General features: G+C 70.5%; 45 protein-coding genes and 3 pseudogenes (1 of these 48 running past the window's edge). 18 read left to right on the forward strand and 30 right to left on the reverse strand.

Translation table 11 applies throughout. The annotated features are described in order from the left end of the window. Positions 1-325: 325 nt before the first annotated feature. The gene (locus CcI156_RS00005) at positions 326-1,111 is read right to left on the reverse strand and encodes a recombinase family protein (RefSeq protein WP_254847214.1); all 786 of its coding nucleotides are present in this window, start codon (positions 1,109-1,111) and stop codon (positions 326-328) included. Between the two features lie 258 nt (positions 1,112-1,369). On the opposite strand from CcI156_RS00005, the gene CcI156_RS00010 reads away from it, so the two are divergent. The 3 genes and pseudogenes from CcI156_RS00010 to CcI156_RS00025 form a co-directional block, all read left to right on the forward strand. Then, positions 1,370-1,591 (forward strand): type II toxin-antitoxin system HicB family antitoxin, encoded by a 222-nt coding sequence (locus tag CcI156_RS00010; protein ID WP_023839758.1) that lies wholly within the window; start codon positions 1,370-1,372, stop codon positions 1,589-1,591. Beyond that, entirely contained in the window at positions 1,588-1,815 is a 228-nt protein-coding gene (locus CcI156_RS00015; protein ID WP_011435122.1) for a type II toxin-antitoxin system HicA family toxin, read from the forward strand. Before CcI156_RS00010 ends, CcI156_RS00015 begins: the two co-directional genes overlap by 4 nt. Before the next feature lie 499 nt (positions 1,816-2,314). Further along, positions 2,315-2,521: pseudogene (locus CcI156_RS00025) on the forward strand (transposase domain-containing protein); the annotation flags it as partial. A gap of 150 nt (positions 2,522-2,671) precedes the next feature. On the opposite strand, the gene CcI156_RS00030 reads toward CcI156_RS00025, so the two are convergent. Then, a complete protein-coding gene (locus tag CcI156_RS00030; RefSeq protein ID WP_076803913.1) occupies positions 2,672-3,247 on the reverse strand; it encodes a hypothetical protein in 576 nt (191 codons plus the stop codon). Positions 3,248-3,508: 261 nt separating this feature from the next. On the opposite strand from CcI156_RS00030, the gene CcI156_RS00035 reads away from it, so the two are divergent. The 3 genes and pseudogenes from CcI156_RS00035 to CcI156_RS27535 all read left to right on the forward strand — a co-directional run. Further along, positions 3,509-4,066, forward strand: coding sequence for a GNAT family N-acetyltransferase (locus CcI156_RS00035; RefSeq protein ID WP_254847215.1), 558 nt, complete (start codon positions 3,509-3,511; stop codon positions 4,064-4,066). Between the two features lie 587 nt (positions 4,067-4,653). Further along, positions 4,654-5,700 (forward strand): DUF1003 domain-containing protein, encoded by a 1,047-nt coding sequence (locus CcI156_RS23770; RefSeq protein WP_011435118.1) that lies wholly within the window; start codon positions 4,654-4,656, stop codon positions 5,698-5,700. A 114-nt stretch (positions 5,701-5,814) separates the two neighbouring features. Beyond that, positions 5,815-6,681 (forward strand): annotated as a pseudogene (locus CcI156_RS27535) (D-alanyl-D-alanine carboxypeptidase family protein); the annotation flags it as partial. 476 nt (positions 6,682-7,157) lie between these two features. Here the strand turns inward: CcI156_RS27535 and CcI156_RS00050 are convergent. The 3 genes from CcI156_RS00050 to CcI156_RS00060 form a co-directional block, all read right to left on the reverse strand. Further along, a complete protein-coding gene (locus CcI156_RS00050; protein WP_371681730.1) occupies positions 7,158-8,393 on the reverse strand; it encodes a YihY/virulence factor BrkB family protein in 1,236 nt (411 codons plus the stop codon). A 29-nt stretch (positions 8,394-8,422) separates the two neighbouring features. After that, the gene (locus CcI156_RS00055) at positions 8,423-9,085 is read right to left on the reverse strand and encodes a 2'-5' RNA ligase family protein (RefSeq protein ID WP_083718214.1); all 663 of its coding nucleotides are present in this window, start codon (positions 9,083-9,085) and stop codon (positions 8,423-8,425) included. 274 nt (positions 9,086-9,359) lie between these two features. Beyond that, on the reverse strand, positions 9,360-10,256 hold the full coding sequence (locus CcI156_RS00060) for a serine hydrolase (RefSeq protein ID WP_076804040.1): 897 nt from the start codon (positions 10,254-10,256) through the stop codon (positions 9,360-9,362). 310 nt (positions 10,257-10,566) lie between these two features. On the opposite strand from CcI156_RS00060, the gene CcI156_RS00065 reads away from it, so the two are divergent. Further along, positions 10,567-11,847 (forward strand): NAD(P)/FAD-dependent oxidoreductase, encoded by a 1,281-nt coding sequence (locus CcI156_RS00065; RefSeq protein ID WP_232234856.1) that lies wholly within the window; start codon positions 10,567-10,569, stop codon positions 11,845-11,847. Positions 11,848-11,921: 74 nt separating this feature from the next. Here the strand turns inward: CcI156_RS00065 and CcI156_RS26470 are convergent, their stop codons facing one another. Then, positions 11,922-12,323 carry a DUF3017 domain-containing protein gene (locus tag CcI156_RS26470; RefSeq protein ID WP_235609118.1) on the reverse strand — a complete coding sequence of 134 codons (402 nt, stop codon included), beginning with the start codon at positions 12,321-12,323 and terminating at the stop codon, positions 11,922-11,924. A 920-nt stretch (positions 12,324-13,243) separates the two neighbouring features. On the opposite strand from CcI156_RS26470, the gene CcI156_RS00075 reads away from it, so the two are divergent. After that, a complete protein-coding gene (locus CcI156_RS00075) occupies positions 13,244-13,567 on the forward strand; it encodes a hypothetical protein (protein ID WP_011435111.1) in 324 nt (107 codons plus the stop codon). 574 nt (positions 13,568-14,141) lie between these two features. Here the strand turns inward: CcI156_RS00075 and purH are convergent. The 8 genes from purH to CcI156_RS00115 all read right to left on the reverse strand — a co-directional run bounded on the left by purH (position 14,142) and on the right by CcI156_RS00115 (position 24,260). Beyond that, on the reverse strand, positions 14,142-15,788 hold the full coding sequence (gene purH, locus CcI156_RS00080; protein WP_011435110.1) for a bifunctional phosphoribosylaminoimidazolecarboxamide formyltransferase/IMP cyclohydrolase: 1,647 nt from the start codon (positions 15,786-15,788) through the stop codon (positions 14,142-14,144). After that, the gene (purN, locus tag CcI156_RS00085) at positions 15,785-16,435 is read right to left on the reverse strand and encodes a phosphoribosylglycinamide formyltransferase (protein ID WP_076803916.1); all 651 of its coding nucleotides are present in this window, start codon (positions 16,433-16,435) and stop codon (positions 15,785-15,787) included. The genes purH and purN overlap by 4 nt, the downstream gene beginning before the upstream one ends. 196 nt (positions 16,436-16,631) lie before the next feature. Next, on the reverse strand, positions 16,632-17,177 hold the full coding sequence (locus CcI156_RS00090) for a helix-turn-helix domain-containing protein (protein ID WP_076803917.1): 546 nt from the start codon (positions 17,175-17,177) through the stop codon (positions 16,632-16,634). A gap of 180 nt (positions 17,178-17,357) precedes the next feature. Further along, positions 17,358-18,845, reverse strand: coding sequence for a DUF6350 family protein (locus CcI156_RS00095; protein ID WP_011435107.1), 1,488 nt, complete (start codon positions 18,843-18,845; stop codon positions 17,358-17,360). Positions 18,846-19,029: 184 nt separating this feature from the next. Continuing rightward, positions 19,030-19,959, reverse strand: a complete 930-nt coding sequence (locus CcI156_RS00100) for a hypothetical protein (protein WP_076803918.1) — start codon at positions 19,957-19,959, stop codon at positions 19,030-19,032. Between the two features lie 185 nt (positions 19,960-20,144). Then, complete coding sequence (sucD, locus tag CcI156_RS00105) at positions 20,145-21,017, reverse strand: succinate--CoA ligase subunit alpha (protein WP_011435105.1); 873 nt, start codon at positions 21,015-21,017, stop codon at positions 20,145-20,147. Positions 21,018-21,042: 25 nt separating this feature from the next. Further along, complete coding sequence (gene sucC, locus CcI156_RS00110; protein ID WP_011435104.1) at positions 21,043-22,209, reverse strand: ADP-forming succinate--CoA ligase subunit beta; 1,167 nt, start codon at positions 22,207-22,209, stop codon at positions 21,043-21,045. Between the two features lie 419 nt (positions 22,210-22,628). Beyond that, positions 22,629-24,260 (reverse strand): serine/threonine-protein kinase, encoded by a 1,632-nt coding sequence (locus CcI156_RS00115; protein ID WP_023839769.1) that lies wholly within the window; start codon positions 24,258-24,260, stop codon positions 22,629-22,631. A gap of 236 nt (positions 24,261-24,496) precedes the next feature. Here CcI156_RS00115 and CcI156_RS00120 point away from each other — a divergent pair, with 236 nt between their 5' ends. Beyond that, positions 24,497-26,161, forward strand: coding sequence for a carboxyl transferase domain-containing protein (locus tag CcI156_RS00120; RefSeq protein ID WP_076803919.1), 1,665 nt, complete (start codon positions 24,497-24,499; stop codon positions 26,159-26,161). Between the two features lie 246 nt (positions 26,162-26,407). After that, positions 26,408-26,890: pseudogene (locus tag CcI156_RS27350) on the forward strand (esterase/lipase family protein); the annotation flags it as partial. A gap of 288 nt (positions 26,891-27,178) precedes the next feature. On the opposite strand, the gene pcrA reads toward CcI156_RS27350, so the two are convergent. The 3 genes from pcrA to guaA form a co-directional block, all read right to left on the reverse strand. Continuing rightward, positions 27,179-29,695 carry a DNA helicase PcrA gene (gene pcrA / locus CcI156_RS26480; RefSeq protein WP_011435100.1) on the reverse strand — a complete coding sequence of 839 codons (2,517 nt, stop codon included), beginning with the start codon at positions 29,693-29,695 and terminating at the stop codon, positions 27,179-27,181. 351 nt (positions 29,696-30,046) lie between these two features. Continuing rightward, entirely contained in the window at positions 30,047-31,201 is a 1,155-nt protein-coding gene (locus CcI156_RS00135) for a threonine/serine dehydratase (RefSeq protein WP_076803921.1), read from the reverse strand. A gap of 232 nt (positions 31,202-31,433) precedes the next feature. Continuing rightward, positions 31,434-33,002 (reverse strand): glutamine-hydrolyzing GMP synthase, encoded by a 1,569-nt coding sequence (gene guaA, locus CcI156_RS00140; RefSeq protein ID WP_175637523.1) that lies wholly within the window; start codon positions 33,000-33,002, stop codon positions 31,434-31,436. A gap of 539 nt (positions 33,003-33,541) precedes the next feature. Between guaA and CcI156_RS00145 the strand changes: the two genes are divergently transcribed. From CcI156_RS00145 to CcI156_RS00160, 4 genes are read left to right on the forward strand one after another with little or no spacing between them, the layout of a single operon-like run. Then, on the forward strand, positions 33,542-37,438 hold the full coding sequence (locus tag CcI156_RS00145; protein ID WP_076803923.1) for a sensor histidine kinase: 3,897 nt from the start codon (positions 33,542-33,544) through the stop codon (positions 37,436-37,438). Further along, positions 37,435-37,857 carry a roadblock/LC7 domain-containing protein gene (locus tag CcI156_RS00150; RefSeq protein ID WP_076803924.1) on the forward strand — a complete coding sequence of 141 codons (423 nt, stop codon included), beginning with the start codon at positions 37,435-37,437 and terminating at the stop codon, positions 37,855-37,857. The genes CcI156_RS00145 and CcI156_RS00150 overlap by 4 nt, the downstream gene beginning before the upstream one ends. A 25-nt stretch (positions 37,858-37,882) precedes the next feature. Next, positions 37,883-38,242, forward strand: coding sequence for a DUF742 domain-containing protein (locus tag CcI156_RS00155; RefSeq protein WP_076803925.1), 360 nt, complete (start codon positions 37,883-37,885; stop codon positions 38,240-38,242). Continuing rightward, positions 38,223-38,819, forward strand: coding sequence for an ATP/GTP-binding protein (locus CcI156_RS00160; RefSeq protein WP_011435094.1), 597 nt, complete (start codon positions 38,223-38,225; stop codon positions 38,817-38,819). The genes CcI156_RS00155 and CcI156_RS00160 overlap by 20 nt, the downstream gene beginning before the upstream one ends. Positions 38,820-38,878: 59 nt before the next feature. Here the strand turns inward: CcI156_RS00160 and CcI156_RS00165 are convergent, their stop codons facing one another. The 5 genes from CcI156_RS00165 to guaB form a co-directional block, all read right to left on the reverse strand. Then, positions 38,879-40,300 (reverse strand): ABC transporter substrate-binding protein, encoded by a 1,422-nt coding sequence (locus CcI156_RS00165; protein WP_011435093.1) that lies wholly within the window; start codon positions 40,298-40,300, stop codon positions 38,879-38,881. 134 nt (positions 40,301-40,434) lie between these two features. Continuing rightward, on the reverse strand, positions 40,435-41,778 hold the full coding sequence (locus CcI156_RS25360; protein WP_076803926.1) for a hypothetical protein: 1,344 nt from the start codon (positions 41,776-41,778) through the stop codon (positions 40,435-40,437). 2,000 nt (positions 41,779-43,778) lie between these two features. Next, entirely contained in the window at positions 43,779-44,996 is a 1,218-nt protein-coding gene (locus CcI156_RS00185; protein WP_076803928.1) for a hypothetical protein, read from the reverse strand. A gap of 193 nt (positions 44,997-45,189) precedes the next feature. Continuing rightward, positions 45,190-46,320, reverse strand: a complete 1,131-nt coding sequence (locus tag CcI156_RS00190; protein ID WP_076803929.1) for a GuaB3 family IMP dehydrogenase-related protein — start codon at positions 46,318-46,320, stop codon at positions 45,190-45,192. A gap of 212 nt (positions 46,321-46,532) precedes the next feature. Continuing rightward, complete coding sequence (gene guaB, locus CcI156_RS00195; protein WP_175637522.1) at positions 46,533-48,134, reverse strand: IMP dehydrogenase; 1,602 nt, start codon at positions 48,132-48,134, stop codon at positions 46,533-46,535. A 394-nt stretch (positions 48,135-48,528) separates the two neighbouring features. Here guaB and CcI156_RS00200 point away from each other — a divergent pair, with 394 nt between their 5' ends. Both CcI156_RS00200 and CcI156_RS00205 read left to right on the forward strand, forming a co-directional pair. Beyond that, on the forward strand, positions 48,529-48,945 hold the full coding sequence (locus CcI156_RS00200; RefSeq protein ID WP_076803931.1) for a DUF5319 domain-containing protein: 417 nt from the start codon (positions 48,529-48,531) through the stop codon (positions 48,943-48,945). A 442-nt stretch (positions 48,946-49,387) separates the two neighbouring features. Next, positions 49,388-49,720 (forward strand): WhiB family transcriptional regulator, encoded by a 333-nt coding sequence (locus CcI156_RS00205; RefSeq protein ID WP_011435087.1) that lies wholly within the window; start codon positions 49,388-49,390, stop codon positions 49,718-49,720. Positions 49,721-49,936: 216 nt separating this feature from the next. On the opposite strand, the gene groL is transcribed toward CcI156_RS00205, so the two are convergent. Together groL and groES are read right to left on the reverse strand one after the other, a co-directional pair. After that, a complete protein-coding gene (gene groL / locus CcI156_RS00210) occupies positions 49,937-51,577 on the reverse strand; it encodes a chaperonin GroEL (RefSeq protein ID WP_076803932.1) in 1,641 nt (546 codons plus the stop codon). A gap of 124 nt (positions 51,578-51,701) precedes the next feature. Continuing rightward, positions 51,702-52,010, reverse strand: coding sequence for a co-chaperone GroES (gene groES / locus CcI156_RS00215; RefSeq protein WP_035729604.1), 309 nt, complete (start codon positions 52,008-52,010; stop codon positions 51,702-51,704). 307 nt (positions 52,011-52,317) lie between these two features. On the opposite strand from groES, the gene CcI156_RS00220 reads away from it, so the two are divergent. After that, a complete protein-coding gene (locus CcI156_RS00220) occupies positions 52,318-52,593 on the forward strand; it encodes a hypothetical protein (RefSeq protein WP_011435084.1) in 276 nt (91 codons plus the stop codon). A gap of 110 nt (positions 52,594-52,703) precedes the next feature. On the opposite strand, the gene CcI156_RS00225 is transcribed toward CcI156_RS00220, so the two are convergent. Further along, a complete protein-coding gene (locus CcI156_RS00225) occupies positions 52,704-53,303 on the reverse strand; it encodes a MarR family winged helix-turn-helix transcriptional regulator (RefSeq protein ID WP_035940864.1) in 600 nt (199 codons plus the stop codon). A 151-nt stretch (positions 53,304-53,454) separates the two neighbouring features. Between CcI156_RS00225 and CcI156_RS00230 the strand changes: the two genes are divergently transcribed. Then, a complete protein-coding gene (locus tag CcI156_RS00230) occupies positions 53,455-54,090 on the forward strand; it encodes an FMN-dependent NADH-azoreductase (RefSeq protein ID WP_076803933.1) in 636 nt (211 codons plus the stop codon). Between the two features lie 117 nt (positions 54,091-54,207). On the opposite strand, the gene rimI is transcribed toward CcI156_RS00230, so the two are convergent. From rimI to glyA, 5 genes are all read right to left on the reverse strand, one after another. Next, positions 54,208-54,795 carry a ribosomal protein S18-alanine N-acetyltransferase gene (rimI, locus tag CcI156_RS00235; RefSeq protein WP_076803934.1) on the reverse strand — a complete coding sequence of 196 codons (588 nt, stop codon included), beginning with the start codon at positions 54,793-54,795 and terminating at the stop codon, positions 54,208-54,210. Further along, positions 54,792-55,556, reverse strand: a complete 765-nt coding sequence (gene tsaB / locus CcI156_RS00240; protein WP_011435080.1) for a tRNA (adenosine(37)-N6)-threonylcarbamoyltransferase complex dimerization subunit type 1 TsaB — start codon at positions 55,554-55,556, stop codon at positions 54,792-54,794. The genes rimI and tsaB overlap by 4 nt, the downstream gene beginning before the upstream one ends. A 112-nt stretch (positions 55,557-55,668) precedes the next feature. Next, complete coding sequence (gene tsaE / locus CcI156_RS00245; protein ID WP_011435079.1) at positions 55,669-56,142, reverse strand: tRNA (adenosine(37)-N6)-threonylcarbamoyltransferase complex ATPase subunit type 1 TsaE; 474 nt, start codon at positions 56,140-56,142, stop codon at positions 55,669-55,671. Continuing rightward, positions 56,139-57,410 (reverse strand): alpha/beta fold hydrolase, encoded by a 1,272-nt coding sequence (locus tag CcI156_RS00250; protein WP_076804042.1) that lies wholly within the window; start codon positions 57,408-57,410, stop codon positions 56,139-56,141. The genes tsaE and CcI156_RS00250 overlap by 4 nt, the downstream gene beginning before the upstream one ends. 160 nt (positions 57,411-57,570) lie before the next feature. Then, positions 57,571-57,671 carry the end of a serine hydroxymethyltransferase gene (gene glyA / locus CcI156_RS00255; RefSeq protein ID WP_076804043.1) on the reverse strand. 1,162 nt of this gene lie beyond the right edge of the window, so the window shows 101 of its 1,263 coding nt (coding positions 1,163-1,263); the start codon falls outside the window, past its right edge — the gene reads right to left on this strand; the stop codon is at positions 57,571-57,573.

The following is a 57,671-nucleotide window of genomic DNA, read 5'->3' on the forward strand; positions in this document are numbered from 1 at the left end:
CCCCTGCACCTCACCGCCGTGCGCCCCCAGGACCCGCAGCGACCGCCGCATCCGGACCAGCTGCCCCGACCCGGCCTGTCCGAGATCGGTGGGAGTGACGGGCATGCGAGACTGGACCGGCAACGGGGCTCCCTACGGCTGGTGATCTAGGCAATCCCCGTCCTACCGGGACCCCGTTGCCTCACCGCAGCCACCCTCACCGTGGTGGCCCGCCGTTGTTCCCCCGGACCCCACGGCCCCACCGCCCCACCCACCCCACCGGCTGTCACAGAACGTCATCGGTGGCGTTTCCGCYGGCRCCGGAACCCACCCTCACACGCGCTACTCACAGCGACGAAACAGCAGCCGGGCCCGGATCCTCACACCACCACCGGCCCCAGCCCCCCGCACCCCGTCTCACACCGTCTACCTGCACAAACAGACTTTGCGGGTCACCCTGGTACCTGCATTCCTCGACGCCGGTGTGATTTGCGGCGAATTGAATAAGCGTCCTGATCGATGTCGAATGCAGATCGTATGCCCGGCCAATGGAGAGCAGGGAATCGCCGTTGGCGACCCGCCCGTAAATATCTCTAACGGATTCCGGGTCTGCGCAGTACGCTTGCTTTGCGTAGCGTTCTCCTCTAGTCGCCCAGAACGACGGAAGCGGACCATGGTGCGCGCCGTTCGCGATAATCATGGAAACGCCACGGTAGGTGGTTGCCTTGACCGTCTTGGACTTCTCCGCATTCGCGTGCTGAGCAACGAGAGTGACGATACGACCGGCGAAGTCAGTCTTGCCGAACTGAGGTTCGGCAACTGAGACGATGTCGCCACCCGCGGACCGAATGCTGAGCAGGATCTCCGCTTGCGCATCCGAGTCGTCACGGCGGTCAAGCCGCGACGACTCGGTAACCATCAAAGTCGTGTAATCCCGACGCTGGATATCGGCGATTGCTTCTCGCAGGGCAGGTTCCTGCGCTCCGTGGCTGGCCGAGTACCCGTGAAGCGTGAACCACTTGACGATCGTGATTCCGCGTTGAGRGGCTTCCTCGGTAAGGATCTTGACCTGTGACGTCTCGTCCTGGCTACCTGTAGAAACCCGGACAAATCCGGCGCCTAGAGTGCCCACTGTGCCACCCCTCGCTGCCAGCGTTGATCACGACCTACGCCGTGTACACTACCCGGCAACCTATGGCCGAATTTGTAGAGCATTCATTTATGACCTAGGTATTCCAGCGAGTCGGGGGTGGCCTCGTGCCTCTCGTGTGTACTCGGGCCGTTGGAGATGGCTTCTGCTCGTATGGTCGACAGGGGGMTTGTTGATCATGTCGAGGAGGTGGCGGTGAGCGCTTCGCCAGGTGTGGCAGGGACGGCTAGGCTGATCTCCATGGAGCGAGCGGCGCGGCTGACGGCTGTCGTCACGCACGAGGGTGACTGGTATGTGGCGCGGGCTTTGGAGGTCGAGGTGACCAGCCAGGGAGCCAGCGTCGAGGAGTCGCTGGCGAATCTTCGCGAGGCGCTGGAGCTGTACTTCGAGGACCAGCCGTTCCCCGTGACCGCCGCGGACGGTCCCATCGTCGCTCCGCTGGACATCCGCCTGTCGGCGTGACACCCGCGCTGCCTCGGATCTCCGGGGCGAAGGTGGTGAAGGCTCTGGGGCGTGCCGGCTTCGAGGAGGTCGCTACTCGTGGCTCGCACTGCAAGCTGCGGCACAAGGAGAGCGCTCGGGTTGTGATCGTGCCGCTCCACCGGGAGCTGGCGACGGGCACTCTCGCCTCTGTTCTGCGCCAGGCGGGCATCGAGGCGGAGGAGCTTAGGATGTTGCTCACCTGAGCCCGACGGGATCCCGGGTGCAAGCTGGAGGGGTGACCCTCTCAAAGCGTGCGTCCTGGTTCTTGATCGCAGTCGGCGTCTKGACGTGGGCCATCTGGCCGTTGCAAGTCGGGTTGTGTACACGGTTGCTTGGCACCCAAGCGCCCCTGAGCCACGCATCCCGTACGGTGCCTGCGCACGGGATCGGCGCTCACCCCGCCTCACTACCCCGGTCCCCGTAGTAGCCTCCCATTCAAGATCCAATCCAGGAAGAGATTGATGGGCCATTTGACCCGTGTTTGCTCCTACGTACGCAGCAGCAAGACTAGACGGTTTTTGTCGAACCCTGCACTTCCGCCAGCAAAAGCCGAAGAGTCAGGCTGTGCTTTTCAGGTGGGAGTCGATCCAAGGCGCAATGCCAGTGAATTAAGAACCGCACCGACAAGATCCACTTCAGTGGATTGATCTTGTTGGTGCGGTTGTCGTCGTGGAGCGGTCATATCGGTCGCGGTAGAATTCCGTGGTGACGAGTAAGAATGGGTGCGGCAGGCCGGCAGGAAGGTTGACGGATCATATTTCGCTCGGAGTGCTGACTGGCCTCGTTCACCATGATCTTGTGGACGATGTTCTGGTGGAGACGGGCCGGGTTGAGAAACGGTCCCGGAAACTGCCCGCACGGGTGATGGTGTACTTCACGCTGGCGATGTGGCTGTTCTTCGATGACGAACGAGGAGGTCATGGAGAAGGGCACACCCAGCRGGAATCGCGACCACGGCACGGATAGTCGCGCTGCGAGGTCGATCGGACAACCCGGCCCGGAGGGGCCGGCCGACGAAGAACCACGATCCGACGACCATGGCCTTCGACGTCCCGCGGCTCACGCCCGCAGGTGCTGGAGCGGCCCGGCGAAGGTCCGCATCACCTCGCTGAACGTCGTGTCGGGACGGTAGGCGGGCGGCTGGACCGATTCCCCGGCCCCGCTGCGGGCCGCTCCGAACCGCATGGTCCACAGCATCGTCTCGGCCACCGGGAGGGTGGCCACGACCGCGTCGTTCTCATCCTCCAGCTGGCCCGTCAGCCAGGAGACGCGGTCCGACTGCAGCGCGCAGACATAGATCACCTCGCCGGCCGCGTTGCCCGGGGCCGCACGCAGCCGCGCCGCCTGGTCCCCGGCGGCCAAGGCCTCGCCCAGCCGGTCGGCGACCAGCTGACGTTCCCACAGTTGCGCATCCTGGGCGATCCGGACGGCGACGCCACCGCACAGCCTCCGCTCGACGTGGATCTGCGCGTCGATCTCGGTGGCCTCACCGAAGTACCACGCGAGGACGTCGGGCAACGCGGCCCGCAGCTCCGCGGCGGACGGCTGGGCCATCGCCAGCCCCGGGCACTGCKGGGACCAGGCCGACCACGAAGGCCCGTCATGCCGCACGATCAACGAGACGGGCCTACCCACGATAGATCATCTCGCGCGACTCCTCCGCCGTCCCGCCGCTTTGATCAGTATCCGCGCTTCCCTCGCTGCCCGGGAGCACTTTGCGGTAAAGGCCGGACCGATTACGCKCAACACCGGCCTGTCCCGCACAACACCGACCTCTCCCGGCCGACGGTCTGGTCACGGGCGGCACTGACACGGAGGATGCGCAAGGGATCCGCAAGGCGGGCCAGGTCGGCGGGCCAGGTCGGCGGGCCAGACGGCGGGAGGGAGGGAGCGGTGGTGGGGGCCGACGAMATCCGGGGGCGCCGGATCGGACCAGACGAAGGAATGCTGTTGCGAAGGCTGCGTCTTGCCGCGCTCACCGATGCTCCTTCGGCGTTCTGGCAGACCCTGGCCGAGGCGAGCGCGCTGCCCGCCGAGGAGTGGGACGCCCGCGCCCGCGCCGGAGCCTACTCGTCCGCCGATCTGGTGGCCATCGTCGCCGTGGCTGGCGAGGCCGCCGGGATGGTGCAGGGCTTCACCCCGGTGGGCCGTCCCTGGTTACGGGAACTCGGCGCCATGTGGGTCGCTCCCGAGGCGCGGGGCACCGGAGCCGCCGACACCCTCCTGGCCACCGCGATCGACTGGGCCCGCCAGGYGGGCGCGGAGGCGGTGAAGCTCTGGGTGGTCCCCGGGAACCGTCCGGCGCGGCGCCTCTACGCCCGCCACGGATTCCTCGTCCTGGGCGGGCCGAAACCCGTCACCGACGATCCGACCGTCAAGGTCTTCGTTCCGATGCTGCTGCCGCTGTATCCCGCCCGGCCCCCGCCGCCCGCTGACAGTCCCCGCTTCGGGTGACGTCACCGCGACCGGTATCACGGGTGCCCCGGTGGGTTGGGGAACAGCTCCGGCGGTTATCCTTGACAAGCCCCCGAAAAATCCTCTACGGAGGACCAACACGAGGAGGTGGCCGCTGTGAGTCCTGGCGGGTGCTCCAGTAAAGGCCGCTTCCTGCTCGTGGACGTCAGCCAGCACTGAATCCCGGGCCGATGAGCGCGCACCGTCGCGCCCGGCCCGCGTCCACGGAACCCGGGTAGACGACGCCCGGGGCACTGTTCGGAAGTCCGGCCTGTTCGGACGCACGGCCCTCCTGTCCGGTGCGGCCGTGCCGTCGGCGACGTCGTCTCCGCCTCGGAGACGACGGTCACCGCTCTCCCGGCCCGACCGGTTCATGCCGGTAGCACGGAGCCATCCTGTCCCGGCCGCGCTTCCCTGATCCGTCCGGGTCGGCAGTCGCGTGGGCCGCGAGCAGTGCACAAGCAGGTGCGGTCGATCGAAGTCGTATCGACCAGAGGTCGCCGTGGCGATGCCGCCCGCGGCCTGCTCGAGGAATGYGCGCTCGCAGCTGTCCGGCAGTGGCTGGGGCGCGCGGAGGGGGACCTTCCATGAGCATCTCAACATCGCGGACCGCGGGACGTCGTCGTGCCTGCACCGAGCGTCTCGACCTGCCCGCCTCCGGCCGGGTCACACTGATCCCCCGGGGCATGGACCGGGAATCGGTCAGTCGCTTCGCGGAGGCCATCGCCCGTTTCCTGGGAACCGGGCGCTACCTCGCCATTCAGACCTGTATCGTGATCGTCTGGATAGCCTTGAACATCGCGCTACCGCTGCTGCGGTGGGATCCCTACCCTTTCATCCTGCTGAACCTGGCCTTCTCGACCCAGGCCGCCTACGCGGCACCGTTGATCCTGCTCGCCCAGAACCGACAGGACGACCGTGACCGTGCCTCGCTGGCCGAGGATCGGGCGGTCGCTGTACGTATGCGGGAAGACACCGAGTTTCTCGCGCGTGAGATCGCCGCGCTCCGGCTTGCCCAGAGCGATGCGGCGACCCGGCAGTACATGCGCGGCGAGCTGGCCGGCCAACTCGAATCTCTTCGCGGCGACATCGAGAGTCTGGTGCGGGACGCGGTTCGCGTTCCGCCCCAGACGGCGTCGGATGAACGGGAGCCGACCGCCGCACGATCGCCGTCACGGCACGGCGGGCCGACGCCCACCCCCGGTGGTGCCCCCCGGGAAACGAGCGACCCCGAGACCGAGGGCCCACCCGCCACGGGCAAGCCGAACATCGGGAACCCGGAACGCCCCCGGCGGCCCAAGCACCACAAGCGCAGGAACACCACGGGTGTGAGCACGACCGGCATCCCCCCTCACTCCACGGACGCCGGGTATGCCACCCGCACCGGGAACCGCGAAAACGGCGGTCCCGACAGGAAAACGACGCCGACCATCGCCACCGGTCCCACCCCGAAGACCACGCTCGACGACCCCACCCGGGAGGCCGGCGCGACGACGCACCTCAAGAACAGAGGAGTTACAACGCACGGGCACCATAGTCTCTCTGCCCATACGGGCTCCTCCTGGCATTCATTGGGAAAGCCKCAACCAGTGGATTCCTACCCAGGAAACGTCCACTCGCGACACGGGTCGTAACCACCCTTCTGCGGAACGGGTCAACCCAGTAGCGTTCGGYAGGTGCGTGTCCCCTGTCCGCCCCGGCATGACCCGCGTCGCCTCCGCGGAAGCCTCGGGCGGGCGCTGGTGGCCGTGGCGGTCCTCGGAGCAATCCTCACCCCGTTCCTGAAGATCGTTCCAGCGACCGCGGCCGTCCCCGCACCCACTCCCGGTCCCACGAGCGGCCTGGGTACCGCCGCGTCCCCCGCGGCCGGCCTCGGGCCGCCGGCTGCGGCCAGCGCCCCACCCGCGGTCCCGCCCACCGTCCCGCTCGCCGCACCGGCACCCACCGCCGCTTCCGACTCCGCTCCCCCGGCCGGTCTCACGGCCGCCGAGTGGCTTGTCGCGGACGCGGGAAGCGGCGCCATCCTCGCCGCCTACCGCCCACACGCCCAGGATCTCCCGGCCAGCACGATGAAAATCCTGACCGCGCTGACCGTGCTGCCCGGCCTGCCGCCGGACCAGGTCGTGACGGTCGACGAGAACGCCCCTCGGGTGGACGGCACGAAGGTCGGTCTCGTGCCGGGGGTCGGATACACCGTCCGTGACCTGGCGACCGCCATGCTGATCTCCAGCGGAAACGACGCGACCATGGCCCTGGTCCAGGCGAGCGGGGGAACTCCCGCCGTGCTGCAGCGGATGAACGCTCTAGCCAGGTCACTCGGCGCAACGGACACCGTCGCCGGTGACCCGACCGGACTGGACAGTCCCGGCCAGGTCACCAGTGTGCACGACCTAGCCGTGCTCGGTCGGGCGGCGTTGGACAACCCGACGGTGCGCGGCTACCTGACGATCCCGCGCGCCTCGCTCGCCGGCCGGGGGAGCACCCGCTTCGAGATCCAGAACCACAACGCCCTGCTGCGTTCCTACGAGGGGACTATCGGGGTGAAGAACGGCTACACCATCGCGGCCGGCGCGACGTTCGTCGGCGCGGCCACCCGCGGCGGCCACACCCTCATCGTCGCCCTGCTGCGGACGGCTCCCGCCTACGGCAAGGACGCGCGCGCGCTGCTCGACTGGGGCTTCGCGCACGCCGACACGGTCACCCCGGTCGGGTATCTCGCGAACCCCGGGGCGACGGCGGCGGCGTCGAGCGGGCCCGCGGGAGACCGGCCCTCCATCAGCCCGGCGGGTCCAGGGGTCGCGCCGACCGCCGGCACGGCAACATCCTCCTCTTCCTCCTCGCGGCACGGAGTCGCCCGCGCGGGCGATCCTGGCAGCGACATCGGCCCGATAACCTGGATCGCGATCGGCTGCACCGTCGTAGCATGCCTGCTCACCGCACTCACCCATCGGGCCGCCCGGGTACGCCGACGCCAGCGCCGGCGGCGGCACGCGGCGGCGGGCCTCCGGGACGTCGAGCGCCCGTCGGGTCGGCCGCCCGCACCGCGTTACGGACACGTGTCCGTAACGCTGAGGCCGGCTGCCGGACCTGATCAGTCCGATCTGCTGGATGTCCCCGAGGGTATGCGGCGGCGCAGAAATGCCCGTACCCGGGCGGGGAGGGGCACCGTGCCACGCGGGTTGCTCTCCGACGCCACCCGCACCGGTCCGGCCGAGGATGGCTTCGCCGACGACGGGTCGGATGAAGCAGGCGCGAGCGGCGTCGAGCCGTTCTGGGAGCCGGGCACCAGGCGGCGGGAGGCCTCCGGGTTCGGCGAGCCGCTCGACCGGTAGGACTCCGGCCCCGTGGATCCCGCGCCTGCCGCGCCCGCGCTCCCCGCCGCCGCGCGGTCGGCCGCCTCGGAGACGGTATGCCGGGCTGCCGAACCGGAGGGGAAGACGTCGGAGTTGTAGGGCGCCGTCACGGTCCAGGCCGCGACGAACAGCGTCCATCGCATGACAATGTTGATCCAGATGAGCAACCCGACGATCACCGCGAACGTACCGTACACCGGATTGCTCATGGTTTGCCCGACTAGCCAGGTGCCGACGATCTTGAGGATCTCGACTCCGACGGCGCCGAGCACCGCACCCCGGACCGTCCGCACCCGGTCGGTCTGCTGCGGCAGCCGCCAGAACAGATAGAGGAAAACCGCGGTGTCGATCGCGAGGGCGACAAGCAGGGCCAGTAGGCCGGTCACCCAGGYCGCGGCGGTGCTGCCGGACAATCCGATCCAGCTCAGGAATGACCCGGTGGCCGAGGTCGAGAGGCTGGTCACGACGAGTGAGGCCAACAGAGTCAGCCCCAGTCCCGCGAGCACCGTGACATCCCGCAGCCGCCGGGTGATGATGTTGCCGACATCGATGTCCTGGTGCCATACGAGACGGATGGCGTCCCGCAGCGCGTCGATCCACGCGAGTCCGGCGAGCAGGAGGCCGGCAAGACCGATAATGCCCACACYGACCTTGGCGTTGCCAATCGAGGCGACGTCGAGCTTGTCCGCCAGGCCCGGAAGATAGTCGTTGATCTGCCGGGTCAGGCTCTCCTGCACATCGGGGTACGCGTCTACGACGAAGCCGGTGACCGCGAAGGCCAGCGCGATCAGCGGGAAGAATGACAGGAACGCGAAGTAGGTCGCCGACGCCGCGAGACGATCACCGCCATCGGCTGTGTAGCGGGAATATGCCCGGACGAGGTGATCGAGAAACGGACGTTTCCGGCGTACCGCCACAGCGGTACCGGAAACCGTCCCGACACCGGCCCGTACCGCCTGACGAGGTCCCGTCACATTCGTTACTGTCCCCCGACGACGTGCGCTCACTCCCGAGATCCGAGTGTGGCGCGTCGCCCCCCGCCGCCCACCGGTTCCGGCCCACGCTCAGGGCGACCGAACGGGAAGAAGCGTAGTTGCCGCCAGCGCAGGTCGGCGCCTCTTTCGTACAGCCCGAATCCGTTGACCTCGAACTGCGCCTGATATTCGGCGAGCGCATCAAAGGCGCGATCTAACGCGTCCTCGGCAAGATCGTGCGCGACGGTGACGTGCGGATGGTAGGCGAAGCTGAGCGGCCGGTCGAGAGGACCGGACCGTACCACCGCCGCCAGTTTCTCGCACCGGAGAATACCCATGGCGAGGGCGACGAACACGACCGGGGACAACGGCCGGAACGTGCCGKATCCCCGCAGGCGGATGGTGAACGGGGAGTTCGTCCGCGCCGTCTGCGCGAGGTGGCGCTCGATCATGGGCAGCTCCACGAACCCGACGGAGGTCGGACCCAGCAGGGTGACGTGCGGGACGATGAGGGCTGCGTTCGGGTCGCCGAGTCGCTCCCGCCAGTCCTGAAGCTCTGTGCGGTACGGCTCGGGGATGCCGATCGCCACCCCGATGTCCACCCGAGTCGCGGAACCGAGCGGATCGACCGATTCACCGGGATCAACGGCCGGGACAACCTGGACGGTATGACCGTTCACCCCCTCAGTCATGCGGGACCGGCTCCCCGACGAAAGCAGTGACGATCGCTACTCTGCGTATCCACATGCCTGCCTGCGCCGGGTGAAGAACCGGCCGTCGGGATCGGTCTCGCCGAGGAAGCATGCCGACATCATGGCCCATGAGCCACGGCCGTCCCGCGCGGACCATGGGAAGGGGATGCGGATTCCAGATCATGACCAAAAGCTGACAATACCCTCGGGAAAAACCGGMATCCGACCGGAAATGCTCACCGACGGCTGCGCCGCACCCGCCCTTTCTCGCACGTCACGCCAAGCGGTTTGCGGACCACGAGGGGGCCTGCGCCAGGATCGCGTCCGCCAGCGGTGGCCAGACTCGCTGGGCCCACTCGCCAAAATCACGATCACAAAGAGTCACACATGCGAGGCGGGCGACGGGATCCACCCACAGGAAGGTCCCGCTCTGCCCGAAGTGGCCGAAGGTCGACGGCGCGTTGGAGCTGCCCGTCCAGTGCGGGTGCTTGTCGCCGCGGATCTCGAAGCCGAGTCCCCAGTCGTTGGGGGTCTGCTGGCCGAAACCCGGCAGCACGCCGGCAAGTCCGGGAAAGGCGACCGAGATGGCCGTGGCGAACGTCGCGGAGGTGATCAGCGTCKGGGCGAGGAGCTCGGCAGCGAAGCGTCGCATGTCGGCAAGCGTCGCCGTCACGCCGGAGGCCGGGGATCCCGTCAGYCGGGCATCGTGCATCCCGAGGGGCTCGAAGACCGCCTGGGCGAGGTAGTCGGCGAAGGCGATGCTGGTCGCCTTCTCCAGCGCCTCCCCCAGTCGCTCGAACCCGGTGTTGGAGTAGATGCGACGGGTACCCGGGGGGGCCAATACGCGGGTCCCCGAGAACGCGAGCCCGGAGGTGTGGGCGAGCAGATGAGCCACGGTGGACCTGGGGGGTCCGGCGGGATCGTCGAGCCCGATCGCGCCCTCCTCCACGGCGATCAGGACCGCATAGGCGCTGAGCAGCTTCGACACCGAGGCCAGCCGGAAGAGATGATCGAGTGGTCCGGTCCGCGCCACCTCCCGGACCCGCGGGGTCACCGCTGCGCCCGGCCACCCGGACCCCGCACCCGGTCCGACCGCCTCGTCCTCCCGACCCATCACCACGACCGCGACGGTCTCGACCGGCCACGCCGCCACCTGTCCAAGAGCGTCCACGTTCCGCACTGTACGAGGTTTTCCCGCCGGTCCCGACGACCCAGGCACCCGGTTCCACCCCGCGGGCCCGGCAAGGCGGGGCATGCGTCCCCCCGGGGGGCAGCCGGCTGCGAGACTGGCGGGCGTGCAGACCCCCACATCCCCGTCCGGCCCGCCCGCCCCGCGTGACGAGCACCTCGGAGAGAACCCCCCCACGGATACCCGAGGATCCGGCGTGGCCCCGGGGGACGGCGTGGCCCCGGGAGACGGCCCAGGTCCGCGGGAACGGGCGGAGAGACGTGACAACGCGGGAACCGCGGGACCACGATACGTGACGGCAGGGCCGGTCAAGGATGCTGACACGATCACCGTCGCCACCCCGATCGTGCGCGTGGACGAGGCTGCCGACCTGCTCTCCCGTACGATTGACGTCCTTGTCGTCGGGGGCGGCCCGGCCGGCAGCGCGGCGGCTCTGGGCGCCCTGCGGGAACGCCCGGACGCACACGTCGTCATCGCCGACGCCGCCGAGTTCCCCCGGGACAAGACCTGCGGTGACGGCATCGCCCCACACGGCCTGGACGTCCTGCGTGATCTCGGCGTGACCGATGCGGTCGCCGGGTACCGGCCGGTGGACCGCATGCGCCTGCGCACCCCAGGGGGCGCCGAGGTGGCCACTCCCTCAGCCCGAGCCAACTACGTGGTACCCAGGGAGGTCTTCGACGCCCGTCTCGTGGCCGCCGCCCAGGCACGTGGAGCTCAGCTGATCCGGCGGCGCGTGCGGTCCCTGGAGTTTACCGACCGGCCGCGCTTGGACGGTCGGGGACGGGAGCCRGTCGTCGTGGTCAACGGCTCGCTCACGGCGCGGGTCGTCATCGGCGCGGACGGCGCAAACTCCGCGGTACGCCGCGGGCTCGGGCTGCCGGGTAACCCCCCCGGGGCAATGGCGATCGCCGTGCGGGCCTATACCGAGGTCGCCTTCGGCGACGGCCCCCCCGAACAGTTCATCCACATGACCGACGAGGGTTGGCCGGCCTACGCCTGGTCGTTCCCGATCGGCGACGGCCGTGCGAACATCGGCTACGGGATGCTGCGGTCCCGGCTGGCCGGCGGGACGGACGGAACGAGTGCCAAGACCGTCCTGCGTCGCACGCTCGCCCGCATGCTGCCCGAGACACCGGCGCACCCGGCCACGCTGCGGGCCCATCATCTGCCGCTGTCGACCCATCGCCCCCGGCAGCCGAACGGTCCCGTGCTGCTCGCCGGGGATGCGGCCTCCCTGATCAACCCCCTGACCGGGGAGGGCATCTACTACGCGGTGCTGTCGGGGTCGCTGGCCGGGCATGCCGCCGTCCGCGCGGCGCACCCGGCCGCCGCGGGCCGGGTCTACCGACGCGCTCTCGACGCGGAGCTGGGACGGCATCTGCGGCACACGGCTCTGCTCGCCGGTCTCGCCGGGCGGCGCCGCACCCTGATGGACGCGGCGGTCCGGGCCGCCCGCACCCGTACCGAGCTGTACGACATGCTCGTCGAGATCGGGCTGGGYCGCGGCACCATCCCGACGAGTTCCCTGACCCGTCTGGCGATGCGGCGCACCATGACCGGCCTGCGCTAACCCGTCACGGGCCGCGCCCGACCCATCCCGGCAAGACCCGCGACGGCCACGGGCCGAGTGCGGTGGACAAGCCGTCACGGGCCGACGTAGGGAACGGCGAATGTGAGGATTATCACAGATACTCCAAACAGGAGGAGAATACTCACATCGAAGGCCCGTCCTCGCACCGCCAGCAGGCCGATCCGCCGTGCCGGCAGCACCAGACGGGCCAAAGCGGCCATCACCAGGACCACGCCGACGACCACCATTCCTCGGCGCCATCTGTCCTGGAAGACCAGCATCAGCCCGACGGTGACCCCGGCGAGCACCAACGCGAAGGTGGCCTCCTGCCGTAGCCAGCCGCCGATCCCGCCCCCGTCGCCACGCCTGCCGGGCTCGGCAGGCCCGGGCCCGGCGGGTGCGCCGGGCGTGACGAGTGGCGGCGGGGAGGCAGCTGGGACCGGTGTTCTCCGGGATCCGGAGATGGTCCCTGCCACGGGTGGCCCAGGCTCCGCACCGACCGCCGGCTTCCGGTGCTCCCCGAGGCCGACCAGCGGGGAGGACACCGAACGCCACGGGTCGTGCGATGGGATGCCGTCGCCCGCGACCCGCTCCGGTGGGGACGATCCGGGCTGACCCGGGGCGGCCGGCGGGGCCGGCGTCGGCGGAACGGGACGGTCGAACCGGCGCAACCCGCGATACTCGGCAGGAAGGCGCTCGTCACGATCCTCGCTCGGACGGAAGACGTCAACGCGGGCGGTGCCCGGCCACGACGGACGCCGCCGGTCCGCTTCCGCCCCAGCGCGGCGCGGCGGCAGCTCTGCCCGTTCCGCCCGGGGATCGGGCGCCTCATATCCGCCGGAATATCCGCCGGATCGGTGCCGCCCCCCCGGCCCGGGGCGGCCTGGATCATCCCCGGGTCGAGCCGGGCCGGAGCGGCGCACCGCGTCGGTCACCCTCGCCTCCGGCAGCGGTCGAGATCTCCTGCTGGACAGTGGTCCCGTACGGGACATGGTGGCGTCCCCGCCGTCATCGGCGACGACTTCCACCCAAGTGCAGGATGCATCGAACACCAATCCAACCAGGGCATCGGTCCTTACGGACACACGGTAGGCCGCCTGCGGCATCGGCGCCCACGGGCGCAGGGAGCACGGCGGGGCCACGCCGAGGCCACGCAGGGGTGGCCCGGGTGAACGGCCGGCCCGTCGGGCGGCGGATCCTCCACGACGGTGATCTGCCCGATGCCACGACCTGCCGAAGCGGGGATGACAGCCCTATATCACATGCCAGCGACCAAGGATACGATTACCCCATCCGAGCACATCACGCGCACAATATGCAGCACCCCCACCTATAGGCATCATGCAGGCTTAGGGCAGACTTCCGGCCGCAGTGCCCAAGTGGGATGGAGCGTGACGTGACAGACGAATCACCACACAGCAAGAAGCTGCAGGAACTGATGTTCCGGGCCTGGGAGACCTTCGGGGACGCCCGACACCTGGACAGCGACGACCGGGTGTTCGTCCAGGCGCTGGCGAGGCAGACGGCGGATCGGATCTCGGTGCTCTACGGCGCGAGCTGGCGCGACGCCCTGGACTGGGTAGCCCAGCGCTATGTGCCGAACGGCGACCAGCCCGGCGGTGTGCTCGCGGCGGCGGCCAGCCCAACGGCAACGACGTCCAACGGCAGCGCCAGCGGGCGCCGGGGCTCGGCGGCCGCGGAGGCGAACGCCGCCTCGTGAAGTGAGGGCACCGAACGGCGCACGGCGCCGTTGGGCGGCGCCACGGACGAACCACCAGAGCCACCAGAGCCGGTCGGAACATCGACCGAGGCCAGCCTGCCGGCGGGTCGGGACAGAACGTCCGGGGACAGACGACCGGGCACCGATCAGCAGTCGTCCGATCCGCCATGGCCATCCGGAGCGGACGGGTGGACGGGAGGCCGGCCCGGCGCGGCCAGATTATCGCTGTCCCAGGCCGATCATCGATCTGACAGCGATCATCTACCGGAGGTCGACCGGCATCCCGGACGCCTGCCCAGTGCCCCACCGGACACGCGCGCCGACGGGCCGGGGGCACCCGGCGTCGTGGCGAGCACCGGGACCGGGATCATCGGCGACGCCGTGGAGCCGACTCCTTCGATCGAACTGGAGTATCGGCGTACGGACGGGCATCTGCGATGGGGCCGCCGATTCCGGTGAAGACATGCGCCGGTGAAGACATGCGTGCCGGGGCCGCCGACGACCTCCTCGACAAAGGCTTCGGCCGATGGCTGGCGGAACACACGCCGGTGCCACCGGCCTGGGTGGCCCGCTGTCAGTGCGCGAAGTGGCGGACACCGCTGAAGTAGAGCGTGACGCCGGCCTCCCGGGCAGCCGTGATGACGAGCTCGTCGCGCACCGACCCGCCCGGTTCGACCACGGCCCGCACCCCCGCCTCGGCGAGCACCTCGAAACCGTCGGGGAACGGGAAATAGGCGTCGCTCGCGGCGACAGCCCCCTTCGCCCGGTCCCCTGCCCGGGTCACCGCGAGCCGGGCAGCGTCCACCCGGTTCACCTGGCCCATCCCGACTCCGACGGTGGCACCGCCGGACGCGAGGAGGATGGCGTTCGACTTCACGGAGCGCACCGCCCGCCAGGCGAACCGCAACTCGGCCAGCAGGGCCTCGTCCGCAGGTGATCCCGCCTCCAGCGTCCATCCGGACGGCTCGTCGCCCGGCGCATCGACGGCGTCCCGCGACTGCAGGAGCAGGCCTCCGCTGATCTGGCGCAGTTCGATCCCGCGCTGGTGCGGCGGCGGTGGGCACTCCAGCAGCCGGATCGACGGCTTACGAGAGAGGATCTCCACCGCGGCGGGTTCGTAGGCCGGTGCGACGACGACCTCGGTGAAGATCTCCGCGATCTGTTCGGCGAGCTCGCCCGAGACCGGACGGTTGGTCGCGATCACCCCGCCGAAGGCGGAGACCGGGTCGCAGGCATGCGCCTTGCGGTGGGCCTCGGCGATGGTGGCGCCGATCGCGATGCCGCAGGGGTTGGCGTGCTTGATCACGGCCACGGCGGGCTCGGTGAAGTCGAACACCGCTCGGCGGGCGGCGTCGGTGTCGGTGTAGTTGTTGTAGGACATCTGCTTGCCGTGYAGCTGACGGGCCGAGGCGAGGCCGGGCCGACCCTCGGCGTCGCTCTCCACGTAGAGCGCGGCGCGCTGATGGGGGTTCTCGCCGTAACGCAGGACCTCCGTACGGTGCCACTGCGCGGACAGCACGTCGGGCCATCCGCTCTCCCGCGCCACCTCGTCCGGCGCGACGACGCCGGCGAACCACGAGGACACGGCGATGTCGTACGCCGCGGTGTGGGCGAACGCCTTCGCGGCGAGCCGGCGGCGAGCGGGAAGATCATATCCGGATCCGCGGACTGCGGCGGCCAGCTCGGCGTAGTCGCCGGGTGCGACGACAACGGCGACCGACGCATGGTTCTTCGCCGCCGCGCGGATCATGGCCGGACCGCCGATGTCGATCTGCTCGATCGCCTCGTCCTCGCTCGCACCGGCGGCGACTGTCGCGGCGAACGGGTACAGATTGACGACGACCAGGTCGAACGGAGCGATGTCGAGTTCGGCCAACACCGCGGCGTGCTCGGCGTTACGCAGATCGGCCAACAGACCGGCGTGCACGTGGGGGTGCAGCGTCTTGACGCGACCGCCCAGCACCTCCGGAAATCCGGTCACGGTGCTCACCGGTGTGACCGCCAGCCCGTGACGGGCCAGGACGTCGGCGGTCGAACCGGTCGAGACCACCTCGACGTCGGCCGCAAGGAACGCCTCCGCGAGGACGTCGAGCCCGCTCTTGTCGTAGACGCTGACAAGCGCCCGTCGCAGCGGCCGCCGCCCGGTGGGGACCACTTCGCCGGGTTCGGATCCGCGGACAGCCCCGCCCTCGCCGGCCACACCTTCGCCCGATGACGTCATGATTCCTCCTGTACCCAAMCTTCTGCCGATGCGGGAGACCCATGCTCGCCCCGCCGATGTCCGGCCGGGGTCGAGTCGCCGCTCCCGGCCCGCACGATCCCGCCGATCGTCGCGACGAACAGTCCTCGCTCGACGCTCTGGATCCGTGCATGAAGTGTCTGCTCGGTATCGCCTGGCTCAACCGGCACCGCCCGCTGAGCGATGATCGGACCGGTGTCGACRCCTTCGTCGACCCAGTGCACCGTCACCCCGCTGACCTTCACCCCGGCGGCCAACGCGTCACGCACCGCGGTGGCTCCCGGAAAGGCAGGCAGCAGCGACGGGTGGGTGTTGATCGTCCGGAACCGGCCGATCACCCGGGCACTGAGAATCTTCATGTAACCCGCCAGGACCAACAGATCGGGCGCGAATTCGGCGATCCGCCCGGCCGTCGCGGCGTTGAAGGCATCCCGGTCCGGGTGGTCCTCGAGACGAACGGTGAACACCGGGACCCCCGAGGCCCGGGCCCGCCGTTCCGCTCCGGTGCCGTAGCGGTCGGTGCCGACCGCCACGACCGCCGCGCCGAACCCGGGGTCCGCGGTTGCGTCGAGGATCGCCTGCAGGGTGGTTCCCGCTCCCGAGGCGAGTACGACGAGACGAGCAGACACAAACACACTCCGTAAGCAGAATCAGGCGACGCGACGAGCCGCCCGCTGCGCAACCGCCACCTGCGGACGACGGCGGAACAATGGCCGGTCCGACTGTACTGACTCGACCAGCTCCGCCGCTTCCCACCGGAAACGCGCGCACCGGCGCCCGCCGGGCGCGGCCCGCCAGGCGGCCACCCGAGCCCGGGACTGCCGATCATGCCGCCGGAACCCATCCGGCGAGGAGATTTGCCAGCCACGCGTCGAGGGCCTGGGCGGACGGGACCTCGCAGGCCGCCGGAGACGACAGCCCGTCAGCCAACGAGCGCAGCCCCGCACACCCGTCCTCCTCCGTGCCGCCTGCTGCGCAGGTGCACCCGACGGAGGCCGCGGGGCCCGCCCCTCCCTCGAAGCCCTCGTCGAGTTCGCCGTAGTCCCGCCCGTCCAGCAGATCACCCGGCCGGCACAGGTAGAGCTCAGCCAGCCGTGACAGGACCTGCGTGGAAGGCGCCCGGCTGCCCTTGGCCGGCCAGCTCTCCCAGTACGAGAAGGTCTTACCGGTCTTGGCCGGCCCAGAACCGGGCCACCGCTCGTTCCAGCGGCGTGCGGCCTCCTCCTGCGTCCAGCCGTGCGCGAGGCGGAACGCGACGAGCGCGCTCAGGTGATGGCGGGCCTGCAGTCTTCGGGCGATGCGGCGATAGKACCAGCCCAGCTCCCGCAGGCGGAGTGCTTCAGCCCGGATACGGGCGACCGTGACCGCCACGACGACCTCCGTGAAGATGATCCAGTGCGGTCACGGTAACCGACTGCGCGGACAGTTTTCGGATGCCGACGGGGTGYCGGGCGGGCGGGGAGGGAGCGGGCGGGGAAAGATCCACGCCGGGCGGGAAGCTGCGGACCCACAGACCTCGACGAGGCCGCGACAGCGGGGCCGCGAGGCCAGTCAGGGGTGTCGTCGTGACAGCCGGGCTGACGACCATGAGCCGGATGGCTGCAGCCGGCGCCACCAGGAGGACGCCGCCGCGTCGTCGGCGACGAACGGCCGCTCGGCCCGACGGGCCGCCAGGTCGATGCCGCCGATCAACAGGAGTCCGACAAGCGCGGTCTCCCCCCCGGCAATCAGGCCGCACAGCCATCCGGACGAGGGACCATAGTGGTTGCCCTGACCCGTCACGGTCCCGACCTGTCCCATCGACACCTGGACCGCCAGACCCACGAGGGCACCGCAGACCACCGCCCCGAGCAGGACGGTCAGGAGGCGAGCCCGGGAGCGGCGTCCCAGGCTCGCCCGATGGACCATGACAGCAAGCACGACTCCGGCCACGACGGGCACCAGCGCCAGCACGAGCCACCCGGGCCTGGGCAACGCGCTCGGCGGAAGGGCCGCCAGCACCGGGAGGTCCGGTAGATCGGCCGGGCGGACGACATCCGCCCGGACCAGACCCGAACCCGTTCGAAATCCTGGTCCAAGGGCGTAGGACAGACCCCAGAGGACCAGGTTGGGCAGCAGCGCAAGCTGGGTCGCCGTGAGCCCGAGACCCCCGAGCGCGCCCACGTCGAGCGAGCGCTCGGCGGCGGCGACCTCGGGCTCGGTCGCCGCGAGCACCAGCGCGACCCCGAACGCGGCGGCCGCCAGCAACGCCATGAACGCCGCCGCGCCGGACAGCAGGGGGACGCGCAGCATCACGGGCAGCATCCGCCATGCCGTGCGCAGCCGATGGCGACCGGCCAGCGCGCCGAGCAGGGCTGCCGGTATCCCGAACGCGACCGTCCCCAGCGCCGCGGAACCGGGGGTCGGCCGTACCGAATGCGTGCGCACGATGACCGCGACGACCACGACGAAGAGAGTCTGGGCGCCCACGACGCCGATGACGTCGCCCGCCACGGCCCGCCAGGGGACCCCGGGGGCGCCATCCGACCGGCATCGGCCCCCGCGGGAGTCCCCGGGGTTCGCCCCCGAAGCGGCGGGGCGCCCTCCGCCGAACCGTGCGGGCCGCAACCGCGACACCCGGCCCAGCGGCATCCGACCGAGCGAGACCCGGTTCAGCGACACCCGGCCCAGGGGCGTCCGGCCCAGKGGCATCCGGTTGAGCACGGCATGCGACTGCAGTGGTGCCGCGCTCGCCCGCCGATGCGCCGCGCTCAGCGCCGCGGCCAGCGGAAAGAGGGCGAGGCCCAACGGCCGGAACGCGATGATCCCGTCAGGGAGCCGCAGCGTCGTTCCGTGAGCGGCAAGCCACAGATCGGCTCCGACGCGCAGAGCCGCGGCGGGTCCGGTGGAGGAGCCGGTGTCGGCTCCCCACACAACCAGAACGACGAATTCGATGAAGATCAGGCCCGCGGCCGACGCGGCGACCGCCTCCGCCAGAGGCCGTCCGCCCCGCTGCCAGATCCGATCGGTGAGGCGTCGCGGCAGTCGGGGCGGCTGCATGGAGGCGGGCACGTTAGGACGCTCGCACGCAGATGCGCGGCTCAGCGGACAACACGCCGTCGTCGGCGCGGGAAATGCCCGAAGTAGGACGAATAGTTATGGTTGGCCGGAGAGGTCGACCCACCGCATCCCCCACGCCACATCCCCCGAGCGACCGTCATGAACCACTCGCCGGGGCATCGGATCAACGACCGGGAGGAGACTCCTGCTGGMCGTAACCACCCGGCCCCGGCGGAGGCGGCTGCTGGCCATAACCCGTGGGCGACTGACCATGACCCTGCGACGGCTGGCCGTAACCACCCGGCTGGGCCGGCTGCCCATACCCGCCAGCAGGCGGCGCGCCGTATCCGCCCGGCTGGGCCGGCTGCCCATACCCCGTGGGCGACTGACCATGACCCTGCGACGGCTGGCCGTAACCACCCGGCTGGGCCGGCTGCCCATACCCGCCAGCGGGCGGCGCGCCGTATCCGCCCGGCTGGGCCGGCTGCCCATACCCGCCAGCGGGCGGCCCATAGCCCGGCGGCGGCCCGTACCCCGTGGGCGGCTGACCGTAACCGGGCGTGGGCTGCTGGCCGTAGGGCTGGCCGTAAGGCGGCTGACCACCATACGGAGGCCAGGCGCCCGGCTGACCGGGCCCGGTGGGACGGGCACCTGGCCGGCCGGGAATGGGCGCTCCGCTCGCCAGCGCCGTGAGCACCCCGAAGACGGTCTGCACGATCGTCAGCAGCAAGGCGAGGTAGAACCCGAAACTCGGCCCGGCATCCACTCCGCTCGGCACGTCGGGGAACCGAATCCATCTGATCAACAGCAGGAGGACGGCGAACGCCGAGACGGCCGGCAGTATCCACAGGATCGAGACCGGACCAACGTCCGGGATGCGGACGTTGGMGGCGACGCGCGCCGTCACCAGACCGGCGACCACGACCACCAGGAATACCGGGAACCAGGAGTTGAACCCGAGCCCCCAGGCGTTCTTGTGAGCCTCCGCCGAGCGGCCGAAAAATCCCAGGCTCACCGAATACCACGGCAGGAAGCTCACGATGAACGTGACCGCCCCGGAGGCGATCACCCCGATGTCGTTGGTGGCGACGCTACGACCGCCGATTTGTGCCACGACGGCAACCCCACTTCGTCTGGTCGGTCGGTGCGGGGACGAGAGTCGTCGATGCACCGATGCAGGAGTCTTGCAGCCGTCGGAAGCGAAGGGAAGACGTCCGTCCCGAAGCCCCGCGGCCGAGACCCCTACCTGTCCCGGTGCCGAGCCCCCGCGTCCCGCGGGGGCTCGGCATCAGGATAGGCCTACAACGACCGCATGATGTCAGCCATCAGCCGGGCGGTCTCCGACGGGGTCTTGCCAACCCGGACGCCGGCCTTCTCCAAGGCTTCCTTCTTGGCCTGCGCGGTACCGGACGAACCGGACACGATGGCGCCCGCGTGGCCCATCGTCTTGCCCTCCGGCGCGGTGAAGCCGGCCACGTAGCCGACGACCGGCTTGGTCACGTTCTCCTCGATGTGCGCCGCGGCCCGCTCCTCGGCGTCACCGCCGATCTCACCGATCATCACGATCGCGTCGGTGTTCGGATCGGCCTGGAAGGCGTCGAGCGCATCGATGTGCGTGGTGCCGATGACCGGGTCGCCACCGATGCCGACACAGGTGGAGAAGCCGAACTCCCGCAGCTCGTACATCATCTGGTAGGTCAGCGTGCCGCTCTTGCTGACCAGGCCGATGCGCCCGCCGGGGGTGATGTCGGCCGGGATGATGCCGGCATTGGACAGACCGGGGCTCGCGATACCCGGGCAGTTCGGCCCGATGATCCGCGTCGTCGCCTTGGACCGGGAGTAGGCGAAGAACTCGGTCGTGTCGTGGATCGGCACGCCCTCGGTGATGACCACCGCGAGTGGGATCGCCGCGTCGATCGCCTCGATCGCCGCGTCCTTGGTGAACGCAGGCGGAACGAAGATCACCGAGACGTTGGCGCCGGTCTGCGCCATCGCGTCGGCGACGGAGCCGAACACCGGCACGCCCTCGACCTGCTGGCCCACCTTGCGCGCGTTCACGCCGGCGACGACGTTCGTGCCCGCGGCGAGCATGCGGCGGGTGTGCTTGCTGCCCTCCGAGCCGGTGATGCCCTGCACCACCACCCGGCTGTTCTCGTCAAGCCAGATAGCCATCGGTTCGCAATCCCCTTCGCCCAGGTCAGGCCGCGGCCGCGGCGAGCTCGGCGGCGAGCTTCGCCGCGCCGTCCATCGTGTCGACCGGCTTGACCACCGGCAGGTTCGCCTCGGCCAGGATGCGGCGGCCCTCCTCGGCGTTGTTGCCGTCGAGGCGCACCACCAGCGGGGTGCTGACGTCGCCGACGATCTTCAGGGCCTGCACGATGCCGTTGGCCACCGCGTCGCAGGAGGTGATGCCACCGAAGATGTTGACGAAGACGCTCTTGACCGCCGGGTCACCAAGGATGATCGACAGACCGTTCGCCATGACCTCGGCGGACGCACCGCCGCCGATGTCGAGGAAGTTCGCCGGGCGCTTGCCGCCGAATTCCTCCCCGGCGTAGGTCACCACGTCGAGGGTGGACATGACCAGGCCGGCACCGTTTCCGATGATCCCGACCTCGCCCTCGAGCTTGACGTAGTTGAGGCCCTTCTCCTTGGCCTTCTGCTCCAGCGGGTCCACCGCGGCCACGTCGACGAACGCCTCGTGCTCCGGGTGGCGGAAGTCGGCGTTGTCGTCCAGGCTGACCTTGCCGTCGAGGGCGACGACCCGGCCGTCACCGGTGAGGATCAGCGGGTTGACCTCGACGAGGGTGGCGTCCGACTTGACGAACACGGTCCAGAGCTTGGCCAGCAGCTCGCTCGCGCCGTCCAGAGCCGCCTCGGGCAGCTTCGCCGCGACCGCGATCTCGCGAGCCTTGGCCGCGTCGACTCCCTTGAGCGGGTCGATCGCAATCCGGGCCAGCGCCTCCGGCTTGGTCGCCGCCACCTCCTCGATCTCCATGCCGCCCTCTCGGGAGGCCATGGCGAGGAAGGTGCGGTTCGCCCGGTCCAGCAGGAAGGATGCGTAGTACTCCTCGGCGATGTTGCTGGCTTCCTCGACGAGCACCGAGTGGACCGTGTGGCCCTTGATGTCCATGCCGAGGATCGCTGTCGCCTTCGCGAAGGCGTCATCCGGCCCGTCGGCTACCTTGACGCCACCGGCCTTGCCCCGGCCTCCGGTCTTGACCTGCGCCTTGACGACGACCCTGCCACCGAGCTCGGTGGCGATCGCGCGGGCCTCCTCGGGGGTGGTCGCGGTCTTCCCGGTGGGCACCGGTACGCCATGTTCGGCGAACAGCTTCTTCGCCTGGTATTCGAAAAGATCCACGGTCCGTCCAGTCGGATGCGGTCGTTACGGGTTGGGATACGTAGAGCTGCACAGAACGCCTGCGAGCCTACTGACGAGGGCGTTACGGCGCGCGCCACGCGCCGTGCACCACCGCCGTCGCTGGCGGCCCGCGGGTGGGATCGAACGGGCCGGTCCGGCGCATCCTTCGACCCGCTCCGGGGACCMGGCAGGGTCGTCGATACAGGACAGATACAGGACAAATGAGGTGGACACCTGTCGCACCGAGGGTGGCTTCCGCCTCGCCGCTCTCAGAGCGCGGGTCCGCCGGGAGCCGCTGAGCGTGACCGCCGGGATCTGCCCTAGGCCGTCCCGTGTCTGACGTCACGAAAGTTGAGACCCTCATTATGCCGGAAATCACATGGAAGAAACACCGATCGTGGCCGGCCCCTCCGGACCAGTTAGACGAATTTCAGGATAACGACGATCAAGATCATCGTTAGTCCGATCCCGAGCCAACCCAGGCCGATGCCGAAGGCCGCCACTGTGGCGCCACGCTCATCCCTGTGGCGGATCCGAACCCGCGCGACCAGGCCGACCACGACAGCCGCGGCACTCCCAATCCCGAAGATCCAGAGTACCGCCAGGAGAACCGACAGCATCGCGGCGCTGTTCCAGTGCCGGCGCCGCGACGCCTCGGCCCGCCTGGCGTCGGTCCACCGCCCGACCCGCGGCGCAGCCGGTCGACCCGCTGGCGGGAAGGCCGATGGATCCGGAGGACGCGCCGGCGGAGTCGGGTCGCTGGAGCGATAGGTCACCTCCGACCGTCCCGGATCGGACGCCACGTCCGCGGCGGTCGTGCCCCGACGCCCCGCGGGCGCCTGATCCGCCCACCCCCCCGGGGAAACCGCTCCCGACGATGGTGGCGGGGCGACCGCTGGCGGGGCGACCGCTGGCGGGGCGACCGGTCGCAGCGGAGCCGCGGGGGGTAATGGCACGGCGGGCCGAAAGGCCGATGCGGGTGGCGGCGGTCCGACCGGCCACAGGCCGGGTGCCGGGCCTGGTCCCTGCACATCCGGCGCCCAGCCGCCGGCCGAGCCGGCCGCCCCCGGCGCGGGCCGGGCCGGAACTCGCCCCGCGCCGGGGACACGCGGACCGGAACGATTCGGCGACGGGGAGGAGACCGGCGCGGGGAACGGGGCGGGCACGCCGAACGCCGGAGACGATCCGGTCCAGGTCCGCTCCAGGACGTCACCGGCGGCGGCATCGGCCTCGGTGACCCCACGCACCTCCCGGCCTACCAGCGCGGCCAGCAGCGAGGCGGCGTCCGGCCGCTCCCGCGGGGCCTTGGACAGCGCCCTCGCGACCTGGTTGAGCAGGTACCCGGGGAGCGCGTAGAGATCGGGAGAGTCCCGCTGCACCCGGACGGCAAGCAGGTCCGGCGTCTCGGCATGGAAGGGATGTCGCCCCGTCGCCGCGTACGTCACGCAGCTCGCCCAGGCAAAGACGTCCGCTGAGGCGTCCGACGGCTCGCCGCGCATCTGTTCCGGTGACATCCAGGCCAACGTGCCGATCACATGACCGGTGCGGGTCAGCGTGGCGCTGTCGGTCAGGTGCGCGATCCCAAAGTCGATCACCTTGGGTCCGTCCCAGGCCAGCAGGATGTTGGACGGTTTGAGATCACGATGGACGACGCCGGCGGCGTGGATGGCGACCAGCGCGTCGGCGAGGCCGACGGCAAGACCCCGGACGAGGTGGTCCTCCAGCCGACCGCGGGCCCGGACGGCCTCGGCCAGGCTGGTCCCCTCGACGTACTCGGTGACCATCCACGGCGCCGCGGCCTCGGTGTCGGCGTCGAGCACGGCGGCCACCGCCGTGCCTCGCACGCGCAGCGCCGCCCGCACCTCACGTTCGAAGCGGCTGCGGAACTCCTCGTCCTCGGCGAGATCCTCGGCTGCGACCTTCACGGCGACGGGACGCCGATCCGGGGCGAAACCGAGATACACGGTCCCCATCCCGCCGGCACCGATCCGGTTCTGCAGGCGGTACGGGCCGATCTGGCGAGGATCCTCCTCCATCAGCGGTGTGAGCATCGCTTCCCTCGCTGCTCCCCTCGCCGCACCGGTGTAGCGGGTTCGATCCGGGTTGCCACCCGCCGGGGGGCTGTGGATGAAAGACTATGTCCCGGCCGCCATCGGGCCGAGGGCACGAAGCGTCCCAGGCGTGCGGGCCTGCGAGCACCCGCTGGCGGGGAGCGCCCGTCCGTGTTCCACGACACCGCGGCCGCGACGACGGACATCCGGTCGGCCCCGGGCGCGAAGATGCGGACGTGGACAACGACACCCGGCCGGGCCAGAAGACGACCGCCGACTGGCGTGCCGCCCTGCTCGCAGGCATCACCCTGCGGCCCGCCACTGCCGCGGCCGTCAACCGACTGGGCTGGCCCGACTACGACGCTCGACCGGCCCTGCGCTGGGGCGAAGGCGCGGTGGCCGGCATCCCTGCCGTGGTCGCGGTCTGGGATTTCACGGTTTACGGGGGAAGCTTTGGCGAGCGGGACGCACGTKGGTTCGCCGAAGCCGCCACCGCGGCCGCGGCCAGCCGCCGTCCCCTGGTGTCGTTCCTGCGCAGCGGCGGCACCCGCCTGCAGGAAGGGGTCGCCGGACTCGTCGGGCTGCCCCGGGCCGCACTGGCGCTCGCCGCACTGGACGCGGCGGGGGTCGGTCACATCGCCGTCGCGGACCAGCCCACCACCGGTGGTGTCTGGGTGACGATCGGCTCCCGCGCGGACCTTCGGTGCGCGGTGCGCGGGGCGACGGTTGGCTTCGCCGGGCCTCGGGTGGTCGCGGCGGCCACCGGTGCCGCCCCGCCCCCGGGCAGCTACACCGCGGACTCGGCGTACGCCGCAGGGCTGGTTGACGCGGCGCCGGCGCCCGGTGCCATCCAGGTGTGGCTGCGGCGGGCCCTGACCGGCCTGGCGGATCCACCCGATCGGGAGAGCCGGGCCGGTCCAGGTACCCGGACCGGCCCGGGTGGCCAAACCACTCCGGGCAGATCGGGCGACCAGGCAGACAGAGGCGACCAGGCAGACGGATCGGACGGCGGCCCGTCACGAGCCGGCGACGGGACCACCCTCCCCGTCCCGCCCGACGATCCGGACACCCGAACCGGGTCCGACGGACCTGCGCCGGGAGCTGAACATGCCGCCGCGCGCTCCGGGTGGGCGCAGGTGCGGGCGGCCAGGGATGGCATCCGCCCGGACGGCATCGAGGTGCTGCGGACGCTGCTTCCCGACGGCGTCGACCTGGTCGGGCCGGATCCCCGGGTCGTGGCCGGTGTGGGGGTGCTCCTGGGCGACATCGCAGGGCCTGCGGGGGCTACGGGGCCTGCGGGGGCTACGGGGCCTGCGGGGCGGGGAGGGCCGATGCGTGCGGTGGTCGTGGCTGTCGGGGCCCGTCGCGGCGACGCCCCGGGGCCGGCCGGGTACCGGTTGTTGGTCCGCGCCGCCCGGCTCGCGGGGAAGCTGGGGATCGGTCTCGTGACCCTGGTCGAYACGCCCGGCGCGGCGAACGACGCGGACGCCGAGGCCGCGGGCATCGCGGCGGCGATCGGGGATGCGATGGCCGCGGTATTGGCCTGCCCCTCGCCGACGCTGTCGATCGTGTTGGGTGAGGGCGGCTCTGGCGGGGCTCTCGCCGCGGCGGTCACCGACGTCGTCGCCATGACCCCGGACAGTTACTTCACCGCGCTCTCCCCGGAGGGCACCGCCGTCACGCTTCGGATACCGGTCGAGCGGGCCGCAAACGTCTGCGGGCTACGGCCGACCGACCTGAACGCGCTRGGATTCGCCGATCGGCTCCTGTCCGCCACCACCGCAGCCGAGACGGCGCGCGACGCCGCATCGCTGCTCGCATCCCTGAGCCGGGGGGACCAGGACGATCGGCTGCGCCGACGGCAGGCTCGATGGTCGACAGGGCTACCTAACAGTCTGTAGCATCTTTCTCCGGTCTTTACTTGGCCACCGGGATATCTGCCGACCTGGGGGGCGAGCACCACGGCTGGCGGCACGGATGGTACGGCGAGGGAAGGCGAGCGGGCCATCGGCGAGTGGATACTGCCATCGTTGTCCGCGGCCACGGCCCGCCTGAGGCGGGCCGTGGCCGCGGACAACATCGCCGCTCCAGGGCGGTCGGTCCTCACCGGCCTGCGCACGACCCCGGTGAACGCCCGCGGGCTCGCCGTGGAAGCGGCCTGGATCGCCACCCACCTCGCCCTCTACCCGGCGAGTGCGCTGCGCCGGCAGCGCCCGCGCGAGCACGAGCCCTACTCGCTGAGCGCGCTCTCCCCGCTGCACCGCAGCCTGCTGGTCAACGCTCCCGACGCGGCAGGCACCCCGATCCTGCTGATCCACGGCCTGATCGACAACCGGTCCGTGTTCACCCGGTTGGGCCGGTCGCTACGCCGCCGCGGTTTCCGCCGGGTGCGCACGGTGGAGCTGCCGCTGCTCGTGCCGACGGTGCAGGAAGCGGCGCTCCGACTCGCCGCGTCCGTGCACGCCGCGATGACGGACAGCGGCAGGCAGCGCGTGCACATCGTCGCCCATTCACTCGGCGGGCTGGTGGCCCGCTACTACGTGCAGCAACTCGGGGGCGATCAGTACGTGGACACGCTGATCACTCTCGCGACGCCTCATTCCGGCACCCGTCTCGCCGGGCTCGTCCCCCGGTCGGTGCCGTACCGGCTCGTCACCCAGCTACGGCCGGGATCGGCGCTCCTACTCGAGCTCGCCGCACCCGCCCCCGGCTGCCGGACCCGGTTCGTCGCGATCGGCGCCGGGCTGGACAGCGTGGTGCGGCCCGCCGAGGCGGCGCTCGACCATCCCGATCTCGACATCGAAAATTACACCGTGCCGGGCCTCGGGCATCATTCCCTGGCGTTCAGCGGCAAGGTTGCCCACCTGGTCGCGAGCTGCCTCGCCGGGGCGGCGGACCGGCCGGGACTCTCGGGACCGTCAGAGCTTCTCGACGGGGGCGTACCGCAGGAGCAGGCGCTTCGTGCCGGTGTTCTCGCCGAAATCGATGGTCGCCTCCGCGGAGTCACCGACCCCGCCGGTGGCGACGACAACTCCGAGACCGAAACTGTCATGCGTCACCCGGTCGCCCTGACGCAACTCCAGGACGGCCCGAGCGGCCGGCCGCGCGCGACCCGAGAACGGCGAGTTCGGTAGCGGTTTACGCGCCGCCGGGGCGCCGGCGGCGCCCCGGCCGGTCGCGCCCGACCCAAAMCCGCCAGACGAGCCCCAGGACGTCCCCGCGGGCGCTGGCGGGGGATCGGCCAGCCGGCGCCAGTCAACCAGCGTGTCCGGCACCTCGCCGAGGAAGCGCGACGGCGGGTTGTAGGCCGGTTGGCCCCAGGCGCTGCGCATCACCGCGCGGGTCAGGTAGAGCCGGATCCGGGCCCGGGTGACACCCACATAGGCGAGCCGACGCTCCTCCTCGAGCTGGGTGGGATCTCCCAGGGTCCGCAGGTGCGGGAAGACGCCGTCCTCGAGACCGGTAAGGAAGACGACGGGGAACTCGAGGCCCTTGGCGCTGTGCAGCGTCATGAGAGTGACCACACCATCGGAACCGTCGTCGGTCGGAACCTGGTCCGCRTCGGCGACGAGCGAGACCTGCTCGAGGAACTCCGCAAGCGTACCCTCGGGCAGCCGCCGGGCGAACTCCTGGACCACTCCGACCAGTTCCTGCAGGTTCTCCACCCGGCCCTGGGACTCGACGGTGTCCTCGGCGAGGAGTTCCGACAGGTAGCCGGTGCGTTCAAGCACCCCCTCGACCACGGCCACCGGGTTGTCGGCCGCTACGGCGCGTAGCTCGGCGAGCAGCGCGGTGAACTCGCGCACCGCCTTCGCCGAGCGCGCGGCGATCCCCGGCACCTCGTCGACACGCTCCAGTGCCTGCGCGAACCCGATCCGCTCGACATCAGCGAAGCCCGCCAGGGCCGCCTCGGCCCGCTCGCCGATCCCGCGCCGGGGCACGTTCAGGATGCGACGCAGGTTCACCGTGTCGCTAGGATTGGCGAGGACCCGCAGGTAGGCAAGGAGATCACGGATCTCCTTGCGCTCGTAGAACCGCACCCCGCCGACCACCCGGTAGGGCAGCCCGACCCGGACGAAGATCTCCTCGAACACCCGGCTCTGGGCGTTGGTCCGGTAGAACACCGCGACGTCGGCGGGCCGCGCGAGCTTCGCGTCCGAGAGCCGGTCGACCTCCTCGGCGACAAAGGCCGCCTCGTCGTGCTCGTTGTCGGCGGCGAATCCGACGATCTTCTCACCGTCACCGGCGTCCGACCACAGTCGCTTGGCCTTGCGCTGGTTGTTACGCGCGATCATCGCGTTCGCGGCGGAGAGGATGGTCTGGGTGGAGCGGTAGTTCTGTTCCAGCAGGATCACTGCGGCGTTCGGGAAATCCTCCTCGAACTCCACGATGTTGCGGATGTTCGCCCCACGGAAGGCGTAGATCGACTGGTCCGCGTCGCCAACCACGCACAGCTCCGCCGGTGGGACGGCGCCCGAGGCCCAGGTACCCGGCCCGGCTGCCGGCTCGGCCGGCTCCACCGGCGCGGACCCGCCACCGAAGTACGCCGGTTGGCCGACGAGTTCACGCACCAGGACGTACTGCGCGTGGTTCGTGTCCTGGTACTCGTCCACGAGCACATGTCGGAATCGGCGCCGGTAGTGCTCGGCGACGTCGGGGAACGACTGGAGGAGGTTCACCGTCATCATGATCAGATCGTCGAAATCAAGGGCGTTGGCCTGAGCCAGCCGCTGCTGATAAGCGGCGTAGACCTCGGCGACGGTCCGCTCGAGGTGGTTCGTGGCCCGGTCCCGTGCGGCCTCCCAGTCGATCAGTTCGTTCTTCAGGTTGCTGATCTGCGCCGCCAGACCTCGGGCGGGATGCCGTTTGGGATCAAGATCAAGGTCACGGGTGACCAGAGTGATCAAACGCTGCGCGTCGGCGGCGTCGTAGATGGAGAAGGTCGAGCCGAACCCGAGACGCTTCGCCTCGGACCTCAGGATGCGCACGCAGGCCGAGTGGAAGGTGCTCACCCACATCGCCCGCGCCCGGGGACCGACCAGCGCCGAGACCCGTTCGCGCATCTCGTTGGCAGCCTTGTTGGTGAACGTGATCGCCAGCATCTCCCCCGGCCGGACCCCCCGGGCCGCCAGCAGGTACGCGATACGGTGGGTCAGCACCCGCGTCTTGCCGGACCCCGCGCCCGCGACGACGAGCAGGGGTGCCCCGATGTGCACCACCGCCGCCCGCTGCTGCAGGTTGAGCCCGTCGAGCAGGCCCTCGGCATCCAGGCGTGGCGAGGAGAAGCCACCGGGCTCGTCCCCGCCCACCGGCGGCGCCAGCACCGCCGGGCCGAACAGGTCGTAGGGCACGTGCGCACCGCCGTGGACATCCGTCCCGACCGACCCGGCGATGCCGGATCCGCCGCCGTGGGAATCGCCGAAAAAGCCGCTCATGGGACTCCGATCGTACGTTCGACGTCGGGCAGGTCGGACCGCGGCATGCCCGGATCGCACCCAACGGCCCGGTCCGCGGTGTGGTCCGCGAGATGCACCGACGGCCCCACCCGGCCGCGGTCCTCGCGCGTCCATGCCACCGCATGACCATCACACGTCCACGCCCAGTGGTCGTCGACCCGCGTGCTGACCAGCCTATTGTCCGTCGTTCCCGCCCCGCCCCGCGCGCGAGGGCGGGTCGTCGATGGCCGTGGTCCGCGTCAACGCCCGGCCCACCGGCGGTCAGGCGGCCCCGCGGCCAAGCGGCCACGCCACGTGGCCACGCGGCCACGTAGTCGCGTAGTCGCGTAGTCACGCGGTACTCGACGCGCTCGGCGGGATGGCCGCGAGCGCCTTCACCCTGCTGGCCACCCCCGGGTCGATGTTGCCACCCGACAGGATTGCCACCGTCGGGCCCTGCGCGAGATCACTTCGACGCAACAAGGCCGCGACCCCCGCGGCGCCGGCCGGTTCCACCTGGTGGCCGGCCCGGTGCAGCAACACCATCGCCTCCCAGAACGCCGCCTCATCGACCGTGACGATCTCGTCCACCAGGCGTGCGGCAAGGGCGAAGGTCAGGACCCCCGGAGCGTTCACCGCCATACCGTCGGCGATCGTGGTCGACGCCGGGACCACCCGTGACGAACGTGGCGCCGTCGGCTGTTCGGACGTCCGGCTGCCCGGAATCGTCCCGACTCCCCGCAGTGTTCCGGCACCGGGCGTCGTTCCGGCACCGGGCGTCGCAGCCCCACCGGGGGRCACCGTGAGCCGCCGGCCAGCCCGCAGCGACGCGGCAAACGCCGACGACAGCACGGACTGCACTCCGACCACTCGCGCATCGGGGCGMCGGGACCGCACCGCCGCGGCCAGCCCGCCGATCAGCCCTCCGCCGCCCACCCCGACCAGAACGGTGCCGAGATCGGGCACCTGATCGAGCAACTCCAAGCCGATCGTGCCCTGCCCGGCCACTACCGTCGGGTCATCGAACGGGTGGACCAGCAGCCGGTCTCCCCGGGCGGCGAAGGTGGCGGCCGCAGCGAGCGCCGCTTCCACCCCCCCGGGTATCTTCTCGACCCGGGCGCCCCACCGGCGCGTCCGCGCCACTTTGACCGGATTGGCCCCTACCGGCACGAAGATGGTCGCCTCGACGCCGAAGGCCGCGGCCGCGAAGGCCACTCCCTGGGCGTGGTTACCGGCACTGGCCGCCACCACCCCCCGGGCCCGCGTCGCCGGATCCGCGGTGGCCACCCGGTGGTAGGCGCCCCGAAGCTTGAACGAACCGGTGTGCTGCTCGTGCTCACACTTGAGCCAGACGGGCGCACCGACCGCCGCCGACAGGCCGAGATCCCGCACGACCCTGGTCCGTCGTGCCACCCCGGCAAGGACGCGGGCCGCGGCGCGGATGTCCGACGCCCAGAGTTCGGCGTCCGGGGCTACCGATCGGTCGTCTGCGGCTGCTGCGGTCATGGAGCATCTCCCGGCGGCTGAGCGGCCACCTCACCATGACCGCGGCAATAAAAAAGCCCCCCGCCAGGACAAGGCGGAAGGGCGAGGCGCGGACCCGATGATCGGTCGCGCGCCTAGGTAATGGCCATCTCGTGCGGGGTCACATCATCCAGGGTGCTCCGGTCCCGCCCAGACGTCAAACGTGCCCGTCGGCGGGGGTCGTCCGACGGGCACGCGCTCCGATCCGGGATCGTCACTCCCACTCGATCGTGCCGGGAGGCTTGGAGGTGATGTCGTACACCACCCGGTTAACCTGCGGCACCTCGTTGACCACCCGGTTCGAGATGCGTTCCAGCAGGCCGTAGGGCAGCCGGGCCCAGTCGGCGGTCATCGCGTCCTCGCTGGTGACCGCGCGCAGGACGATCGGGAAGCCGTACGTACGCTCGTCACCCTGGACGCCCACCGACCGCACGTCGGCGAGCAGCACCGCGAAGACCTKCCAGATCTCGCGGTCCAGGCCGGCCTTGCGAATCTCCTCCCGGATCACCGCGTCGGCCGCCCGCACCACGTCGAGCCGCTCGGGCGTGACCTCGCCGATGATGCGGACGGCGAGGCCCGGGCCCGGGAACGGCTGGCGCCAGACGATCTCCTCGGGCAGCCCCAGCTCCTCGCCGAGCCGACGGACCTCGTCCTTGAACAGGGTCCGAAGCGGCTCGACCAGATCGAACCGCAGGTCCTCGGGCAGTCCACCGACGTTGTGATGCGACTTGATCTTCGCGGCCGTCGGCGAGCCGGATTCGATCACGTCGGGATACAATGTCCCCTGCACGAGAAAGTCGATCGTCGCGCCCTCCGCCTCCGCCCGGACCTCCAGTTCGCGGGCGGACTCCTCGAAAACCCGGATGAACTCACGACCGATGATCTTCCTCTTCCGCYCCGGGTCGGTCACTCCGGACAGCGCGGCGGAGAACCGGTCGGCCGCCTTGACATGGACCAGATCCACGCCGGTAGTCGCGACGAAATCGCGTTCGACCTGTTCCGCCTCGYCGGCCCGCAGCAAACCATGATCGACGAAGACGCAGGTGAGCGCGTCTCCCACCGCCCGGTGCACGAGCGCGGCAGCGACCGCGGAGTCCACCCCGCCGGACAGACCGCAGATCAACCGTCCGGTCCCGACCTGGGCCCGGACGGCCGCGACAGCCTCGTCGACAATGTTGATCATCGTCCAGGTGGGCCGGCAGCCCGCACCCACGAGCAGGAAGTGCCGCAGCACGTCCATGCCTCGCTMGCTGTGGACCACCTCCGGGTGGAACTGCACGCCATAGAGACGACGCGCGGGGTCCTCGAAGGCGGCGACCGGGGCCGACGGCGTGGAAGCCGTTACCCGGAAGCCGGGCGGCGCGGCGGTCACCGAGTCGCCGTGCGACATCCAGACCTGCTGGACAACGGGCAGACCGTCGAAGAGAACCCCGGGATCCGACACCGACAGACGAGTTGCTCCGTACTCGGCGGTTCCCGTGCGCGCGACGGCGCCGTCAAGCGCCTGAGCCATGACCTGATGGCCATAGCAGATACCGAGAATAGGCACTCCGGTAGCGAACAACGCAGGATCGACCCGGGGCGCGCCAGGCGAGTAGACGGACTTCGGGCCGCCAGAAAGGATCAGTGCGGACGGACGCCGGGCGAGGATCTCGTCCACCGACATATCCCACGGGACGATCTCCGAATACACATGACATTCGCGTATGCGCCGGGCGATCAGTTGGGCATACTGAGCACCGAAATCGATCACCAGCACGGTGTCATAGCCCGCAGGCCCCACCGCGGACGGGCCGCTGGGGCCGTCCGCCGGGGACCGCGGAACATCCCGAACCGCGCCGGTATCCGTCGGCTCCGCACCACGGCCAGCACTGCTACGCTGCAACTCGCTCACCCCGCAAGCCTACGGACACGGCGACCCCACCGGTCCGTCCAGGCGCCCAACCATCTCCCACGGCCTTCACCGGAACAGACGAAGCGCACCGGGCACCGCCGCGAAGGCGGTAAGGGCTCATGTAGGAGATGTCTAGGATGCCGAGTTTGCGCCTTCAGCCCGGTTCACTCACCCCGACAAGCGCTTCGATCATCAGTGACGCCCGATGTCGGGCTTCCCCGGCGGTTACGGTAGTGGTGACTCCGCGCGCAGTAGCGACAACTGACGTGCGGCCACCAAGGCGCTTACGGTAGGCGCCTTTCGGATGCCGACTTCGTACCGCTATGGTGCCTGACAAGGGACATCCGGGCCCGATACCGAGCCATCCTGGTACGACCTGTTCCGGGAGGCTGGCGGAGAGGTTGCGAAGGTACGTGCGCAGACAACCGATGGCCAGCAGCACGGGCATCGCCGCAGACTCGGAGCCGACAGTGGCGCCGGGTTCGCCCGTGGACGCCGAAGACGGCGGGCAGCGCGATGGTCGATCCGCCGCGCCACCGAACCCAGCCGGGTCGGGACTGGCGCGCCTTCGTCGCGCCGCCGCCAACCCCACCAACTGGCGGGTACGCACCAAGCTGATCGCGATTCTGGCCGTGCCTGTCATCGCGATCCTCGCCTACTCGTCCATCGAGGCGGGTACGGTGCTGACGAGCACGCGGGACGTCAACCGGGTGTCCGATCTGACCGAGATCAGCCGCTCCGCGGCCGGGCTGGTCCACGCCCTGCAGGCCGAGCGCACCTACAGCACCGGATTCGTCGCCAGCGGTCCCGTCGGCGCCCGGGACGGGAGCACGATTCCAACCCGCCGGGCGGCGGTCGATGAAGCCTACAGGGCGTACAAGTCAGCTGCGAACGAGCGGCGAGGGTCCTTCGGCAGCGAGGTACGCCGCGCTCTCGACGACGTCAGCAGCCGGATGGACACGCTGCCCGCCAAGCGGCAGACGATCGAAAGGCTGATCGACAGGAAGGCGGTCGAGACCGCCTTTCAGCCGATCATTGACTCACTGGTCAACCTGATCCGGCTGATCCCACAGGGAAATGACGACCAGGAGCTCAACGCCGGGGTCAACACGGCCTACTTCCTGATGTCCGGGACGGAACTTCTCGCCGAGGAGCAGACACTCATCCACGGCCTGTTTACCCGCAACGGGAACCAGGTCTTCACGGCAGACGACTATCGCGAGTTCCTGTCGGCCGAGACCCAGCGGGGCCGCCAGCGCAACGATCTCGAGAACGCCGCTCTACCGAACCAGCTCGCGGTCTACGAACCGACGATCGACACCGAGACCAACGGGGACATCCGCAACACCCAGAATTACGTCGAAGAAATTCTGAACGCGCCCATCGGTCAGCCGCTGACCGCGCTGGAAGCCGAGAAATGGGACCAGGCGACCCAGCGAACCATCGACACCGGCACGGAAGCCGTTGACAAGCTCCTGGGCCTCGTCGACGCCCGCGCGGGCACCCTGCGGGGCAACATCCAGCGCCACGCGCTGCTGTCCGGTCTGCTGATCCTGCTCATCCTGGCCCTCGCCCTGCTCGCCGCACTGATCGTCGYGCGATCGCTGGTCCGCCCCCTGCTGGCGCTGCGGACTGCCGCGCTGGACGTCGCCGACCATCGGCTTCCCGAGGCCGTCCGTCGGTTGCGCGATTCCACCGAGCTGGACATCGACGACTCGATCGAACCGGTCGGTATCGACACCGACGAGGAGGTCGGCGAAGTCGCGCGGGCTTTCGACGAGGTTCACCGGGAGGCGATCCGGCTGGCCTCCGAACAGGCGTCGCTGCGGAACAACGTCAACGCGATGTTCGTGAACCTCTCCCGGCGCAGTCAGGGACTGGTCGAACGGCAGCTGCGTCTCATCGACGAGCTGGAGAACCGCGAGCAGGATCCGGACCAGTTGTCCAACCTGTTCAAGCTGGATCACCTCGCCACTCGTATGCGGCGGAACAACGAAAGCCTGCTCGTCCTCGCCGGCACGGACACCGCTCGGCGCTGGACACACCCCGTCCCACTGAACGAGGTCGTACTGGCGGCCATCTCCGAGGTGGAGCAGTACACCCGCGTCAAGCAGACCTCGGCCGCCGCGGTGTCCATCGCCGGCAACGGTGTCAGCGACGTCGTCCATCTGGTCGCCGAGCTCCTCGAGAACGCCACCTCGTACTCGCCGCCGGCCACCAGCGTCCTCGTCACCAGCCGCTCGCTCGGTCCGGGGGCCGGGGCGATGATCGAGATCGAGGACCAGGGCATCGGCATGCCGGCCAAGGAACTCGAACGGGTCAACGACCGACTGGCGAACCCGCCGGTGGTCGACGTGTCGGTGTCACGGACCATGGGCCTGTTCGCGGTCGGTCGGCTGGCCAGCCGCCACGGCATTCACGTCCAGCTGCGTGAGTCCGCCTCCGGAGGTATCACCGCTGTCGTCCGGCTGCCTGCCAAGCTGGTGACCGGAGACGGCGGGGCCGGCACGGGACCGGCCCGGCCCGCCGCGCCGGCGTTGGGAACCCGCGTCGGCGACTCGCCGGCCATCCCCGGTTCCCCGACCGGACCGCGTGCCCCGCAGCGGCCGGAACGCACCGGCTCGGGAACTCCCGAACCGGTGGACGGCAGGGTCGCGTCGACGAACGGCACCGGGGCCAACGGGCACCGGACCGCGAGTGAATCCGACGGACCAGAAAGCCTCTTCGACGACTCCAGCGGGCCCCGGCGGTTCCCCAGCACCGGGCCGTTCCCTCTCACCGGGCCGCTGGCCGCCGCTCAGCTCGGATCCGACCGGACGGGTTCGCCGCCCACCGCGGATGATCGCGACTTCGGGCCGGACGACTTCGCTCCCGGCCTCGACGGCGGCACCGAGCGCGACAGCGAGACGGATGGCATCAGCGCCGCTCCGCCGACCCTGCCGCACGATCTACTCGGGCGGGGAGGAAACGACGAGGACCACCCGGTCCCGGGAGCCCGGGAGCGGCCCGGCTCCAGTGGGCAGGACGATCCCCGTGACCCACGGCAGCTCGACGACCGGGGGCTCGACCTCGATGCCCTTCGCGGCCGCGGCCGCACCGCTCCCGGTGGCCGGCTCGAACCGCCCCCCGACGTCGTACCGGACACCCAGACCATCGACCGGCGCGGATTCGGACGACGGGACGATCCGGTCACGGACGAGACGAGACCGGTGTCGTTCGGGGACAACCGCTGGGGGACCAAACCACGTTCCGGCGGCGCCACCGGGCCCGGTCGGACCGGGCAGCCCGACACCACCCCGACACCGCCCGGCCCGACACCGCCCGGCCCGACACCGCCCGGCCCGACACCGCCCGGCCCGACACCGCCCGGCCCGACACCGCCCGGCCAGAGCCGGCCCGATGCCGGTGAGCGGCCCCGGTCGGCCGAGGAGCCGCCCCCCGGGGCCGGCAGCGTGTTCGCCCGCTCCGAGAACCGGCCCGTTCCGCAGGAACGATCGGAGTCCACGGAGTCCACGGAGTCCACCGGTCCCCGCGACCGGCTGGCGTCGGCGCTCGCGTCCCGGCGGTTGCGCGACACCGGGACGACAGAGGCGGTCTCCGGCGAGGACACCGGCGAACAGACCACGGCAGACCGGGACACCGACGACATCGAGACGTCGCCGATCTTCGACTCCGTGTCGGCGTGGTTCCAGCGACGTTCTCCGTCCGATCGGGCGCCCGCCCAGCATTCGACGGCGGCCGCGGCGGCCCGCCCCACCGGGCCGGGTGCCGGTGGGGCGGCGCCACCGCCCCGTTCCCCGGTCCGTCCGGGGCTCGGTGGGGCCTTCGGGCAACGCGGCCCCGCCCGCTCCGGAGTCGATCCGCTCACGGCTACCCGGACACCGGCACGGGAGGAGCCCGCGACGGACGCGCCGTCAGCGGCTCCGCCCGTCCCGGCCTTCGCGGCCCAGCATCAGACGGCCCCACACCATCAACCAGCAGGGCAATACCAGCCAGCACAGCACCAGGCAACGCCCCAGCAGCCCCCGTCCCGGGAGAACTGGACATCTCCCGGGGACGCCGGCTGGCAGGCGGCCGAGTTGTTGCGTCAGCCGAGCACAGGCGGCGTGACGCGGTCGGGCCTACCGGTGCGAGTTCCCATGACCCATCTCGTGCCCGGCAGCGCCGAACCCGCGCCCCGCCGGCGTCCCACCGACACCTCGGCCAGATCTCCTGAGGCTGTAGGAGGCCGGCTTGCCAGCTTCTACCAGGGCGTACGGCAGGGACGTGATGTCGGAGTCGACACCGCGAGGAATCCTCGACGTGACGCGCAGGAGGAACGGTGACACCCGTGAGTTCTGAAGCCCAGAACCTCAATTGKTTGATCAACAATTTTGTCGATCGCGTCCCGGGTGTCGCCCACACCGTTGTGGTGTCCGCAGACGGCCTGCTACTCGCCGTCTCCGACGGTTTCCCCCGGGATCGCGCCGACCAGCTCGCCGCGGTGGCCTCGGGACTKGTGAGCCTGACCCAGGGCGCCGCCCGCGTCTTCGAGGCGGGCGGCGTCACCCAGACGGTCGTGGAGATGGAGCACGGCTTTCTCTTCATCATGGCAATCAGTGACGGCGCGAGCATGGCAGTGCTCGCGGCACCGTCCTGCGACATCGGTCTGGTCGGCTATGAGATGGCACTGCTGGTCAGCCGGGCGAAGGACGTCCTGACCCCGGCGTTGCGCGCCGAACTGCAGGGAACCCTTCCGCGGTGACCGGACGGCAACACAGGGAGTCAGGGTGAGTATCGATCCCGAGGGCACGCCCGGGCCGGTCGTCCGTCCGTATGCGATGACCGGTGGGCGCACTCGGTCGCGCTATGAACTCGCCATCGAGGCACTCGTCTTCACGACGCCTCTCGGCGAGGAACGAGCGATCGGCCTCAACCTGGAGCAACAGACCATCGCCGCCATGTGCCGGYAGGTGCGATCCATCGCGGAGATCGCAGCCGGCCTCCGGGTGCCCCTCGGGGTGGCCCGCGTGCTGGTAGGCGATATGGCGGACGAAGGCTTCGTCCGCGTCCACCAGCAGCCTGACCGCGACGAGGCACCGGATCTCGCGTTGCTCGAAAGGGTTCTCAGTGGCCTTCGAAAGCTCTGACAACAGGCGGGTCAACTCCGCCGTCGCCACGACCTCGGTGAAGATCGTGGTAGCGGGCGGATTCGGCGCCGGGAAAACCACATTCGTGGGTTCGGTGTCCGAGATCGTCCCGCTGCGCACCGAGGCCGTCATGACCGAGGCGGGAGCCCACATCGACGACCTCACCCACCTGATGGACAAGACCACCACCACGGTCGCCATGGACTTCGGCCGAGTCTCGCTGGACGAAGATCTGATCCTGTATCTGTTCGGCACCCCCGGGCAGTACCGCTTCTGGTTCATGTGGGACGATATCGTGCGGGGAGCCATCGGTGCGATCGTGCTCGCCGACACCCGCCGACTGGCCGATTGCTTCGCCGCGGTCGACTACTTCGAGCAGCGGCAGTTGCCCTTCGTGATTGGCGTCAACTGCTTCGACGGGATCCTGCGGCACTCGATCGAGGACGTCCGGGAAGCACTGCAGGTCAGCCCGGCCGTTCCCGTCATCACCTGCGACGCCCGCAACCGCGACTCCACCAAGAGCGCGCTGATCGCGGTGGTCGAGCACACGATGTCGCGGGCGACCGCAGGGACCTGAGGTGATCCGCCCCGGGGCGGCCGGTGCCAGTCGCCCCGGGCAAGCGAGCCGACCCGAGCTCAGACGGGCGGGGGAAGCTTGCGGAGTTCGGCATCCAGCGGGACCTTGGTATTACCCGTATTGTTGACAATCTTGAGGTCGAAATCGTTCGCCTGCTGGTTCTGGTTCCACTGACCACCGACGAGGGCGATACGAGCCACGTTCTTCGGGACGTTGGGCTGAGCTCCGAACGCCACGGGTCCGACGATGGTCTGGGCGTCGACGTCGCGGATGGCCGTGGCGACGGCTTCTCGGTTGTCGAGGGAGTCGACGTTGCTCAGCGCCTTGACGGCGACCTCRAACAGGGCGTACGAGAATCCAAGGATCTGGGTCCACCCTTGGCCGCGGGCGCTGGTGAAGTCGTTGGCCAGCTCCAGGGACGTCTTGTTCGTCAGCGAGCTGCGGAAGGGATGCGCCGGTGACCACGCCACCTCGGTGGTAAGACCGTCACCACCGGTACCGAGGCCACGCACATCCTCCTGGAAGTAGATCGCCTTGGAGATCGTCAGGGCGTTCGGCGAGTAACCGAAGGTCCTGGTCTCCTTCCGGAAGGTGGCGAAGTCCGCGGCCCGGGACACGCCGACGACGGCCTGCACCCCGTTCTTCTCGAATTCATCGATATAGGTCTTGAATGAGGGCGCCCCGCTTGCGTAGCCGGCTGACATCGGCGACGTCAGCCGGAGATTGTTGTAATTGCGGATGGTGGGAATTCCGAAGTCCGGGTTGGCGAACGCGCGGCCGTCGTCGTCGTCCGGATACATGAGCCCCACCTTGGTGATCCCGAGCTGGCTCCACATCGCGACGTAGGTCGCCACCAGGTCCTCCATGCCCCAGAAAAAGTGGTAGGTCCAGCGGAAGGGCATGTCGACGTTGCCGCCCCGGCCATTCCACCAGGCCTGCCACGGGGCGATTGTGGAGATACAGGGAACCTGGTTGATCTCGCACTGGTCCGCGACGGGAACGGCAGTGTCGGAGGTGCCACCGACCAGCACGATGTCGACCTTGTCCTTGAAGATCAGGTCGGTTGTCGCAATCCCGGCGCCATGGCGGTCCGACTCGGAGTCCCGGACGAAGATCTCGACGGGATAGGTGCGGTTCCCCACCTTCACGCCATCGGCCAAGATCGTGCGCATCGTCTGCACCACATACGAGTCGACCACGCTGTGGCTGCGGAACGCCCCCGTCCGGGACGTCACATAGCCGAGACGTACCTTGCGCGCCGCGCTGGCCGAGGAGGATGAGCCCCCACACGCGGCCAACAGCCCGGCGGCCGGTGCCGCGACCGCCGCGGTCCCGGCCCAGCGAAGCAGACCACGCCGGTTAACGGTCCGTCGGCCGCTCTCCCGGGGAACGGGGACGCCCCCGTCCGCACCGCCAGCCACATCCGTCCTGCCAGCGGCGGCACACCGTCCGCCACCCTCACCACGGTCAGACCTGAGCATGGCACCTGATCCTGCCCCATGCCATCCTGAATCCGACAACGGGGGTCGGAACTCGGCAGATCCCGGGCTACCAGAGGCGCCTTAGATCCGACATATCGGTGTTTCACTTACCGTCAGCGTGGGGATGGATCTCCTCAGTTCACCCCGCAGTATCGGTGCGKTGCGCTGCCACTCGCGGTGAGTTCCAGCGTGCCCTGCGCCTTGTCGCGGATTCCGGCCCCGGGCTTGGCGATGTGCACCCCCGAAAGATCCTTCAGTGGCCCGCTGGTGAACTTCACGTTGCCGATCACATTCCCGCCGTCGTTACCGGCCACCRGCGTGATCGTGTACTGACCGGCGGTGCCGTCCCAGCTGTAGGCACCGGCGGTCCGTTCGACCACGAGCACACCGACGACATTGTCGGACAGCTTCAGGGGATTCGTCCCGGTAACCAGCCGGCATTCCCAACTGCCATCAATCATCGCCTTGCCATTGATCGCGTCCGGGCTGGTCGTGGTGGGCGTCGGCGAGCCACTGGGGGGAGCCGGCGAAACCGACGGCGCGCTCTTGCCGCCGCCATCGCCGCGCAGGAGTGCATAGCCGCCGACCGCGAGCAACGCGAGGACCAACGCAACGGCCAAAGGACCGATCCAATCCTGACGAAGCCAGGCGAGGCGATCCTCGCCGGAGAAGTCCTCGCCCTCCGGCTCATCCCGGGCATCCCCCTGTTCCCGCAGCCCCACCGCGCGGGCATCACGTCCGTAGGCCCGCCGCCCGGGCCCGGAATGGCCGCCGACCCCGGCGCCCTCCTCATGCCGGCCAGCATGTCCACGGCTCCTGGCGCCGGTTCCGCCCGCGCGACCGGCCCGGTCCGCGGTGCCACGCCGGCGCTCGCCGGCGCTCGCCGCACCCCCCTCACCCGATCGCGTCGATCCTGATGACCGGATGGGCTGGGGAGCCGAGACCGGTTGGAGACTGTTGGTGTCGGTCACCGGATTCGGGGTGCGGCGGCGGTCGGCAGGCACACTGCGACCACTCGGTTTGCGCACCGACCGGGAGGGCTGCCAGCCGCTGTCGTCATCCGGCGCGGCGCCGGCACCTCTGGCCTTTCCCGATCCCCGCCGGGGCACCAGGGACGTCCTCTCCGAGGGAGACTCGGGTCGGCGCCCCACCGGCGACAACGGAGTTCCGACCAGGCCACGCGCACCGGTCCCGGCCGGCAACGCGGAGGCGTCTGGCCGGTACAGCGGACGAGCGGTCGTCATCGTCTCCTCGACCCGAGGTACAGCCAGGTCGCCGGGCCTGCCGCTGGCCCGCGACGCATCGGCGTCGACCTCGGCAGCCGCCCGCCGCTCCGGGGCCGCGAGCGCCCGGCCGCGGGCCGGAGCGGACGGCCCGTTCTGGCCGGACAGCCGGTCGGTCGGACCGGCCAACGAGTCCCTCGGTCCAGACACCCGATTCGCCGGCACCCGCCAGTCGCTCCCCGTCGCAGCCTCCACCGGCGATCGTCGCCGGGCCACCGGGAGCGGTCCGGAGAGCGKGTCCTGGCGGCCGGGGACCAGTCCGGCGATCCCGTTGGGCCCGTTGGGCGGGAGAGAACGGACGGCATCTCCGGTGYCGGGCAGGGGAGTCCGCCAGCCTGCAAGATCCGCTCCGCCGTCGCGGGGGTCCCGCGGACGATCCTGGCGGGAGCGCAGACGGTCCTGGCGGAAGTGTGGGGGCAGGCCCCCGGTGGCCGGGCCCTGCCGGCCGACGGTGAGGTCGGCGGAGGCGGGGAACGCGCCGTTCCCGCCGGCGGCCTTACCCACGGGAAGGCCGTTGAGGCCCCCGGCGCCGTTGACCCCGGAACCGCCATTGACCCCGGAACCGCCATTGACCCCGGAACCGCCATTGACCCCGGAACCGCCATTGACCCCGGAACCGCCATTGACCCCGGAACCGCCATTGACCCCGGAACCGCCGTTCGGGCCCCTTTTTCCCGGACCCGGGTCCCTGCCGGGACGACTCGACGCCGATCCCGGCAGATAGGCTTCCGCGCCCCCGAATCCGCGGGGCGGAGTTGATGAGGTCGCGCCCGGACCAGCGGATCCGCCGCCACCGGGACGGACCTCGCCGGCCTCCCGGTTCGGGGCGCCCGGGCCCACTGCGGGCGTGCCCACACCGGGCAGTTGAACACGGGGCAGTTGAACACGGGGCGAGCTGTGCCCGTTCCAGGGATCCGTCGAGGAGTATGCGGTTTGGGGCCCGGCATCAGACGGCGGCGCGGCGGCGGTCACGCCAAAGCTCTCGGGCACCACCGGGAAGGCCGGGYCGGTGACCCGGCTCGGGGTGCCCGACTGGCCCGGAACTCCCCTGAGGTCCGCCGGCGACGTGGGAACGGCCCGGGACGGCAGCGCGGGAACCGGTCGGGCGGAGATCGGAAACCCACCGGTGAACGGGTCCGCGGAAGCCCCACCCCCCGGTCTCGCCCCGGAGGTGGTTCCCGCCGCCCCGCCGGCCCGTGGGGAACGGCCCATGTGCACCGGTCCCGACGGCGGACCGGTTGGGACCGGGTAGGTCTCCTGACCGGGTCCGCCCACCTGCGGGTCGGACGGCGTCGTAGCCGTCCTGGACGCCGCGGACGGTGGCGGGGAGGCCGAGGGGAGGTAGGACGTCGGCCGGGACGCAGCCGGCGGCGGACCGGCGGAAACCCGAGGACCCCTGGGAACAGGAGGAGCAGGAGAAGCCACCGGAGCGGCGGATGACACCGCCGGGGTGGACGGGCCCGCGGGAGCGGGGGGGGTCACCGAGATGCCCGGCGGGCGTCCACCGGCGGGTCCCGGCGCCGGACCGTCCCAGGTGGTGGTCACGTCGAAGGGATCGGCGGGACGCGCACCGCCGCCTGCCGGCGGCATGGCTGGTCGCGGTCCCGGCGCCGGCTCACGCCGGGACCGGGGGTTCGGATCCCAGGATGTGGGCGCGGGCTCACGGGAGACAGGACGGGCTGCCTGCTCGCCCACCCGCTCCACCGCGAAGAAATCGTCGTCACGACGGGGGGCAGCCGGGCGCCCCGTGGCACCGTTGCGGTCGGTGTCATAGGTCGTCACAGAACTATCACCCGCCTCCGGGTGCGGGCGCCGGGCGTCGGCGACGTTATCCCAGCTTCAGGCATCATGGCCGCTGAACCGCTGTATTTGATCATAGGGCGGCATCTCCTGCCCCCCCTGGTCAGCACGATGCGGGCAGTCATCGTGTGGACGTGCGTCGGGTAAATGTGTGATCTGGTCACGCCGCCGGGTCCCCCGCCCAGCCGGACGAATGCACGTGGAGCAGCCTCGCTCCGGCAGGGGCGGTCTCGGGATGTGTCCCGGAGAATCGCACCGCCATGACCGCCCACCGATGCGCGAAGGACGTCCTATCACATCACCGACGAAAAAGCAATAGCACTCTCGTCCGTCGTCCCGTAGCTCATCCAGGCATCTGACAATAGTTCTATCAGCCCACTGTACACTGGTAATCGTCATCGCTTGTCACGGCAGGCGGCATAGATCTCCCGCACGATGCGCTGCGACGACTCGGACTGGACGTTGTCACTGAACCGCTGGTACTCCTCCTGGGTGTAGCCGGCTTCCAACTTCTCCAGCGTGCAGGTGCAATAGCCTTCGTTACCGTTGCTGACGTCGAGGCACGAGCTGAGATATGCCTGACGGACCTCCGGGGAGTAACGGCCCTTCTCCGCCGCGGCCRGGCCGGCCGCGGTCCCGGAGTCCGATCCACCGCCGCCGAGGGCGAGGAATCCGATGACGCCGAGCCCGAGGCAGACGAGAACGACGGCGGCGCCGATCAGCAACGGCGGACGGTCGCGCACGTGCTGGACGAACGCGGTGACCCGTGCCGGCAGCCCGCCGGCCTCGTCGCGCCGGGCCGTCGCCCCGCGCCGAGCCGTCGCCCCGCGCCGAGCCGTCGATTCACGCCGGGAGATGGGCCCGGACGGTGCCCATCCACTGTCGTGCTCGTCGAACGACCCGGCGTACGGCCCCGGCTCGTCGTCCGGATCGTCGTCCCACCGCGATGTGCCGTCCGCCGCACCGCCGGCGGACGGGGCGTACGTCGCCGCCAAGCCCCCGACACGCCGGATCTCGCCGGTCGAGTCGCCGTCGCCCCAGGTCGTCTGCGCCGCGGCCGGCCCGGCGGACGCAGCCACCGGATCGACGGGATCCGCCGCACCCGCGCGGCGGGCCGGACCGGTCAGATCGCCCCGCTCCGACGGCCCGTGCGGTGCAATGACGTCCGCGGCCGGTTCCCCCCACCGGCCGCGCTGGCCGGTGGGGCCGTAGGGTGCCAGCCCCCGCGCGTCCGGCTCTGACGGCGTGGCCACCACCCCGCCCATGGTGCGGGGTGGATCGGTGAGCGCCCCGCCCCAACTCGGCGGTGCCGGAGCCGCTTCCACGGCACCGGGTCCGGCACCGGGTCCGGCACCGGGCGACGAGCCGGCAGCACCGGGCCGCCCACCAAACGAACCGCCCTGCGCTCCTACCTCGGACCCGACCCGACCGGACCCGGGCTCCCCGGCCGGACCGGCACCGAAGGCGGGCCCACCGGGATGGTTGCCGAATCGCGCCGAGGCCGACGAACCAGCCGGCGGCGCTGCCGATGACGGCTGCCAGGTCTGGGCAGCCTCGTCCCAGACGTAGGCACCGTCGTCGCTGACCCAACGGCCGTGCTCGTCGAGGCGCATCTGTCGTCCTTCATGCCGGAGACGGACCGCTTCCAGGGTGCCATGTCGGGTAAGAGGCCGGATCGACCGGGTACCGCCGGTGGTGACACACCATGGGCACATCCGTCGAGCTCGCGCATCAGCGAGCGACACCTCACGCGACGGCTACCGCCTCGCGGGACGCCCGACGACCACGCATGACGTGCGTCGTCGGTCACGGACCGGCGGTCACCATGATCTCCGCCTTCTGGAACTCCTTCAAAGTTGCGTATCCCGTCGTCGCCATTGCCGTGCGCAGACCGCCGGCCAGGTTGAGGACACCGGTTCTGGTCGCCGTGCCCGGACCGGTCACGATCTGCGCGAGCGTCCCGGTCGGGGTCACCGGCGACCAGCGTCCCCGCGGCAGGTCGGAGTGCAGCACGTCCATCGGCCAGGCCCCGCCCTGGCCCGGGGCCTCCCGTGCGGCCGCGAGCGCCGCGTCCACCATGACCGCGTCCGCGCCGCAGGCCACCGCCTTCGCGACGTCGCCGCCAGTCCGAAGATYACCATGCACGACGACGTGGACGTAGCGGCCGCCCGACTCGTCGAGATAACGCATGCGCGCACCGGCCGCATCCGCGATCGCGGTGGCAAGCGGCACGCCGACCCCGAGCTCGTCCCGGGTGCGGTCACCGAAGCCGGACCCGACGCCCACGATGACACCGGCCGCCCCGGTGCGCATGAGGTGCAGTGCGGTGGAGAACGACGCGCACCCGCCAACCAGCACCGGGATGTCCAGCTGGCCGATGAACCGTTTGAGGTTGAGCGGCTCGCTGCGGCGGGACTGATGCTCCGCCGAGACCGCCGTACCGTGGATGACGAGCAGATCGATCCCGGCGGCCAGCACGTGCGGGCACAGGGCCTTGACCTTCTGCGGACGCAGCGCCGCGGCCACGACCACCCCCGCGTCCCGAAGCTCGGTGAGACGCTGCGCGATCAGCCCCGGCTGGACCGGCGCGGAGTACAACGCGCGCAGCCGCTCGGTCGCCGCGTCCGGGCCCTGGGCGGCCCCGATCTTGCTGAGCTCGGCGATGTGGTTCTCCGGCTCCTCGTACCGGGTCCACAGCCCCTCGATGTGCAGAACACCGAGACCACCGAGCCGGCCGAGCGCGATCACCGACGCGGGTGAGGTCACCGCGTCGGCCGGAGCGGCCACGAGCGGCAGGTCGAACCGGTAGGCGTCGATCTCCCAGGCGAGCGAGACGTCCGCCGGGTCACGGGTCCGACGGGACGGAATGATGCCGACGGCGTCGAGACCATACGCGATCCGCGCGCTCTTGCCGATGCCGATCTCGACCTCTGCCACTGCTGGCGCCTCCTGATTGGGCCGGCGGGCTCGTGCCGACCGGAAAACTGACGTATCTGCTCCACGACTGACCGAACATCCCGGTGACCATCCGATCGGGTGGCCACCGGCTCGTCCCACCCTGCCGAGGTGACCGCGCCCGAGACACGACGGCCGTCACCGGCCTGGGGACGGCCCGGCGACGGCCTGGTCGGTCGCGCGACGCGATGGCGTCAGCGCGCGGAGTTGTAGTTTGGCGCCTCGACGGTCATCTGGATGTCATGGGGGTGGCTCTCGATCAGCCCCGCCGAGGTAATACGGATCAGCTGCGCCTCGTCCTGCATCCGCCGGATGGTGGGCGAGCCGGTGTAGCCCATCGCCGCCCGCAGACCGCCGACCAGCTGATGGGCCACGGCCGCCAGCGGACCCCGGTAGGGCACCTGGCCCTCGACGCCCTCGGGAACCAGCTTGTCATCGGAGAGCACATCGTCCTGGAAGTACCGATCCTTCGAGTACGACCGCGCGCYGCCGCGGCTACGCATGGCGCCGAGTGAGCCCATACCCCGGTAAGCCTTGTACTGCTTGCCGTTGATGAAGATCAACTCTCCCGGGCTCTCGTCGACACCGGCCAGCAGGCTGCCCAGCATGACCGTGTCGGCGCCGACGGCGATGGCCTTCGCGATGTCACCCGAGTACTGCAGGCCGCCGTCGCCGATCACCGGCACACCGTGCTCCCGGGCGATGCGCGATGCCTCGTAGATGGCCGTGACCTGGGGGACGCCGACGCCGCTCACCACCCGGGTGGTACAGATCGAGCCGGGCCCGACCCCGACCTTGATGGCGTCCGCCCCGGCCGCGATCAGCGCCGCCGCGCCGGCTCCGGTCGCCACGTTGCCACCGATCACGTCGAGCGGCCGACCGTCCACCCCGGTCGGCATGTCGGTCTTGATCCGGCGCACCACGTCGGGCACGGCTCGATGATGCCCGTGCGCGGTGTCCACGACGAGGAAGTCGACCCCGGCGGCGACGAGGACCTGGGCGCGCTTGTAGGCATCCTCCCCCACGCCGACGGCGGCGCCGACCATCAGCCGGCCGTCGGTGTCCTTGGTGGCATGCGGGTACTGCTCCCGCTTGGTGAAGTCCTTGACGGTGATCAGACCGCGCAACCGGTCACGCTCGTCCACGATCGGCAGCTTCTCGACCTTGTGGCGGCGGAGCAGGGCGAGCGCGTCCTCCGGCGAGACGCCCACCGGTGCGGTGATCAGCGGCATCGGAGTCATGACGTCCTGCACTCGACGCGAGTAGTCCCGCTCGAAGCGGATGTCCCGGTTCGTCACGATGCCGACCAGCCTGCCGTCGGATTCCGTCACCGGGACACCCGAGATCCGGTACCGCGCCATGAGGACGTTCGCGTCCTCCAGGGTGGCGCCGGGTCCGCAGGTCACCGGCGCGGTGATCATCCCGGACTCGGAACGCTTCACCATGTCGACCTGCTGCGCCTGTTCGTCGATCGAGAGGTTGCGGTGCAGCACCCCGACCCCGCCCTGGCGCGCCATCGCGATGGCCATGCGGGCCTCGGTCACCGTGTCCATGGCCGACGACACCAACGGCACGGCGAGATCGATGCTCCGCGACAGGCGGGTCGTCGTGTCCGCCTCCGCCGGTACCAGATCGGAGGCGGCCGGAAGCAGCAGCACGTCGTCGAAGGTCAGCCCGAGCATCGCCAGCTTCGGCGGTACCGCGGCGGCCTCGGCCCCCAGCAGGTCGGGACGCGCGCCGACGTGGGTGCCCACCCCGGCCGGCAACGTGAAATCGGTGGCGAGGGGACCGTTCATGGCACCTTCCATTCCGCGTTGACCGAGGCCGCGGACCCAGACCGACGCCGCGGCACGAGCCCGCCCGCCGTCCTGGAGTGACGGGCCGCGCGCAACGGCGAAAAAGTCTACCTACTACCAGAACCGGGTTACCAGAACTGGGCTACCAGAATCGGGCACCGAGCGGCGGCACGGACTCCATCGTAGAGGTCACCGGCACCTATCGGCGGTTCCAGCGTGACCGACATCGCCATGGATGACATCTTCCTATACCACAGCGCCGTCCAACGTGCCTGATCCGGACCCACGCGCCCGGCAGAACAGCGGACCGACCACGACGGACCATGTCCGGAGGGCCRCACATCGGTGCCGAGACTCCGGATCGGGACCACTAAGCAGTCCGGGCAAGCGTAGCGTGGTCGTCGTGAGCGACGAGCCTGTCGACCCCTTCGCGGGCGACCCCGAGGATCCGGCTGCCGAGCTCGCGCGCCTCGACTCCGTTGACGACCTCGACCTGCTCGAACCGCTGTCCTTGCACGAGCGGGAGGAAGTCCTCGCCGAGCTGGGGGACCTCGACGTCTTCCGCACGCTGCTCGAGYCGCGCGGCTACCGCGGCCTTGTCGTCGACTGCGAGGGCTGCGCCGAGCCCCACTTCTTCGACTGGGACCTGCTGGTCGGCAACCTGCGCAACCTTCTCAACGAGGGGCGGACGAGAGTCCACGAGCCGGCGTTCGCGCCGAACCCGTCGTGCTACGTCAGCTGGGAGTACGCTCGCGGCTTCGCCGACGGGATCTACGAGGCGTCCGCCGCCTCGGAGGCGGACTCGCGCTGAGGCGGCCCCGCGTCGCCGCCTGGCCGGACACCCGGCCGGGTAGATCCCGCGTGCCGGGGATGACCCCGGCCGGGGTGGATGCCGCGCGCCGGCAGAGCGCGGCCGGCGGTGGCCACGCTAATTCCCGCTCAGGCCGTGTGACCGGCCGACCACCGGGGTAGGCGTTCGACCGTCAACAGAAGTTCCGCCGGACCTGCGGATCCGGCGCGGTCGGTCGGCCATGACGGAACACGGCGCCGGCCGGGAGTCCCGCGGCCGACTCGGACCCTGATCCGCCTGAGATCCCTGGACATCCAGGGACTTCCCGACCGTGTAACGGCCGGGCGGAACGACCCGTGACGCAGGCTCACCCGGGTGAAATTTCAAGATCATCCAAAGGGTGGCCCAGTACTACGGTGAAGCGGCGGCGCTTGCCGCTCAGGTCGAAAGGGGGCTCAGACCGATGACCGACGTCCGACGACTTCCAGGCCCCGGCGCGGAAAAGTGGGAATGGCAGCTGCACGGGGCGTGCCGTGGTGAGAGCACGGAGCTCTTCTTCCACCCGGAGGGCGAACGGGGGCCGGCCAGAGCCGCCCGTGAGGCCGCGGCCAAGGCGGTCTGCGCCCGCTGCCCGGTCATCCGCGACTGCGGTGAGTACGCGCTGACCGCCCGGGAGCCCTATGGCGTATGGGGCGGGCTGAGCGAGTCCGAACGGGATGCGATCCTCACCGGCCGCTCCCGGCGGGGGGCCGCGAGACGCACCCCGGCCCGCCCCGGACTCGCACCGGCCTGCTGAAGGAGGGCCGCCGGGTGCCGATAGGCGGACGGGTCGGGATATCCGGTCCTGGTCTCCTGGATCACCCACGACGGGTGAGTGACCCGGCAGCGACCCAACGCGCCGACGGCCCAACGCGCCGGAGCCCGGTCGATCCTCTGGGACCGACCGGGCTCCGGACGTACCGGGGCCCGGGGGCCGGGCCGCACCCGGCGGGGCCCCACGACGCCAATCCGGTCAGAAACCCGGGCCCTGCGGGTGGCTGTGCCCGTGGCCGTGGCCGTGGCCGTCCTGGGGAGCGGGCTCCGCCGGCTTCTCGACGACCAGGCCCTCGGTGGTGATGAGCAGAGCCGCGATCGAGGCGGCGTTCGCCACCGCCGACCGGGTGACCTTGACCGGGTCGATGACGCCGGCCGCGATCAGATCGGTGTACTCGCCGGTGGCCGCGTTGTACCCACGACCCGGCTCGAGCTCCTTGACCTTGGAGACGATGACCGCGCCCTCCAGACCAGCGTTGCGCGCGATCCACGACAGCGGGGCGTCGAGCGCGCGGCGCACGATCCGCACCCCGGCGAGCTCGTCCCCGGTGCGACCGAGCCCGTCATCGAGCACGGACGCCACGTGGGTGAGCGCGGAACCGCCGCCGGCGATGATGCCCTCCTCGATGGCCGCGCGGGTAGCCGACACGGCGTCCTCGAGGCGGTGCTTCCTCTCCTTGAGCTCCACCTCGGTGGCGGCGCCGACGCGGATGACCGCGACCCCACCGGCGAGCTTGGCCAACCGCTCCTGCAGCTTCTCGCGGTCCCAGTCGGAGTCGCTGACCTCGATCTCCTGCTTGAGCTGACGCACCCGATCGGCGATCGAGGAGGCCTCGCCAACCCCGTCAACGATGGTGGTGTTGTCCTTGTCCACCACGACCCGCCGGGCCMGGCCCAGGTCGGCCAACGTCACCGCGTCGAGGGAAAGACCGACCTCCGAGGCCACCACCTGGCCGCCGGTGAGCACGGCGATATCCTGCAGCAGTGCCTTGCGGCGGTCCCCAAACCCGGGAGCCTTGACCGCGACGACCTGGAAGGTCTTGCGGATCGAGTTCACCACCAGGGTGGACAGGGCCTCGCCCTCGACCTCCTCGGCGATGATCAGTAGCGGCTTGCGCTCCTGGACGACCTGCTCCAGCACGGGCAGGATCTCGTTCAGCGCCGAGATCTTGCCCGGGTAGAGCAGGACGTAGGCGTCCTCGAGCACGGCCTCCTGGGCCTCGGCGTCCGTGACGAAGTACGGCGAGATGTAGCCCTTGTCGAACTGCATGCCCTCGGTCAGTTCAAGGTCCAGCCCGAGGGTCTGGCTCTCCTCGACCGTGATGACGCCGTCCTTGCCGATCTTGTCGATCGCCTCGGCGATCAGTTCCCCGACCTGCGGGTCCTGAGCGGAGATGGCGGCGACCTGGGCGATGGTCTCCTTCGAGTTGACCTCGATGGCCTGCTTCAGCAGTGCCGCGGAGACGGCCTCGACGGCGGCCTCGATGCCCAGCTTCAGCGTCAGTGGGGCGGCCCCCGCGGTCACCTGCTTGAGACCGAAGCGCACCATCTCCTGGGCTAGCACGGTCGCCGTCGTGGTGCCGTCGCCAGCCACGTCGTTGGTCTTGGTGGCGACTTCCTTCGCGAGCTGGGCGCCCAGGTTCTCGTAGGGGTCCTCCAGCTCGATCTCGCGCGCGATCGTCACCCCGTCATTGGTGATCGTCGCGGCGCCGTAGTGCTTGTCGATGACGACATTGCGACCACGCGGGCCGATCGTCACCTTGACCGCGTTGGCCAGGGCGTTCACCCCGTGCTCGAGCGCGCGGCGGGCGTCCTCGTTGAACGTCAGAATCTTCGGCATACCTGGTTGTCCTCCCGACACCGAATACCGGTGAAAAACAGCAGGAGCGCGCCCCGCCGGCGAGCCCGGCGGAAACCGGGCGGCCGCCAGCGGGACGCGCCCCTTGGTGCTACCGGCGAGCGACCTACTTCTCGATGATCGCGAGGACGTCGCGAGCGGAGAGCACGAGGTACTCCTCGCCCGAGTACTTGACCTCGGTGCCGCCGTACTTGCTGTAAAGCACCACGTCGCCGACCTTGACGTCGAGCGGGACGCGCTTGCCGTCCTCGAACCGACCCGGGCCGACCGCGAGAACGATGCCCTCCTGGGGCTTCTCCTTCGCCGTGTCCGGAATCACGATCCCGGACGCGGTGGTCTGCTCCGCGTCGGAGGGCTGCACGACGATGCGGTCCTCGAGCGGCTTGATAGCAACCTTGGTGGCGGTCGTCACGATCGACCTCCCCCTTCCTGCGCTGGATGAGAGAGCGACCCTGGCGGCCTGCCGTCGCGGGTGAACAGGCGCCTGTTGTCGCTGGCACTCTCACGTGCCGAGTGCCAACTTAGCACCCGCGCCGCAGACGTCAACCAAGACGGTCGGATCTGTCAAGACGGCGGGAATTCGGGTCGTCCCGAGCCGGCCTGGCCAAGGCCCGGCTCTCCTTCGCGACGGCCCGTTCCCGCCGGTCGGCGCCCGGCGCCACGAGGCCCCATGAGCACATGAGCACATGAGCACCCGGGGACATGGGGGGCACCATGAGGACATGATCTGGATGTGGGAGGCCAAGGCGGCGCCCGGCCGGGCGAGCGGCCTGCGGGACTGGGCGATCGATGCGCTCGCGGGGCGGGACGGCGAGGTCTACGTCAGCAGCCAACGGGGCGAGGATCTCGTCGTCATCATGCTACGGACGCCGCCCGATGCGGGCATGTCCGTACAGACCACCGGGGACACCCGCTGTCCGCTGCCGAAGCCACCGGCCGAGCTGGCGAACGGCGATCCGCATACCTGGCAGTTCGAGCAGGTACACCCGCCGCACTGATCGGCCGCGTCCGGCACTGCCGCGTCCGGGCCGTGTCCGGCACCCGGCCAGGGCCGGATCACCCGGAGGCCGAACCACCCATCGGAAAGGGACCGCCAAGCGGAACAGGACTACCCGTCGGACGGGGCCGACTGACCGGGGCACGTCCCGTCCGGTGCGCACGCCATCCCAATGTCCCGCGCGTCGATCTCCCGCCTGGCGGCGTCGCAGGCGGCCGCTCCGTGCGTGGGGTCCACGGCAAGCATGTGGGCAGCGACACGCCGCAACAGATCGATGAAGGTCGCCCGTTCCGCCGCAGTCAGCGGGGAGAGCACGTGCTGATCGACGAGAAGCCGATCCTCCTGGCTGGCCCGGTACAACTGGACCCCGTGCTCCGTCGCGGTGATGATCCGGGCCCGCCGGTCCGCGGGATCGGGGTGCCGCTCAACCAGGCCGGCCCGCTCCAGATCATCGACCAGGCGGACCATCACCGTCCGGTCGATGCCGAACCGACGGGCCACCTCGATCTGGTTGCGCGCCTCACCCTCGACCGCGGCACCGAGAACGTGCAGCCCACGCAGCCCGCCGGGCACCCGGCCGACGGCGGCGGCCGAAGCGGCCGCATAGCCGTACCGCACCTGCCCCAATAGCCAGCCGAGGTCCTTCCCCGGGCCGTCGGGGAGGCTCTCCAGCCCCGGGGGAAGCCCGGCGGCCACCGCCGCGTCGCTCACCCTCACAAGGTACAGGCCCACAGAGGAATAATCTACCGCGATATAAGTGCTTAAGTAGACAATCTACTGTTAAGATGTTCCATGAATCCGATCTTCCCGTCAAAGAAGATCGATCATATTGATGATCGAATAATGATGGAGGGTTCCCCCGATGCCGCACCTGCTGCACGTCGACTCGAGCCTCGCCACCGAGAGCTCGACGTCCCGATCGATCGCCACCATCTTCGCCGAGGCCTGGCGCGAGGCGCACCCAGACGGGATCATCACCTATCGTGATCTGTCTGTCACCCCTCCTCCGCACCTGGACTGGGCGACCGTGTCGGCGAGGTTCACCCCGCCCGAGCAGCTCTCGGCGGAGCAAGCCGAGGCGGTCAAGAAAGGAGAGGAGCTGATCGCCGAGGTGGAGGCGGCAGACGAGTACCTGCTGTCGGTACCGATGTACAACTACGCGGTGCCGTCGACGTTCAAGGCGTGGATCGACCAGATCATCGTCATGGGACGCACGGTGCGGCAGGCTCCGGACGACAGCGCCCTCACCGGCAAGAAGGTGACGGTGGTCACCGCCCAGGGCGGGTCCTACGGGCCAGGCACACCCAAGGAGGGCTGGGATCACCAGCAGCCCTACGTGGCACACATCCTGGCGGCACTCGGCGCCACGGACATCGAGTTCATCCGCGTCGAGATGACGCTCGCCCCGGTGAATCCGGCGCTGGCCGAGTTCATCGACCTGTTCCAGCGCTCCARGGCGGAGGCGGCGGCCGCGGCTCGGCTACGCGCCTCCGTCTGAGCCGTCCGCCCCACCCGTCGCGCGCCCGGCCGTAGACAGGCCGGGACGCCGGCGGGATACGAGGAGAGGACGGCTGGCCGGGCTGTACCGCCTGGTGACGGTGGGGTCAGGCGGGTGTCAGGGCTCGACCCGAGAGGTGATGAGCAACGTCGCCTCGACGCGGTCGAGCAGCTCCGCGTAACCAACGGTGTCGATCTTCCGGACCCGCATCACGTAGGCATCTCCACCGGAAGGCTGGTAGTAACCGCGGCGCAGCCCAATGTCGACAAAGCCAAGCCGGCTGTAGAGAGCAMGGGCCGCCTGGTTGTCGGTGCGGACCTCCAGCCCACAGTTGCGGGCACCGGCCCGCCGGGCGTCGCGCAGCAAGGCGATCATCAGACGGGCGCCCACCCCCCGCCCGCGCATCCGGGGCACGACGCCGATCGTCTGGATGTAGGCGCCGTCCTCGGCSAGCGCCAGCCCCGCATAACCGACGATCGCGGACGTGTCGTGCGTCGGGACGCCCTGTGGACGCCACAGCGCCGTCAGGTACCGCCGCTGCTCGCCCTGCGCGAGTTCGGACCAGAACAGCTCGGCCGTCCACGGATCGATGTCGAATAMCGTCTGCTCCAGCTCGGCGACCATCGCCACGTGCCACCAGCGCATCGGAGCCAGGAGCAGATCCGGCCCATCCGGACCGGCGGGGTGTGGTCGCGGCTGCGTCAAACCGTGACCGGCTTCGGTGTGTGCGGTTCGGCCGCGTCCGGCCGCCGCAGGTAGAGCGGGACGAGGGGCTGGGGAGCACGCCCGGCCAGCACGTCGGCCCCGGCGAGACCGACGAGCAGCTCTGGCCGGGGATAGCCGTCGTCCGGCTGACCTGCGCCGGGCGCGGGCACCTCCCCGGCGGTGGCACCGGCCGTGGTACCGGCGAGTTCGGCGAAGATCTCCGGGTAGAGCACCGTTCCCGGGCCGACGACGCGGTCGACACCGAGGCCGCGCAGGAACCGGACGACGTCGGCCGGACGGCCAACGGCCGGATCGCCGACCCGCACCCCGTCGCGGTAACAGGCCCAGAAGACCTCGCGCCGACGGGCATCCGTCACGACGGCGACGGAGCCGCCGGTGGCGGCACCGATGGCATCCAGCGAGCACACCCCGTGCACCGGCACGCCTAGTGCGTCGGCGAAGGCGGCGGCGGTCACCATCCCGACCCGCAAACTGGTGAACGGCCCGGGACCGGCGCCCACGACCACGGCGTCGAGATCGGTAGGGCGGGCACCCCCCTCGGCGAGCACCGCGCGCATCGACGGCGCCAGCAGCTCCCCGTGGCGGCGGGCGTCGACGGTGACCATGACCGCTCGCGGCCACACGTGCACCCCGGGCGCGGCGCGCTCACCACCCGTCCCACTCACCGGCCGCGCGGGGTCGGACGACGTCAGCTCGGCGAGCGCAACCGAGCACGCTGCCGTGGATGTGTCAAGAGCCATCACCAGCACTCGTCCAGACTACGGATCGCCTCGCCGACCACGGCGGGCACCCACCCCACCACCACGATGCCACCGATGTCACGCCGSGCGCGGCGGGTCGATGCGGGGAGTCTCAACTCACCGGCGCACGTGCGCGCAGCCGTTCGATCCAGCTGGCCCCGGACGGGACGAGGCGGACTATCCGAGTCTCCCCGACCTCGTCGGCACGTGGCCGGGAGATCACGATCTCCAGATGATCCTGCGTGAGACGTTCCGCGAGACCGGCACCCCACTCGACCACGGTGACCGAGGTGTCGACGTCGGCGTCGAGGTCGAGATCGTCGACCTCGACGACCCCACCGAGCCGGTAGGCGTCCACGTGCACGAGGGGAATCCGCCCGTCCGGGTAGATCCGGGCAAGCACGAACGTCGGCGAGGTGACCGTTTCCCGCACGCCCAGCCCGGCCGCGATCCCCTGGGCCAGAACCGTCTTGCCCGCGCCGAGCGGGCCGGAGAGCACGAGCAGGTCCCCGGGCCGCAGCAGGGTAGCCAACCAGGCCCCGAACTCCCGCATGCGCTCCGCCGTGGACACCTCGACCGTGTTCATGCGCCTTCCGTCGTCGCCTCGCTCCGGGGCCCGCGTGGGGAGACGGAGAATGTCTCGGACCGCGCCGACCGACCGGTCCGTCCCGACCCCGACCGACCGGTCCGTCCCGACCGACCTGTCTGTGCCGGCGCCGACCGACCTGTCTGTGCCGGYGCCGACCGGCCTGTCTGTGCCGACCCCGACCGCGGGCGCGGCATGGCGCGTGGCGCCGTCGCCTGCCGCGCAATCTCCCGGATTGCGGCGTTCACCACGTCCGGGCGTTCCAGCATGATGGCGTGCCCGGCGCCCTCCTCGACGATGAGCTCCGCCCGGGGCAACGCCTCCGCCAGGGTACGGCTGTGGGCGAGCGGGGTCATCAGGTCAACGTCCCCGACGATGAGCACGGTCGGGATCTCCGCCAGTCGCTCGGCCGCCGCGAGCCGATCGTGGTCGAGCAGGGTGGGCAGGAACGCCGCGATGACCGGGATCGKGGTGTCCGCGACCATGGTCTCCAGGAAGGAGACCACCGACGGCGGCAGTTCGGTCGATCCGAACCCGATGYGCCGCGTCAGCTCCCACGACAGGTCGCTGCCCCGCCGCCGGGCACGTTCGWGCAGGCTCGGCGCGTGCCGCATACCAACCGCGAAACCCGGCAGAACGCGGCGGACCACCCCGGTCACCGACGCCGGCAGCCCGAAGGTCAGCCGRGCCAGCTCACCGGCGCTGGTGGCGAGCAGGGCCACCCCGACGATGCGGTCATCGAACAGTTCCGGGTGGGTGTCGGCCAGGCCCAGCACCGTCATGCCGCCCATCGAATGGCCCACCAGGATAATCGGCCCCCGGGGGACCCGCTCGGTGATCACCCGGAAGAGGTCGTCGGCGAGTGCGTCGATAGTGCAGTTCTTGACCTCGGACGGCCCGGAACGCCCATGCGCCCGCTGATCGTAGAAGACCATCCGGCCGAGGTCTGTCAGCGCCCGCTGCTGCAGGATCCAGGAATCGGCCGTGACGCAGAACCCGTGGACGAACACCAGCGTCACCGGGGCGTCCGACGGGCCGGTCTCCTCGATATACAGCGGAACACCGTCCCCCGCGATCACGGTGGTGACCCAGCCCCCGATCGGCCCMATCCGCGCGTCGGACGCGAGATCGGCCGTCTCACGCCGACGGCGGATCATCCGCCGCTCGGCGACCAGGCCCGCCGCGACGGCGGCGGCACCAACCACCCCGAGCGATCCCGTGGCCCGAGCCGTGCGGGAACCCGCGATCGCACCCACGGTCTTCGCCATCGGCGCCACCTCTCCTCGGTGCCTCTTCTGCACCGATGATGCACCCGGCCACGCCGGCCGACGGGCCCCCCGGCCGGGACGTGGGGGGCGTCGGCCGGGACCTGGGGACGTCGGATGYGCGGCCGGGGAAGATCACCGGTCCTGTGCGCGGATCCCGTGCTCAGGCGAAGCCCGGCATCGGGAAGGCTGCGGTCAGCTCGGTGACCTGCTCCCGGACCCGGGTGATGGTCGCGGTGTCGCCGACCACGGCGGCCTTGACGA

This window comes from Frankia sp. CcI156 (assembly GCF_001983015.1).
GTDB classification, from domain to species: Bacteria; Actinomycetota; Actinomycetes; order Frankiales; family Frankiaceae; genus Frankia; species Frankia casuarinae.

Coding starts and splice junctions, on each gene's coding strand:
- CcI156_RS00010 (WP_023839758.1), top strand. CDS start 1,370: ATGGAGCGAGCGGCGCGGCTGACGGCTGTCGTCACGCACGAGGGTGAC.
- sucD (WP_011435105.1), bottom strand. CDS start 21,017: ATGGCTATCTGGCTTGACGAGAACAGCCGGGTGGTGGTGCAGGGCATC.
- CcI156_RS00115 (WP_023839769.1), bottom strand. CDS start 24,260: ATGCTCACACCGCTGATGGAGGAGGATCCTCGCCAGATCGGCCCGTAC.
- CcI156_RS00205 (WP_011435087.1), top strand. CDS start 49,388: ATGACCGACGTCCGACGACTTCCAGGCCCCGGCGCGGAAAAGTGGGAA.
- CcI156_RS00220 (WP_011435084.1), top strand. CDS start 52,318: ATGATCTGGATGTGGGAGGCCAAGGCGGCGCCCGGCCGGGCGAGCGGC.
- tsaB (WP_011435080.1), bottom strand. CDS start 55,556: ATGGCTCTTGACACATCCACGGCAGCGTGCTCGGTTGCGCTCGCCGAG.
- tsaE (WP_011435079.1), bottom strand. CDS start 56,142: ATGAACACGGTCGAGGTGTCCACGGCGGAGCGCATGCGGGAGTTCGGG.